45 protein-coding genes (1 of these 45 only partly in view) are annotated in these 57,671 nt (G+C 61.3%); 22 read left to right on the top strand and 23 right to left on the bottom strand.

Features of this window, described 5'->3' with window-relative positions; genetic code table 11:
• From BGO64_RS03210 to BGO64_RS03190, 5 genes are all read left to right on the top strand, one after another.
• Positions 1-1,335, top strand: the 3' portion of a protein-coding gene (locus tag BGO64_RS03210; protein ID WP_286700145.1) for an acetyl/propionyl/methylcrotonyl-CoA carboxylase subunit alpha. The gene continues 630 nt to the left of window position 1, outside the view; only the last 1,335 of its 1,965 coding nucleotides appear in the window; the start codon falls outside the window, past its left edge; the stop codon is at positions 1,333-1,335.
• Positions 1,332-2,303, top strand: coding sequence for a hydroxymethylglutaryl-CoA lyase (locus BGO64_RS03205; protein ID WP_216944206.1), 972 nt, complete (start codon positions 1,332-1,334; stop codon positions 2,301-2,303). The genes BGO64_RS03210 and BGO64_RS03205 overlap by 4 nt, the downstream gene beginning before the upstream one ends.
• 54 nt (positions 2,304-2,357) lie before the next feature.
• Positions 2,358-2,771 (top strand): MerR family transcriptional regulator, encoded by a 414-nt coding sequence (locus BGO64_RS03200; protein ID WP_010674587.1) that lies wholly within the window; start codon positions 2,358-2,360, stop codon positions 2,769-2,771.
• 271 nt (positions 2,772-3,042) lie between these two features.
• The gene (locus BGO64_RS03195) at positions 3,043-5,949 is read left to right on the top strand and encodes a DUF748 domain-containing protein (protein WP_502686710.1); all 2,907 of its coding nucleotides are present in this window, start codon (positions 3,043-3,045) and stop codon (positions 5,947-5,949) included.
• Between the two features lie 915 nt (positions 5,950-6,864).
• Positions 6,865-7,461, top strand: coding sequence for an acetate uptake transporter (locus BGO64_RS03190; RefSeq protein ID WP_286700143.1), 597 nt, complete (start codon positions 6,865-6,867; stop codon positions 7,459-7,461).
• A 90-nt stretch (positions 7,462-7,551) separates the two neighbouring features.
• Here the strand turns inward: BGO64_RS03190 and BGO64_RS03185 are convergent, their stop codons facing one another.
• Positions 7,552-8,349 carry a M90 family metallopeptidase gene (locus BGO64_RS03185; protein ID WP_286700142.1) on the bottom strand — a complete coding sequence of 266 codons (798 nt, stop codon included), beginning with the start codon at positions 8,347-8,349 and terminating at the stop codon, positions 7,552-7,554.
• A gap of 18 nt (positions 8,350-8,367) precedes the next feature.
• Positions 8,368-8,781, bottom strand: a complete 414-nt coding sequence (locus tag BGO64_RS03180) for a GNAT family N-acetyltransferase (protein WP_069651442.1) — start codon at positions 8,779-8,781, stop codon at positions 8,368-8,370.
• Between the two features lie 330 nt (positions 8,782-9,111).
• On the opposite strand from BGO64_RS03180, the gene BGO64_RS03175 reads away from it, so the two are divergent.
• A complete protein-coding gene (locus BGO64_RS03175) occupies positions 9,112-10,611 on the top strand; it encodes an alanine/glycine:cation symporter family protein (RefSeq protein ID WP_286700141.1) in 1,500 nt (499 codons plus the stop codon).
• A gap of 67 nt (positions 10,612-10,678) precedes the next feature.
• Here the strand turns inward: BGO64_RS03175 and BGO64_RS03170 are convergent, their stop codons facing one another.
• On the bottom strand, positions 10,679-11,485 hold the full coding sequence (locus BGO64_RS03170; RefSeq protein ID WP_286700140.1) for a crotonase/enoyl-CoA hydratase family protein: 807 nt from the start codon (positions 11,483-11,485) through the stop codon (positions 10,679-10,681).
• 158 nt (positions 11,486-11,643) lie between these two features.
• Between BGO64_RS03170 and BGO64_RS03165 the strand changes: the two genes are divergently transcribed.
• From BGO64_RS03165 to BGO64_RS03145, 5 genes are all read left to right on the top strand, one after another.
• Complete coding sequence (locus BGO64_RS03165) at positions 11,644-13,431, top strand: putative nucleotidyltransferase substrate binding domain-containing protein (protein WP_113977319.1); 1,788 nt, start codon at positions 11,644-11,646, stop codon at positions 13,429-13,431.
• 2 nt (positions 13,432-13,433) lie between these two features.
• Positions 13,434-14,060: a 3'-5' exonuclease gene (locus tag BGO64_RS03160; RefSeq protein WP_201890546.1), complete on the top strand. Its 627-nt coding sequence runs from the start codon at positions 13,434-13,436 to the stop codon at positions 14,058-14,060.
• A gap of 107 nt (positions 14,061-14,167) precedes the next feature.
• Positions 14,168-14,479 carry a DUF485 domain-containing protein gene (locus BGO64_RS03155; protein ID WP_039039049.1) on the top strand — a complete coding sequence of 104 codons (312 nt, stop codon included), beginning with the start codon at positions 14,168-14,170 and terminating at the stop codon, positions 14,477-14,479.
• Positions 14,476-16,131 (top strand): cation acetate symporter, encoded by a 1,656-nt coding sequence (locus BGO64_RS03150; protein WP_286700139.1) that lies wholly within the window; start codon positions 14,476-14,478, stop codon positions 16,129-16,131. Before BGO64_RS03155 ends, BGO64_RS03150 begins: the two co-directional genes overlap by 4 nt.
• A 210-nt stretch (positions 16,132-16,341) precedes the next feature.
• Positions 16,342-17,934: an ABC-F family ATPase gene (locus tag BGO64_RS03145; protein WP_010674576.1), complete on the top strand. Its 1,593-nt coding sequence runs from the start codon at positions 16,342-16,344 to the stop codon at positions 17,932-17,934.
• 282 nt (positions 17,935-18,216) lie between these two features.
• On the opposite strand, the gene ppiD is transcribed toward BGO64_RS03145, so the two are convergent.
• The 6 genes from ppiD to tig all read right to left on the bottom strand — a co-directional run bounded on the left by ppiD (position 18,217) and on the right by tig (position 26,652).
• Positions 18,217-20,130: a peptidylprolyl isomerase gene (gene ppiD, locus BGO64_RS03140; RefSeq protein WP_041215257.1), complete on the bottom strand. Its 1,914-nt coding sequence runs from the start codon at positions 20,128-20,130 to the stop codon at positions 18,217-18,219.
• A 149-nt stretch (positions 20,131-20,279) separates the two neighbouring features.
• Positions 20,280-20,552: a nucleoid-associated protein HU-beta gene (hupB, locus tag BGO64_RS03135; protein ID WP_005315375.1), complete on the bottom strand. Its 273-nt coding sequence runs from the start codon at positions 20,550-20,552 to the stop codon at positions 20,280-20,282.
• 240 nt (positions 20,553-20,792) lie between these two features.
• Positions 20,793-23,147 (bottom strand): endopeptidase La, encoded by a 2,355-nt coding sequence (gene lon / locus BGO64_RS03130; protein ID WP_221436949.1) that lies wholly within the window; start codon positions 23,145-23,147, stop codon positions 20,793-20,795.
• A 139-nt stretch (positions 23,148-23,286) separates the two neighbouring features.
• On the bottom strand, positions 23,287-24,561 hold the full coding sequence (gene clpX / locus BGO64_RS03125) for an ATP-dependent protease ATP-binding subunit ClpX (RefSeq protein ID WP_010674573.1): 1,275 nt from the start codon (positions 24,559-24,561) through the stop codon (positions 23,287-23,289).
• A 70-nt stretch (positions 24,562-24,631) separates the two neighbouring features.
• Entirely contained in the window at positions 24,632-25,255 is a 624-nt protein-coding gene (gene clpP / locus BGO64_RS03120; protein WP_048207565.1) for an ATP-dependent Clp endopeptidase proteolytic subunit ClpP, read from the bottom strand.
• 86 nt (positions 25,256-25,341) lie between these two features.
• Positions 25,342-26,652 (bottom strand): trigger factor, encoded by a 1,311-nt coding sequence (gene tig, locus BGO64_RS03115; RefSeq protein ID WP_151028030.1) that lies wholly within the window; start codon positions 26,650-26,652, stop codon positions 25,342-25,344.
• Between the two features lie 430 nt (positions 26,653-27,082).
• On the opposite strand from tig, the gene BGO64_RS03110 reads away from it, so the two are divergent.
• The gene (locus BGO64_RS03110; protein WP_124244108.1) at positions 27,083-27,517 is read left to right on the top strand and encodes a YccF domain-containing protein; all 435 of its coding nucleotides are present in this window, start codon (positions 27,083-27,085) and stop codon (positions 27,515-27,517) included.
• 84 nt (positions 27,518-27,601) lie between these two features.
• Complete coding sequence (gene yfbR / locus BGO64_RS03105; RefSeq protein ID WP_202042533.1) at positions 27,602-28,192, top strand: 5'-deoxynucleotidase; 591 nt, start codon at positions 27,602-27,604, stop codon at positions 28,190-28,192.
• 130 nt (positions 28,193-28,322) lie between these two features.
• On the opposite strand, the gene lolE is transcribed toward yfbR, so the two are convergent.
• From lolE to BGO64_RS03090, 3 genes are read right to left on the bottom strand one after another with little or no spacing between them, the layout of a single operon-like run.
• Complete coding sequence (lolE, locus tag BGO64_RS03100; RefSeq protein WP_286700138.1) at positions 28,323-29,564, bottom strand: lipoprotein-releasing ABC transporter permease subunit LolE; 1,242 nt, start codon at positions 29,562-29,564, stop codon at positions 28,323-28,325.
• Positions 29,564-30,262, bottom strand: coding sequence for a lipoprotein-releasing ABC transporter ATP-binding protein LolD (gene lolD, locus BGO64_RS03095; RefSeq protein ID WP_010674567.1), 699 nt, complete (start codon positions 30,260-30,262; stop codon positions 29,564-29,566). The genes lolE and lolD overlap by 1 nt, the downstream gene beginning before the upstream one ends.
• 40 nt (positions 30,263-30,302) lie before the next feature.
• Complete coding sequence (locus tag BGO64_RS03090; protein ID WP_124244105.1) at positions 30,303-31,538, bottom strand: lipoprotein-releasing ABC transporter permease subunit; 1,236 nt, start codon at positions 31,536-31,538, stop codon at positions 30,303-30,305.
• Positions 31,539-31,614: 76 nt separating this feature from the next.
• Between BGO64_RS03090 and BGO64_RS03085 the strand changes: the two genes are divergently transcribed.
• Both BGO64_RS03085 and mfd read left to right on the top strand, forming a co-directional pair.
• The gene (locus BGO64_RS03085; protein WP_042863798.1) at positions 31,615-32,190 is read left to right on the top strand and encodes a PilZ domain-containing protein; all 576 of its coding nucleotides are present in this window, start codon (positions 31,615-31,617) and stop codon (positions 32,188-32,190) included.
• A gap of 42 nt (positions 32,191-32,232) precedes the next feature.
• Positions 32,233-35,697, top strand: a complete 3,465-nt coding sequence (mfd, locus tag BGO64_RS03080; RefSeq protein WP_286700137.1) for a transcription-repair coupling factor — start codon at positions 32,233-32,235, stop codon at positions 35,695-35,697.
• 588 nt (positions 35,698-36,285) lie between these two features.
• Here the strand turns inward: mfd and fbp are convergent.
• Entirely contained in the window at positions 36,286-37,320 is a 1,035-nt protein-coding gene (gene fbp / locus BGO64_RS03075) for a class 1 fructose-bisphosphatase (RefSeq protein ID WP_029314452.1), read from the bottom strand.
• Between the two features lie 373 nt (positions 37,321-37,693).
• Between fbp and BGO64_RS03070 the strand changes: the two genes are divergently transcribed.
• Entirely contained in the window at positions 37,694-39,310 is a 1,617-nt protein-coding gene (locus BGO64_RS03070; protein WP_045524768.1) for a peptide ABC transporter substrate-binding protein, read from the top strand.
• Between the two features lie 50 nt (positions 39,311-39,360).
• Here the strand turns inward: BGO64_RS03070 and BGO64_RS03065 are convergent, their stop codons facing one another.
• From BGO64_RS03065 to sixA, 3 genes are all read right to left on the bottom strand, one after another.
• Complete coding sequence (locus tag BGO64_RS03065) at positions 39,361-40,281, bottom strand: DMT family transporter (protein WP_039039040.1); 921 nt, start codon at positions 40,279-40,281, stop codon at positions 39,361-39,363.
• 185 nt (positions 40,282-40,466) lie between these two features.
• Positions 40,467-40,673, bottom strand: coding sequence for a DUF1107 domain-containing protein (locus tag BGO64_RS03060; RefSeq protein ID WP_005324080.1), 207 nt, complete (start codon positions 40,671-40,673; stop codon positions 40,467-40,469).
• 133 nt (positions 40,674-40,806) lie between these two features.
• A complete protein-coding gene (sixA, locus tag BGO64_RS03055) occupies positions 40,807-41,274 on the bottom strand; it encodes a phosphohistidine phosphatase SixA (protein ID WP_069651167.1) in 468 nt (155 codons plus the stop codon).
• A gap of 162 nt (positions 41,275-41,436) precedes the next feature.
• On the opposite strand from sixA, the gene BGO64_RS03050 reads away from it, so the two are divergent.
• Complete coding sequence (locus BGO64_RS03050) at positions 41,437-44,211, top strand: insulinase family protein (protein ID WP_286700136.1); 2,775 nt, start codon at positions 41,437-41,439, stop codon at positions 44,209-44,211.
• A gap of 284 nt (positions 44,212-44,495) precedes the next feature.
• Here BGO64_RS03050 and BGO64_RS03045 read toward each other — a convergent pair whose 3' ends face one another.
• Positions 44,496-45,143 (bottom strand): thiopurine S-methyltransferase, encoded by a 648-nt coding sequence (locus BGO64_RS03045; protein ID WP_039039037.1) that lies wholly within the window; start codon positions 45,141-45,143, stop codon positions 44,496-44,498.
• A 110-nt stretch (positions 45,144-45,253) separates the two neighbouring features.
• Positions 45,254-46,624, bottom strand: coding sequence for a leucine-rich repeat-containing protein kinase family protein (locus BGO64_RS03040; protein ID WP_286700135.1), 1,371 nt, complete (start codon positions 46,622-46,624; stop codon positions 45,254-45,256).
• A gap of 260 nt (positions 46,625-46,884) precedes the next feature.
• Between BGO64_RS03040 and BGO64_RS03035 the strand changes: the two genes are divergently transcribed.
• The 5 genes from BGO64_RS03035 to BGO64_RS03015 all read left to right on the top strand — a co-directional run bounded on the left by BGO64_RS03035 (position 46,885) and on the right by BGO64_RS03015 (position 50,617).
• Positions 46,885-47,415: a MarR family winged helix-turn-helix transcriptional regulator gene (locus BGO64_RS03035; protein WP_042881105.1), complete on the top strand. Its 531-nt coding sequence runs from the start codon at positions 46,885-46,887 to the stop codon at positions 47,413-47,415.
• Entirely contained in the window at positions 47,412-48,203 is a 792-nt protein-coding gene (locus tag BGO64_RS03030; protein WP_286700134.1) for a HEAT repeat domain-containing protein, read from the top strand. The genes BGO64_RS03035 and BGO64_RS03030 overlap by 4 nt, the downstream gene beginning before the upstream one ends.
• Entirely contained in the window at positions 48,200-48,571 is a 372-nt protein-coding gene (locus BGO64_RS03025; protein WP_039039033.1) for a DUF6616 family protein, read from the top strand. Before BGO64_RS03030 ends, BGO64_RS03025 begins: the two co-directional genes overlap by 4 nt.
• 402 nt (positions 48,572-48,973) lie before the next feature.
• Complete coding sequence (locus tag BGO64_RS03020) at positions 48,974-49,738, top strand: SDR family oxidoreductase (RefSeq protein WP_286700133.1); 765 nt, start codon at positions 48,974-48,976, stop codon at positions 49,736-49,738.
• Between the two features lie 51 nt (positions 49,739-49,789).
• The gene (locus BGO64_RS03015; protein ID WP_286700132.1) at positions 49,790-50,617 is read left to right on the top strand and encodes a bifunctional transcriptional activator/DNA repair enzyme AdaA; all 828 of its coding nucleotides are present in this window, start codon (positions 49,790-49,792) and stop codon (positions 50,615-50,617) included.
• Between the two features lie 135 nt (positions 50,618-50,752).
• Here the strand turns inward: BGO64_RS03015 and BGO64_RS03010 are convergent, their stop codons facing one another.
• From BGO64_RS03010 to guaB, 5 genes are all read right to left on the bottom strand, one after another.
• The gene (locus BGO64_RS03010) at positions 50,753-51,220 is read right to left on the bottom strand and encodes a hypothetical protein (protein WP_286700131.1); all 468 of its coding nucleotides are present in this window, start codon (positions 51,218-51,220) and stop codon (positions 50,753-50,755) included.
• Positions 51,221-51,349: 129 nt separating this feature from the next.
• Complete coding sequence (locus tag BGO64_RS03005; protein ID WP_268015116.1) at positions 51,350-52,447, bottom strand: hypothetical protein; 1,098 nt, start codon at positions 52,445-52,447, stop codon at positions 51,350-51,352.
• Between the two features lie 102 nt (positions 52,448-52,549).
• Positions 52,550-53,374 carry a hypothetical protein gene (locus tag BGO64_RS03000; protein ID WP_286700130.1) on the bottom strand — a complete coding sequence of 275 codons (825 nt, stop codon included), beginning with the start codon at positions 53,372-53,374 and terminating at the stop codon, positions 52,550-52,552.
• A 902-nt stretch (positions 53,375-54,276) separates the two neighbouring features.
• A complete protein-coding gene (guaA, locus tag BGO64_RS02995; RefSeq protein WP_042863789.1) occupies positions 54,277-55,866 on the bottom strand; it encodes a glutamine-hydrolyzing GMP synthase in 1,590 nt (529 codons plus the stop codon).
• Positions 55,867-55,949: 83 nt separating this feature from the next.
• Entirely contained in the window at positions 55,950-57,413 is a 1,464-nt protein-coding gene (gene guaB / locus BGO64_RS02990) for an IMP dehydrogenase (protein ID WP_010674549.1), read from the bottom strand.
• Between the last annotated feature and the right edge of the window lie 258 nt (positions 57,414-57,671).

Here is a 57,671-nt window from a genome sequence, read left to right as displayed (position 1 = left end):
GCCCGTCACGTGGAGGTGCAGGTCTTTGCCGATGCCCTTGGCAACGCCATCTATCTGGGGGACAGGGACTGCTCCTTGCAGCGCCGCCACCAGAAGGTGATCGAGGAGGCCCCCGCCCCCGACATCTCCCCTGCCCTGCGCCGCGCCATGGGCGAGGCGGCCGTGGCGGCGGCCAAGGCCATCGCCTATCGGGGGGCCGGCACCATCGAGTTTCTGCTATGCGGGGAGGAGTTCTTCTTCATGGAGATGAACACCCGGTTGCAGGTGGAGCACCCGGTTACCGAGGCCATCACAGGCCAGGATCTGGTGGCCTGGCAGCTGGCGGTGGCCGAGGGCAAACCGCTGCCCCTCACCCAGGAGCAGGTGGTGCTGCGTGGCCACGCGGTGGAGGCGCGCCTCTACGCCGAGGACGTGGCCGCCGGTTTTCTGCCAGCGAGCGGCCCCATCCACTGGCTCACCTGGCCCAAGGGGGTGCGCATCGACACCGGCGTCACCGCCAGCGATGAGGTGAGCCCCTATTACGACCCCATGATCGCCAAGCTCGTCGCCCACGCACCGAGCCGCAGCGAAGCCTTTGCCACCCTGGCCGATGCCCTGGCAGCCCTGGATCTCGGCCCTCTGGTGCACAACGGCCCGCTCCTGCAGCGCCTGTGCGAAGCGCCAGAGGTGCTGGCGATGCGCCACCACACCCAGTGGCCCATCCCCACCGACACCCTGCCCGTTCCGGCGCTCGCCTGGCCCCTCGCCACCCTCTGGCTCGCCACTTGCGAGCGCGATGCCTCCCCCTGGCAGCAGGCCGCAGGCTTTCGGCTGGGCCCCACCCGCCGCTTTTGCGCCACGGTGCGCATCGGCGAGGAGACCCGCACTCTCACCCTCGCCGAGCGAGGGGGCGCCCTGCTCTGGCAGGGCGAGCAGATCCCGTTTGAACTCGGGTCAGATCAGATCCGCCTGTGCCAGGGTGGACATTGGCAGCGCTATCCGGTGCAGCCCCTCGGCGAGGGCGCCTATTTGCTGCACCTGGCGGGCAGACGCATCCGCTTCTCGCTCGATGATCAGCATCATCAGCTCCACCATGATCACGACACGAGCCATGTCCCGGGCATCCTGGCCCCCATGCACGGCATCGTGGTGGCGCTGCAGGTCGAGGCCGGCCAGCCGGTCAGCAAGGGGCAACCCCTGCTGGTGCTGGAGGCGATGAAGATGGAGCACGTCCTCAAGGCCGACCGGGACGGGGTGATTGAGGCCCTGCAGTGCCGCCAGGGGGAACAGGTGAGCCAGGGCGCCGTGCTGGTGCGCTTTGCCGAGGACCATACCGCGCAGGAGGAGCGCTCATGAGCCACACGCACGAGAACCGGGACGACAAGGTCAGCCTGGTGGAGATGGGGCCCCGGGACGGCCTGCAAAATGAGACCGCCACCCTCTCCCTGGCGCAGCGGCTGGCGCTCATCGCCCGCCTGGCCGAGAGCGGGTTGCAGCGCATCGAGGTGGGGGCCTTCGTGTCGCCCAAAAAGGTGCCGCAGATGGCGGATTCCGCCGCACTCTTCAACGCCATGCCGCGCAGGGGGCCGACCCGCTATGGCGCCCTGGTGCCCAATCTGCAGGGTCTGCAGGCCGCCATCGCCGCACGCGCCGACGAGATAGGCCTCTTCACCGCCTGCTCGGACGGCTTCACCCGGGCCAACATCGGCATCAGCGTGGAGGAGTCCCTGGTGCGCTTTGCCCCGCTGGTGCAGGAGGCGCGCAGCCTCGGCATCAAGGTGCGCGGCTACCTCTCCACCGTCATCGCCTGCCCGTTCGACGGCCCGACCCGCCCGAAACGGGTCGCCGCCCTGGCCGAGCGGCTGCTGGATCTGGGCTGCCACGAGATATCCCTCGGCGACACCATCGGCGTCGGCACCCCGGGCACCGTGGCTCCCATGCTGGATGCGGTGCTGCACGAGATCCCGGCGGGCCGGCTTGCGGTTCATTTTCACGACACCTACGGCCAGGGGCTGGCCAACCTGCTGCCGGCGCTCGAGCGCGGGATCCGCACCATCGACTGCTCGGTGGCCGGGCTCGGCGGCTGCCCCTATGCCCCCGGCGCCTCCGGCAATGTGGCGTCGGAAGAGGTGGTCTATCTGCTGCACGGCCTTGGCATGAGCACCGGCGTCGATCTCGACCAGCTGGCCGCCACCGGCCAGTGGGTGAGCGAGCTGCTGGGGCGCCCCAACGGCTCCCGGGTCGGCCAGGCCCTGCACGGGAGGGGACGGCGCCTCGCACAAGAGCGCGAGCAGCGCACCCCGGGAGGCCATCATGCATCATGAACCCGGCCCTTGCCGCTGTGCCAGGACCCCGCCAGCTCATCAGGAGGGCGCACCATGAGAGCCAGACACGCCAGTGGCAAGGAGAGGACCTACAGCATCTCGGAGCTGGCCCAAGAGTTCGACATCACCCCCCGCACCATCCGCTATTACGAGGACGAGGGGCTCATCACCCCGACCCGTGAGGGGCAGACCCGTATCTACAGCCACAAGGACAGGATCCGCCTGAAATTGACCCTGCGCGGCAAGCGCCTCGGGTTCAGCCTGGCGGAGATCCGCGAGCTGTTCGACATGTACGACACCGACCGCTCCAGCCGGATGCAGCTTCACTCCATGATCCAGCTCATCGAGGCCAGACGCCACTCCCTGCGCCAGCAACTGGAGGACATCCAGATGGTGATGGCCGAGCTCGATGCCGCCGAGCAGCGCTGCATCCACTCCCTCGGCGGCTTGAAAACCGACGGGGATTGACAGACTCTGGGGGTATCTCGCCCCCGGTATCCCGGTTTTCCAGTGGATATTCGCAGTGGCAGGCCCTGACCCGGCAACCCCCTTGTTCCCCACATCGCCCGTCGCGACATGCCGGACAGAGTGGGCGGTTTGGGCAAGCGGCGAGGTGGGGCAAACGGGGGAAATCCGGCCTTGGTCGCACAATAATTCCCCAGCCCGGTCAGAGTGCGGCGCACCTCATGAGTCCTTCCCATGAACCGGGCACGATTAATTGCTACCATATGCGCATCAAATGGAGACCATCATGCTCAAGCCTCTGCCCGCTCGTCTGCTGCGCTATGCCCTCTATCTTCTCGCGCTCCTGCTCATCGGTATCACCATCCTGCTCTGGCAGGCGCCGACCCTCATCCAGCGCCATCTCCCCGGCTGGCTTGCCACCCATTACGGTCTGCACCTCTCCCTTGGCAAGATAGAGGTGGGGATCCGCTCCCCCTCCCTCGTGCTGGGGCCCAGCGCCCTGCTCGATGACCAGCAGCAAGCGCTGGTGTCATTTGAAGATCTGAAGCTCATTCCCGCCTTGAAAGCGAGCTGGCAGCAGCGCGCCCTGGTACTGGAAGAGGCCACCCTGACCGCCCCCAGGGCAGATCTGGTGCGCCTCGAGGATCTCAAGGGGGAGGCGCGCTTCAACCTGACCGATGCACTGGCCTCCCTGCTCTCCCCTGTGCCGGAGCAAGCGCCGCCAGCTAGCGCCGAGCCCGTGCTGGTGACCATCGGCAAGCTGTCCGTCGAGCAGGGCCGGCTCAGCTACCGGGACAGCCGCAAGCAGAGCAGCCCGGGGTGGGTGCCGCCCCTCACCCTGGACAAGCTCACCCTGCACCTGCCCGGCTTTTCCACCGCAGAGGGGGTGCTCAACCCCTATCGCCTGAGCGCCACCGTCAACGAGAAGAGCCCCCTCAAGGCCGAAGGGGAGTTCGACATGATGAGCGGCGCCGGCAAGGGCAACCTCAGCCTTGGCAAGGTGGCCATCGCCCCCTTCGCCCCCCTCTGGGCCCCCTATCTCAAGGCGACCCTCGCCAAAGGGGAGGCCAGCGCCGAGCTCGCCTATCGCCTCACCCAGGGCAAGCAGGGACTGGACTGGCAGTTGTCAAAGGGCAAGCTGACCCTGGCCAACTGGCAGCTCACACGCAACAAGGGGGAGGAATTTGCCCGCTTCAAGCAGTTGGCGCTGACCGGGATCCGCATCGATGGCAACAAGCAGCGCCTTGAGCTCGATGCCGCCACCCTCAAGAGCCCGGCCATCACCGCCGTCCTCGACCACCAGCAACAACTGGATCTCGCGGACCTGCTGATCCCCCAGAAGACCCCCAAGGGGGGCAAACAACCGGCCACCCCCGCCAAGCCCTGGCAATGGGCCCTCAAGCAGACCCGCATCGACCAGGGCAGCCTCACCCTGACCGAAGCCACCAGCGGCAAGCCCCTGAAACGGGCCATCTCCGCCATCGCCCTCACCCTGGGGCCCCTTGGCAGCCAAACCGCCCAACCCAGCCCCCTCACACTCAACGCAGCCCTCGACACCAGGACGACGGTGGCGTTTGACGGCACCCTGGGGCTGACCCCCTTCACCCTGAACGGCGCCATCCGCCAGCAGGGGCTGCCGCTGACCCTGGCTCAACCCTACCTGCAGGATCTGCTGCGCATCAGCGTGCGGGACGGCGAGCTTGCCAGCCGCACCAGGCTGGACCTGGCCACCGACCGCCAGGGGGCCATCAGCAAGCTGGAGATAAGCGGTGGACTCGAGGTCGCGGGGCTCAACGTGCTGGATCGGGCCGACAACCAGCGCCTGCTCCAGATAGAGAATCTGCAATTGAGCGGCCTGCACTATGATGGCCTGAGCCAGCAACTGCGCATCGCCGACATCCTGCTGAGCAAACCCTATGCCCGCATCGAGATCAACGAAGAGGGGATCACCAACGTGCAGCAACTGCTGCTGCCGCAACCCGCCGCGAACGCCAGGGAGAGCGCCCCCGCCCCGCACATCGTCATCGATCAGATCCGTACCGCCCAGGGCAACCTGCGCTTCGCCGATCGCAGCCTGAGCCCGGAGTTCGTGGTGGACATCGCCTCCCTCGACGGCCAGAGCCGCCATATCAGCAACACCCCGGGGCAGCGCTCCGAGCTCGCCTTCAACGGCAAGGTGGACCGTTATGCCCCCGTCACCATCCGGGGGGGTGCCAACCTGCTCATCGAGGATCCCGTGCTGGATGTGGCCGTGGCCTTCAACAACCTGGAGCTCACCACCTTCACCCCCTACTCCAGCACCTATGCAGGCTATGCCATCGACAAGGGGCAGCTCTCCATGAAGCTCAACTACAAGCTGCAGGGCAACCGGCTGGAGGGGGACAACGACATCACTATCAAGAAGCTGCAACTCGGGGAGAAGGTCAAGAGCGAGCAGGCCAAGGATCTGCCCCTCGGCCTCGCCATCGCCCTGCTGAGCGATTCGAACGGCGTCATCAAGATGAACCTCAAGGTGAAGGGCAATCTGGATCAGCCTGATTTCAGCCTGGGCAACATCTTCTGGGACGTGCTCGGCAATACCCTCGGCAAGGCCATCACCTCCCCCTTCTCCCTGCTTGCGTCCCTGACGGGGGGCACCAAGGATCTCGACGAGCTCCCCTTCCTGCCTGGCGATCCCGCCCTGACCCCGACCCAGCAGACCAAGCTGACCACCCTCGCCCAGGCCCTCAAGGAGAGGCCCAAGCTCAGCATGAACATCCGCGGCAAGGTCAACTTCAACGAAGAGCGCCCCATCCTCCAGCGCCAGAAGCTTGAGCGGCTGCTGGCCAAGACCACCGGCAGCCCGGTGGATTTGACGCTGCTGGAGCAGGATCCCGCCATGCAATCCGCACTGGCAGAGGCTTATGAAGCCAAGTTCAACGAAGATCTCGGGGATCTGGCCGACCGCTTGCGACTCGATGAAGGGAGCGAGGCCCTGCGCGCCCAGGCGGTGTTCCTGCTGCGGGATCAGCAGCTCATCACCGCCAAGTCCCTGCGAAACCTCGCCATGCGCCGCGCCCAGAACACCAAGGAGTATCTGGTGGATACCCAGGGCATCGCGCCGGAGCGCCTCTTCGTGCTCGACAGCCAGGTAAAGGAGACCGACAAGGAAGCCAAGGTGGTGCTGACCCTGGACAACTGATCCGGCGCCCGCCGGATGCCCCTCTTGTTTGCCCCGACGGCACATGGCCCGAGGGGCTCCCACCCCCGACCCCTGCCATCAGGATATGTCTCTCGCTAGCCGTCCCGAACAATCCGGTTATCCCTTTATCCAGCATGTCGGCATGTCAAAATAGATGGCCCGATCAGATACACAGTGTCTAATCGGGCCAATCCTGAACACCCTCTCGCGCACGCCACAGGGCCAACCCCGCGCCCCCCTTCCATTTCGAAGCCTCTTCACTGGCCCCCGTGCTGCCGCGCCTTCCATCTTGAGGCTCTCTGCCACAGAACGCGCCCTTGGCCCAACCTCTTGCGTCTCGGTTTTTGTCATCTGGGCCCATGGCCCATCCCGCCTCTGGCTTTTTGACAAGGGCAGCCTCTGATCCTGCCCGTTAATCTTGCGCCCCTTTCGCCCGTGGCAGTCAACACGGCGCGCTTGCGGGTTTCTCAGGCACCCCGCCCTTGTGTAGGGAACACGGTGGCGAGCGCGGGGTTGACGAGAAAATGGGGAGTGCAACGGACACTGCGATGGCAAGCGATACGGGAGGCCGATGCGCCACAAACAGGAGGGAAACACTCTGGTCTGATGGCATATGAACTCATTTTTCAATCAAGCCGCCATGACGCGACCATCCGGGGCGCGTTTCCCTCACCAATCCCAGTCACCATCGTCGTTGCCGACTTTCATGCCAAGGTGCCTTTTATACAAAATCGCAACGTTGAAAACGTTTTTCATTCACCACTCGTCTACCTGAATGGCACGAATGGTTGGCCACTTAAACTTTCGTGTTCTTTTTTTACCATTTCTGTGTGTCCCCCCCTTGCCCGGGACCCTGAGCCTGCCTAAAATCGCGCGTCTTTTATCAACCCCACCTCTATTGTTGGAGAACACCACGTGAGCGAAAAATTGGCCAACCCTGCCCCTCTGGGTCTGATGGGTTTCGGTATGACCACCATTCTGCTGAACATCCATAACGCAGGTTTCTTCCCCATCAGCGCCATGATCCTGGCCATGGGTCTGTGCTATGGCGGTCTGGCCCAGATCATCGCCGGCATCATGGAGTACAAGCGTGGCAACACCTTCGGTGTCACCGCCTTTATCTCCTACGGTACCTTCTGGTGGAGCCTGGTGTTCCTGCTGATGATGCCGGGCATGGGTCTGGCCGAAGCCACTCCCCACGCCTACATGGGCTGGTACCTGCTGATGTGGGGCATGTTCACCCTGTTCATGCTGATCGGGACCGTCAACTTCCCCCGCGTGAAGCAGTTCGTGTTCGCCTCCCTGACCGTGCTGTTCTTCCTGCTGGCCGCCCGTGACTTCACCGGCAGCACCCTGATCGGCACCATCGCCGGTTTCGAAGGCATCATCTGCGGCGCCAGCGCCATCTACCTGGCCATGGCCACCGTGATCAACGAGCAGTTCGGTCGCACCGTGCTGCCCATCGGCGAGCAGAAGAAAGCCGCTCCCGCCCAGCTCAAAGCCGCTGCCTAAGCACCCGGCGACATCGCTGTCACGAAAAAGGCACCCTCGGGTGCCTTTTGTGTTTCTGCCGCCCGGACACAGTGCCGGTCAGCCCTGCGCTCAGGGATCTCCCGCCAGCAACCGGGTGGCCGGGTAGCGGGCGGCGGGATCCTGGCCGTAGAAGCGAGCGAACTGGTCATAGACCGCGGGGTAGACGGCGCGCAGACGCAACGGATCGGTGAAGAAGCTCTCGCTGCACACCGCGAAGAATTCGGCGGGATGCGAGGCGGCGTAGGGGTCTATCTCGGTCACCTCCTCTCTGGTCAACTGATCGTTCATCTCGTCAAACGCACCTTGCAGCGCCCGGGTCCATTGCTGGGGATCCATGCCCCGCGGCAGGGGCGGTGCACCGTCCGCATCCCCTCCCAGCATGTCGAGCTTGTGGGCAAGCTCATGGATCACCAGGTTGAATCCGTCCCAGTCCCCGTCCTGCTGCAATTCGCTCCAGGCCAGTACCAGTGGCCCCTGGGGCCAGGATTCACCGGCGTTCTCCTCTTCAAATTCGCTTACCAGCCCGAACTCGTCCTGCACCTCCTGACGACGGGTCACGGGCTCGGGGATGATGATCACCTCGTGGAAACCTCGATACCAATCGAACCCCAGGTGCAGGATGGGCAGCACTGCCTGCAGGGCCAGCACCCCCTGCTGGCGGGGCGTCAGTTCCACCCCGATCTGGGTGAGGGTCTTGCGCGAGAGAAAATGGCGCGCCAGCTCCATCAGCTTCTGCGCCTCTTCTTCTTCAAGCCCCTGCAAGATGGGCACCGCCGCCAGCGCCTCGCGCCACTCCTGCTCTTCTGGGAGACGGGGCTCCCGGGGAGATGCACCACCCAATACCTCTTTCAACCTGGACCAGAACACACGGACTCCTCTTGCCAATCAGACAGCTTTCACAAAACGTTTCGGACGCTCGCAATACCCTTGCGCCAGATAAAATCGGTGCGCCCCTTCGCGCTTGAGGCTGCTGGAGAGCTCCAGCTGGCCACACCCCAGGGCTGCCGCCCGCTGCTCTGCCGCCGCCAGCAGCAGGGCCCCGATGCCCCCGCCCCTTGCACCCTCATCGACAACCAGCGCCGAGATCAGGCCCCAGGCTGGTGCAAGGTGCATGGGTTGCAAGTGGTGCCACACCAGCACCCCCACCGGGCTCCCCTCGCACAGGGCCACCAGGACCTCCCGCGCCGGATCGGGCTGGGCCAGCCTGGCGCTGACCGCCCCGTCAGGATTGGGGTAGCCCAGCTGGGCAAACAACCCCGTCAATCCGGCCCCATCTTCCTCCCCGGCGAGGCGAATGATGTATCTGTTTTCCCTTGTTGCCACTCCTGGCCTCCTATTTGCATTACTTCAATCAGCCCTCTGGGCATGGCAAAGCGGCAGATGATGGGTATGTACCGAATCTTGTCCAGTTCCATTCACCATTTGTTAATGTCAATTCACAAATTAACAAAGTCACAACACTTTTCACTAGGAAGGCCCTGAACAAACCGATATGTTAAATCCCGCGGACTAACCAGTCGAAAGTCCCGCACAATCCTGAGTGACCCCCTTGGTCACCGCATATTTCAATGTTAAGGGAGCGAGGCATATAGACCTCGCCAAGACAGCGCAACAAAGGAGTTGTTGTACATGAATGAGATCGTCAATGCCATCAATGGCGTGATTTGGAGCCCAGCGCTCATCTATCTGTGTCTGGGGGTAGGCCTCTACTTCTCCCTGCGCAGCCGTTTCCTGCAACTGCGTCATATCAAGGAAATGGTGCGCCTGATGTTCGATGGCAAGAGTACGGATGCGGGCGTCTCCTCCTTCCAGGCCCTGGCCATGACCCTGGCCGGTCGCGTCGGTACCGGCAACATCGCCGGTGTGGCCACCGCCATCACCTTCGGCGGCCCGGGCGCCCTGTTCTGGATGTGGATGGTTGCCTTCCTCGGCGCCAGCTCCGCCTTCGTGGAGTCCACCCTGGGCCAGGTCTACAAGGAGAAGATCAACGGTGAATACCGCGGCGGCCCGGCCTTCTACATCGAGAAGGGGCTCGGCATGAAGTGGTACGCCTGGACCTTCGCCATCGCCACCATCTTCGCCTGCGGCGTGCTGCTGCCGGGCGTACAGGCGAACTCCATCGGCTCCAGCCTGCAGACCGCCTTTGACATCGATCCCAACGTCACCGCCGCCGGTCTGGCGCTGCTGCTCGGTTTCATCATCTTCGGCGGCGTCAAACGCATCGCCAATTTCGCCAGTACCGTGGTGCCCTTCATGGCGCTGGGTTACATCATCGTGGCCTGCGTCATCATCGCCCTGAACATCGGCCAACTGCCGGGCGTGATCCTGCTCATCTGGAAGAGTGCCTTCGGGATGGAAGCCGGCTTCGGCGCCATTCTGGGTCTGGCCATCATGTGGGGTGTCAAGCGCGGGGTCTACTCCAACGAAGCCGCCCAGGGGACTGGCCCCCACGCCTCCTCCGCCGCGGCGGTGAGCCACCCGGCCAAGCAGGGCCTGGTGCAGGCGTTCTCCGTCTACATCGACACCCTGTTCGTCTGCTCCGCCACCGGCTTCATGCTGCTCATCACCGGCCTGTACAACGTGCAGGGCCCGGACGGTGCCGCCCTCTACACCGGCATCGCCGGCATCGCGGCAGGCCCCGGCTATGTGCAGACCGCCATGGAAAGCATGATGCCAGGCTTTGGCAACTACTTCGTCGCCATCGCCCTGTTCTTCTTCGCCTTCACCACCATCGTGGCCTACTACTACATCGCCGAAACCAACATCGCTTTTGTCAACCGCAAGATTAACCGCCCCTGGCTCACCTTCTTGCTGAAGATTGCGCTGATGGCTGCCACCGTCTACGGCACCGTCAAGACCGCCGATCTGGCCTGGGGCCTGGGTGACATCGGCGTCGGCCTGATGGCCTGGCTCAACATCGGTGCCATCCTGATGCTGCAAAAGCCGGCTTTCGCCTGCCTCAAGGACTACGAGGCACAGCTGGCCAAGGGTCTGGATCCCGTGTTCCACCCGGAAAAGCTCGGCATCAAGAACGCCGACTACTGGATTGAAAACCGCGCCGAAGTAAACCTGATGCGCGAGCAGACCGGCCACCCCTTCGAGGCGGACCCGGATACCGTTGCCAAGTAATCAGACGGCACAATGCAAAATGGCAGCTTCGGCTGCCATTTTCATTTGTGTTGGATGGGTGAGGGGTTCAAAGCGCATTGCGGCGCGGTCCGAATGGCAGGCGCCAGCGAAACAGGCTGTTGAGGGTCGCCCGCCACTGGTTGGGGCGCCCCAGGATCTGCCTCTGCAACCGGGTCTCTTCCTTGAGCATGGCCTCGTCACTGCGAGCCCAGGCCTGGATGTAGAGCTGCTTGATCCCCGCCAGCGCATCCGGCGACTTGGTGATCAGGGTCCGGGCAAAGGCCCGCGCCTCTTCCAGGGGATCCGCGCACACCCGGCTCACCAGGCCGAGGGACTTGGCTTCGCTGGCTTCCAGCTCGCGCCCGCTCATGGCAAGCTCCATGGCGGTATCCATCCCCATCAGGTTGCGCAGGGTGACGCTGCCGCTCATGTCGGGGATGATGCCCCACTTGATCTCCATCACCGAGAAGCGGCAATCCGGGGTGCTGAAGCGAAAATCGGCGCCGAGCGCTATCTGCAGGCCGCCGCCAAAACAGACCCCCTGGGTCACCGCAATCACGGGCACCGGCAATTGATGCCAGCCATAGGCCACCCGCTGGGCCAGGTTGGTCGCCTCGTCCGCCTCGCGCTTGAGGATCTCAAGCGCCACCACCGGCTGCCTCAGCATGGATTTCACATCCAGCCCGGCGCAGAACGCCCGCCCCTCCCCGTGCAGGATCACGGCCCGCAGCCCTTTTTGCCGGGATACCGCGTTCAGCGTCTCGTCGATGGCATCGAACATGGCCCGATCCAGCGCGTTGAGCTTGTCCCCCCGGCAGAGCATCACCTCGGCGATCCCCTCCTGAAACACCCATTTGACCCTTGGCTTTTCCATCTCCGTCTTCGTCCTTTTGATTCAACTGGTCATACCACAACGTTACCAGAGTGTTATGGGCAGGTACAGGGAGGCCGCCCCGGGCCTGCGACTAAAGTCGGCTGGCCCGGTGGTGGAGTCTTTGTCAGACTGGCCCCATGGTCACGGTGGAGCCTCTCATGTCACTTCTGTTCAATTTTGCCCGTCCACCGTTCGACGGCCTGGACGAGGAGGCACGCCAGCGGCTCGGTCAGCACCTCAGCATCTGCTACTTTCGCGCGGGCCAGACGGTGCAGCACGCCGGGGAGGAGCCCGCCGGGCTCTACCTCATCATCAAGGGGGCCGTGGAAGAGTCTGCCCCCCATCAATCCTTTGGCGACTATGGCGAGGGGGACATGTTCGACGTCCGTGCTCAGTTTGACGGGCACTGCCGCCACCGTTTCGCCGCCCTGGAAGATACCCTCTGCCAGCTCATTCCCCGCCCCGTCTTTCTGGCCCTGTGCGACGAGCACCCCCATATCGCCCGCTACTTCACCGCCACCCTGGCGGAGCGCCAGCGGGAGCAGGAGCGCCGCGGCCAGCTCGGACAGCAGAACCTGGCAGAGTTCATCCTGACCCGCATCGCTCCCGACCATCTGCAGGCGCCGCTCATCGTGGAAAGCAGCCTCTCGCTCCTGGCCGCCACCGAGGCCATGGTGGCCAGGGGCACCGACTGCCTGCTCTATCCCGGAGCAGACGGCAGCCTGAGCCTGGCCACCCGCAAGACCCTGCTCCACGCCCTCACCCTCAAGGGATTGCCGCTCAGTGCGCCGCTGGCGGTGCTGACTCCCACCCCGCTGACGGGTCTGCCACTGGGGAGCTATCTGTTCGATGCCCTGCTGCTGATGACCCGCCACCGCATCAAGCGCCTGGTCATCTGGCAGGGGCAGGAGGTGGCAGGCATCCTGCATTTGACCCAGGTGCTCGGGCTCTTCTCCACCCACTCCCATGTGTTGACCCTGCGCATCGCCCGCGCCGACTCCCCGGCCGCCCTCGAGGCGGTCGCCCGGGAGCAGCAGCAGCTCATTCGCTCCCTGTTTGCCCAGGGGATCCACACCCTGTTCCTGATGAAGCTCATCGCCACCATCAACGAGCAGTTGATCGCCAAGGCCTTTTCCCTGGTGATCCCTGCGGCGCAGCAAGAGCAGGTGTGCCTGCTGATGCTGGGGTCGGAGGGGCGTGGCGAGCAGATCCAGAAAACCGATCAGGACAATGCTCTGATCCTGCCGGATGGCCTGCCGTGGCCCACCCAGTCGGCGGATCTGGCCGCCTTCAGCGCCCTGCTGGCGCGCCTGGGTTATCCCCCTTGCCCGGGCAGGGTGATGGTCAACAACCCGGCCTGGGTGAAGCCGCTTGGCGGCTGGCTGCAAGGGATAGAGCAGGCCTGTGTGCGCGCCAGCGAAGCGGATCTGCTCTGGCTCGCCACCCTGGCCGATGCCCAGGCCATCACGGGAGATCGCGCCCGGCTCGCCCCCGTCGCCCGCCACCTGCGGGCCTGCCTCGCCGACCGGCCGGATCTGCTGGCGGAGATGGCAAGGGCAGCCGTCGCCTTTCACGCCCCCCTCACCCTCTTTGGCAGGCTGGAGCAAGCCCCGGAGGGGCTGGATCTCAAGCGGGGCGGCCTCTTCCCCCTTGTCCACGGCGTCCGGGTGCTCTCCCTGGAGGCGGGGATCCTGGAGACCTCGACCACAGGACGCATCGAGGCCCTGGTGGGCCAGGGACGCCTCAGCCGGGACTATGGCACCAATCTGGCGGAGGCCTTCCGGCTGTTCATGCGGCTTCGGCTGCGCAGCCAGTTGCAGGAGGGAGACGGACGGGTGCGGGTGGCCGACCTCGGCCCCGCAGAGCGGGATCTGCTGCGCCATGCCCTGCACCAGGTGAAGAAGTTCCAGCAATGGCTCACCTTGCACTTTCGTCTTAGGCAATAGCGATGTGGATGCACTGGCGCCGCCGCTGGCTTGGCAGGACGTTTCGGGAGGGGGAGTTTGCCCCGCTCTTTGCCCGCCCTGCTGGCGACGAGTGGGTGGCGCTGGACTTCGAGACCACCAGCCTGGATCCGGCGCTGGCGGAGATCGTCTCCATCGGGGCGGTGCGCATCCGGGGCAACCGGATAGAGACGGGCGATGCCCTTGCCATCCGGGTCCAGGCTCCCGCCAGCCTGAGCGCCGGGTCCGTGGTGATCCACGGCCTGCGCCATCAGGATCTGCAACAGGGAATGGCACTGGAGCCCGCGCTGCGCGCGCTGCTGGAGTTCATCGGCCCCCATGAGCTGGTGGGGTATCACATCGCCTATGACCTGCGCATTCTCAACCTCGCCTGCCAACGGCTGTGGGGGCTCACCCTGCCCCAGCGTGGCATCGAGGTGAGCCGCCTCTATCACGATCACCTCTATCGCCGCTATCCCGATGCCGCCATCGATCTGCACCTGGCCGCGATCTGTCGCCATCTGGCGCTGCCAGCCCTGCCCCCCCACGACGCCCTGAGCGATGCCGTCACCGCCGCCCTTGTCTTTGTACGCCTGCATCAGGGCGGCCCCCTGGCTTATCCCAAAGTCTAATTGTCCAGAAATAACATTTAATTCACATTTTGCTTACATGGACAGCCGTGCTGTCCGGTAGGGAACCCCTCATCCACCGCTGACATTCACTGTCATGGAGAACTGCAATGGAACAGCAACCGTATCTTCGGATCCAGCAAGATCCCAACTTCCAGGCACTGGTCGCCAAACGCCAGCGTTTTGCCTGGACCCTCTCCATCCTGATGCTGGGGCTCTACCTGGCGTTCATCCTGCTCATCGCCTTTGCACCGGGCTGGCTTGGCACCCCCTTGAGCGAAGGCTCCAGCATCACCCGTGGCATCCCGGTCGGGATTGGTCTCATCGTATCGGCCTTCGTGCTGACCGGTATCTACGTATTTCGTGCCAACGGCGAGTTCGACGAGCTGAACCAGAAGATCCTCAAGGGAGCGCAATCATGAAAGGCACGTTTCTGCTGCCACTGGCAGGTCTGATCTCCACCCCCTTGCTGGCGGCCGACGCCATCAGCGGCGAGGTGCAACGCCAACCCCTCAATATCTCGGCCATCGTGATGTTCGTGGTCTTCGTGGCCGCCACCCTGTTCATCACCTACTGGGCCTCCAAGCGCAACCGTTCGGCTTCCGACTACTATGCCGCCGGCGGGCGCATCACCGGCTTCCAGAACGGTCTGGCCATCGCCGGTGACTACATGTCCGCCGCCTCCTTCCTCGGCATCTCCGCCCTGGTCTATACCTCGGGCTACGACGGTCTCATCTACTCCATCGGCTTCCTGGTGGGCTGGCCCATCATCCTGTTCCTGATCGCGGAGCGGCTGCGCAACCTCGGCAAGTACACCTTTGCCGACGTGGCCTCCTACCGCCTCAAGCAGACCTCGGTGCGCAGCCTCTCCGCCAGCGGCTCCCTGGTGGTGGTCGCCCTCTACCTCATCGCCCAGATGGTCGGTGCCGGCAAGCTCATCGAGCTGCTGTTCGGCCTCCAATACCATGTGGCCGTGGTGCTGGTCGGCATCCTGATGGTGCTCTACGTGCTGTTCGGCGGCATGCTGGCCACCACCTGGGTACAGATCATCAAGGCGGTGATGCTGCTCTCCGGTGCCTCCTTCATGGCCATCATGGTGATGAAATCCGTCAACTTCGACGTCGGTACCCTGTTCAGCGAAGCGGTCAAGGTGCATGCCAATGGTGCGGCCATCATGAGCCCGGGCGGCCTGGTCGCCGACCCCATCTCCGCCATCTCCCTTGGGCTGGCCCTGATGTTCGGTACCGCAGGTCTGCCCCACATCCTGATGCGCTTCTTCACCGTGAGCGATGCCAAGGAAGCCCGTAAATCGGTGTTCTATGCCACCGGCTTCATCGGCTACTTCTACATCCTCACCTTCATCATCGGCTTTGGCGCCATCCTGCTGGTCAGCACCAACCCGGACTTCAAGGACGCCACCGGCGCCCTGCTGGGGGGCACCAACATGGCGGCCGTCCATCTGGCCGACGCCGTGGGTGGCAGCCTGTTCCTGGGCTTCATCTCCGCCGTGGCGTTTGCCACCATACTGGCTGTAGTGGCCGGGCTGACCCTGGCGGGGGCCTCCGCGGTCTCTCACGACCTCTATGCCTGCGTCATCAAGGAAGGCAAGGCCAACGAGGCCGACGAGCTGCGCGTCTCCAAGATGACCACCCTGGTACTGGGTGTGGTCGCCATCGGCCTTGGCATCCTGTTCGAGAAGCAGAACATCGCCTTCATGGTGGGCCTGGCCTTCTCCATCGCGGCGAGCTGCAACTTCCCGGTGCTTTTCCTCTCCATGTTCTGGTCTCGCCTGACCACCCGTGGCGCCGTCTATGGCGGCTGGCTCGGTCTCATCAGCGCCGTGACCCTGATGATCCTGGGCCCCACCGTCTGGGTGAAAGTACTGGGTCATGCCCAGGCCATCTTCCCCTACGAATACCCGGCGCTCTTCTCCATGGGGCTGGCCTTCATCGGGATCTGGTTCTTCTCGGTCACCGACAAGTCCCAGGCAGCCTCCGACGAGCATGCGAAGTTCTTCCCGCAGTTCGTCCGCTCCCAGACCGGGCTCGGTGCCTCCGGCGCCTCCGCCCACTAAGTGGCATCCCACGCATCCAAGCCGGCCCAGTGCCGGCTTTTTTCATGACCGCCCCCTCGCCTCCCCTCTGCAAGAGAGGCCGGAGCCCGTTGCCGGCCTGGTCGTGAAACCTTCCCCCCTGCAATAGGGCCAGATCACAGTTCCTGCTAAAACTTTCGGGGGATCTGTGCCATAATGCGCGCCATTTGACAGACCAACCGGGACATTCCAGTGCTTTCAAGCAACAACATCACCATGCAGTTCGGCGCCAAGCCGCTGTTTGAGAACATCAGCGTCAAGTTTGGCGGCGGCAACCGCTACGGCCTCATCGGTGCCAACGGCTGTGGCAAGTCCACCTTCATGAAGATCCTCGGCGGCGATCTCGAACCCACCGGCGGCAATGTGAGCCTGGATGTCAACGAGCGCATCGGTAAGCTGCGCCAGGATCAGTTCGCCTACGAAGAGATGCGCGTACTGGACGTGGTCATGATGGGCCACACCGAGCTGTGGGCCGCCATCGCCGAACGCGATGCCATCTACGCCAACCTGGAAGCCACCGACGACGACTACATGAAGGCCGCCGAGCTGGAAGGCCTGGTCGCCGAATATGATGGCTATACCGCCGAATCCCGCGCAGGCGAGCTGCTGCTGGGTGCCGGTATTCCCATCGAGCAGCACAACGGCCCGATGAGCGAAGTGGCCCCGGGCTGGAAACTGCGGGTACTGCTGGCGCAGGCGCTCTTCTCCAACCCCGACATCCTGTTGCTGGACGAGCCGACCAACAACCTGGACATCAACACCATTCGCTGGCTGGAGCAGGTGCTCAACGATCGTGAAAGCACCATGATCATCATCTCTCACGACCGTCACTTCCTGAACTCCGTCTGCACCCACATGGCGGATCTGGACTACGGCGAGCTGCGGGTCTACCCGGGCAACTACGACGAGTACATGCTGGCTGCCACCCAGGCCCGCGAGCGCCTGCTGGCCGACAACGCCAAGAAGAAGGCCCAGATCGCCGATCTGCAATCCTTCGTCTCCCGCTTCAGCGCCAACGCCTCCAAGTCCAGCCAGGCTACCTCCCGCCTCAAGCAGATCGACAAGATCAAGATTGAGGAAGTGAAGGTCTCCAGCCGTCAGAACCCCTTCATCCGCTTCGAGCAGGACAAGAAGCTCTACCGCAACATCCTGGAGATCGAAGGCGTCTCCAAGGGTTATGGCGACGGTCCCCTGTTCAAGGGGCTCAACATGATGCTGGAAGTGGGCGAGAAGGTCGCCATCCTGGGTACCAACGGGATCGGTAAGTCCACCCTGATCAAGACGCTGGTCGGTGCCCTGGCACCGGATACCGGCACCATCAAGTGGTCCGAGAACGCCCAGATCGGCTACTACGCCCAGGATCACGCCGAAGACTTCGACACCGATCTCAATGTGTTCGACTGGATGGCCCAGTGGAAGCAGGAGAACGAAGACGAGCAGGCGGTGCGCTCCGTGCTGGGCCGTCTGCTCTTCTCCCAGGACGACATCAAGAAGCCGGTCAAGGTGCTCTCCGGTGGTGAACAGGGTCGCATGCTGTTCGGCAAGCTGATGATGCAGCGCCCCAACATCCTGATCATGGATGAACCGACCAACCACCTGGACATGGAATCCATCGAATCCTTGAACCTGGCGCTGGAGATGTACAAGGGCACCCTGATCTTCGTCTCCCACGACCGCGAGTTCGTCTCCTCCCTGGCGACCCGCATCCTGGAACTGACCGAAGACGGCATCCGCGACTTCGGCGGCACCTACGAGGATTACCTGCGCACCCAGGGTGTGGTGTAATCCCCCGCCTTCAAGCAAAGCGATCAGAACCGGCGCCTCGTGCGCCGGTTTTTTTATGCCTCCTTGATCACGCCCCACAGCAAGAGAAGGATTGGGGATAGGGAGAGCAAGAGTACAGCGCGCTGTCATACACCTGTCCCGCACATCCCCAGCCAGGATAGGCAGCACAAGCCCGTGCCTGGCCCTTCCCTCCTGCGCCCGCCCGCTCTGCCGGGCTGTCAATGGCACAAAAAAACGGCTCCATCATGGAGCCGTTTTCACACTTGGGGCCGTGAGGCTGACTTACTCGACAGTGGCTTCCACGTCGGTGAAGTATTCGATCTTGGCCGCCTTGCGCAGCTCGTCGATCAGCGACTTGTAGTCGGCCTGTGCCTTGCCCTGACCCAGCTGACCTTGCAGCAGGCTCACCATCTGGGACGGCTCCTTGATGACGTTGACCTTGTCCAGCGCCACCACCACACGATCACCGTTGGCTTCGGTCACCAGCTCGACGCTCGGCTTGCCATCGGTCGGATGGGGCATGCGGAACGCCTGGGTCACCAGGTTCTGGTCCATCTCCTGGGCGAAACGGGATACGCCGGTATGGGTATCCACTTTCAGACCCAGCGCGGTCAGGTCGGCCTGAACGTTCTCACCGGCCTTGAGCTTGTCCAGCAGACCCTGGGCCTTGCCACGGGCCACTTCACTGGCCTTGTCGTGCTTGATGGCGGTGATCACCTGCTCTTTCACCTCGGCAAGCGGCTTGGCCGCCTTCGGCTGGTGACCCATGATGTGCAGCACCAGCGCCTTGCCGTCGGCCAGCTCGATCACGTCGGAGTTGGTGTTGTCATCGCGCAGCTGTTCGGAGAACGCCACGGAGAGCACCTTGGGATCATTGAGCGGTGCCGGCGCATCGGCCTGGCTGAAATAGCCGGTGGACTGCACCTGGAGGCCCATGGCTTCGGCGGTCAAGTCCAGAGAGTCCGGGTTCTCGAAGCTGCTGTCGGCCATCTTCTGCTGCTCGGCGAAGAACTGCTCCTTGGCCTTCTCAGACTGCAGACGGGCGATGGTATCGCTCATCACGTCCACGAAAGGCTTGGTCTTGGCCGGTTCGACGGCCAGCAGCTTGATGATGTGGAAGCCGAACGGGCTCTTCACCACGGCGGAGAGATCGCCAGCCTTGGCCAGCGCGAACGCGGCTTTCTCGAAGGCAGGATCCATCACCCCTTTCTCGAACCAGTCGAGCTCCCCGCCCTTCTTCGCGGAGAAGGTATCGGAGGAGTCGGCCTTGGCCAGCGCGGCGAAATCGTCACCCGCCTTGGCCTTGGCCAGCACGGCCTCGGCTTTCTGCTCGGCGGCCTTTTCATCCTTGCCAAACGGGATCAGGATGTGCGCCACCTGACGGCGCTCGGGACGCTGGAACAGATCCTGATGCTGGTCGTAGTAATCCTGGGCATCCTGCTCGGTGACCTTGATGTTCTTGCCAAGGTTCGCGGCATCGAGCAGCAGATAGTCGACCTTGACCGTCTCGTCGTTCATGAAGCGAGCGCTGTTGGCCTTGTAGAACTGCTCCACCTCGGCATCGCTCACCTCGATCCCGTCCACATAGGCGGAAGCGGCCAGACGGATCAGGCGCAGGTCACGGGTCTGGTTGTAGAGACGATCCAGTTGCTCTGCTTCACCCTTGAGGGCGAACTCCGATCCCAGCACGGCGCCCATCAATTGCTGGCGCACCATGTCCTGGCGCAGGGAGTCGCGGAACATCTCGGGGGTCATGCCGGCACGGCGAATGAGCTGCAGGTAGCGGTCATTGCTGAACTTGCCGTTCTCGGCAAACTCGGGCATGGCGACGATGGCCTGCTTGATCTGCTCATCGCTGACGCGCAGACCCAGGGAGCGGGCCTTGTCATCGATCAGCGCCTGATCGATCAGACGGTCCAGCACGCCACGGCGGAACTGTTTCATGTAATCGGGATTGGCGGCCAGCTGGTTGAAGGCCTCACCCATTTGGGATTCCATACGGGCCCGCTCATTGCGGTAGGCATTCTCCAGTGCGGGGGCACTGATGTCATTGCCGTTGACGGTGGCGGGGGCGGTACGTGCCGGGCCATTGAGGTAGCTGCCTACCCCGGCCAAGGCAAAGGAGAGGATGATCAGGCCCAAGATAACCTTGGCTACCTTGCCCTGCGCCCCTTCGCGTAGTTTATCCAACATCATGTTTGTACTTATGCTCCCGAACTCGATGGGCGTAAATAATGAAAAGGCGCACCGATTGCGATGCGCCTTGGTCAAGCAGTATGAGGGAGAGCCCTCTCACTTGTCTGGTCAGAGACCAAGGACGGTGCCGATAGATATCAGCGACCGGCTTAGTTGACCGCGTCTTTCAGGGCCTTGCCGGCTTTGAAGGCAGGAACTTTACCGGCAGCGATTTCGATGGTCGCACCAGTTTGCGGGTTGCGGCCGGAACGGGCTGCACGCTCGCGAACGGCGAAAGTACCGAAACCAACCAGAGCAACCTGGTCACCCTCTTTCAGGGCTTCGCCCACGGCATCGATGAAGGCATCCAGCGCACGGCCAGCGGCAGCTTTGGAGATATCAGCACCGTCTGCAATCTTGTCAATCAGTTGAGATTTATTCACTCTTATATTCCCCTTTTATCGAACATCGCTGCGGCGCTGATTTCCCTGGCCACAACAAGTGGAGGTTTTATAACAAGCCTCCTGATCAGTTGCAAGTGACAATCTGGCGCAAACCCGCGCCACATCACGCATTGCGACTCATCATGAGTACCCGATCGGTGGTCAAGGCTACTTCCGTTGTCCGGTGCATGCAAGCCTTAACCACCCCCCGAATGCGCCAAATTTGCGGCGCATCAACATTTACACGACAGAAACGCGTTCGAAACCTTGCGGATTGTCCTGCAACGCCAGTGCAAGCACCTCATCAATCCAGCGAACCGGATAGATTTCAAGATCTTGTTTGACGTTGGCCGGGATCTCCTCGAGGTCACGTTCGTTCTCTTTCGGGATCAGCACACGCTTGATGCCACCACGGTGGGCCGCCAGCAGTTTCTCCTTGAGACCACCGATGGGCAGCACCTCGCCACGCAGGGTGATTTCACCCGTCATGGCCACGTCGGCACGCACCGGGTTGCCGGTGAGGCTGGAAACCAGGGCGGTACACATGGCGATACCGGCGCTCGGGCCGTCTTTCGGGGTCGCCCCTTCCGGCACGTGCACGTGGATGTCGCGCTTCTCGTAGAAGTCGCCGTTGATACGCAGCTTCTCGGCACGGGCCCGAACCACCGTCATGGCCGCCTGGATGGACTCCTGCATCACGTCACCGAGGGAACCGGTGTAAGTGAGCTTGCCCTTGCCCGGCATGTTGGTGGTCTCGATGGTGAGCAGATCGCCCCCCACTTCGGTCCACGCCAGCCCGCACACCTGACCAATCTGGTTCTGGTCGGTGGCCTTGCCATAGTCAAAGCGCTGTACCCCCAGGAACTCCTTGAGGTTCTCCTGGTTGATCTGAACATGCTTGATGCTCTTGTCCAGCAGGATGCGTTTGACTGCCTTGCGACAGATTTTGGAGATTTCACGCTCCAGGCTGCGTACACCCGCCTCGCGGGTGTAGTAGCGAATCACCCCGATCAACGCCGAATCCTCGATGGTGATCTCGGAAGGCTTCAGGCCGTTGCGCTGGATCTGCTTGGCCACCAGGTGCTGCTTGGCAATGTTGAGCTTCTCGTCCTCGGTGTAACCGGACAGACGGATCACTTCCATCCGGTCCAGCAGCGGACCCGGTATGTTCATGGAGTTGGAGGTGGCCACGAACATCACGTCCGACAGGTCATAATCCACTTCCAGATAGTGATCGTTGAAGCTGCTGTTCTGCTCGGGATCCAGCACCTCCAGCAGGGCGGAAGCGGGATCGCCACGCATGTCCGAGCTCATCTTGTCGATTTCGTCGAGCAGGAACAGCGGGTTCTTCACGCCGACTTTCGCCATCTTCTGGATGAGCTTGCCGGGCATGGAGCCGATGTAGGTACGACGGTGACCACGGATCTCCGCCTCGTCACGCACCCCACCCAGGGCCATGCGCACATACTTGCGGCCGGTGGCCTTGGCGATCGACTGGCCCAGGGAGGTCTTGCCCACCCCGGGAGGCCCGACCAGGCAGAGGATGGGGCCCTTGAGCTTGTTCACCCGCGCCTGCACCGCCAGGTATTCGAGGATGCGATCCTTGACCTTGTCCAGGCCATAGTGATCCGCATCCAGCACCTCCTGGGCCTTGCCCAGGTCTTTCTTGACCTTGGAGCGGGCCTTCCAGGGCACCTGCACCATCCAGTCCACATAGCTGCGCACCACGGTGGCTTCCGCCGACATGGGAGACATCATCTTGAGCTTGGCGAGCTCGGCCTGGGCCTTCTCGCGGGCATCCTCCGGCATCCCGGCCTCTTCAATCTTGCGATTGAGGGCTTCGAATTCATCCGGGCTGTCTTCCAGCTCACCCAGCTCTTTCTGGATGGCCTTCATCTGCTCGTTGAGGTAATACTCCCGCTGGCTCTTCTCCATCTGCTTCTTGACCCGGGAGCGGATGCGCTTCTCGACCTGCAACAGGTCGATCTCCGACTCCATCATGGCCATCAGAAACTCGATGCGCTCGGACACGGAGGCGATTTCCAGCACCTTCTGCTTGTCTTCGAGCTTGAGCGGCATGTGGGCAGCCATGGTATCGGCCAGGCGCGCCGCATCGTCGATCGCCGAAATCGAGGTGAGTACCTCGGGCGGGATCTTCTTGTTGAGCTTGATGTAACCTTCGAACTGGCCGATGGCAGAGCGCACCAGCACGTCCTGATCCTTCTCCTCGATGGGGGCGGACGCGATGTACTGGGCCTCCCCGACAAAGAAGTCGCGATCGTCGATCATCCGCTCAAGGCGGGCACGCTGGCCCCCCTCCACCAGCACCTTGACGGTGCCGTCCGGCAGCTTGAGCATCTGCAGAATATTGGCCACTGTCCCGACGGAGAAAATTTCCTCCACCGTCGGTTCGTCAGTCGACGCATCCTTCTGGGCCACCAGCAGGACTTTCTTGTCCTGCTCCATGGCCGCTTCCAGACAGCGAATGGATTTTTCCCGCCCCACAAAGAGTGGAATGACCATGTGGGGATAGACCACCACGTCACGAAGAGGCAGGACGGGAATCTCGATGCGTTCTGAACGCTCTAGGTTCATATATGTCCTCTCGGCTTGTTATACCGTTGGCAAAGGCTTGGCTGAGTATATGGGGGCGCAAAGATGAGATTCAATCGCCTTGGCCGTAAAAAGCATGAAAGGGGCAAAAAGCCCCTTTATGTGATTAAAAATCAGACAGTTACTCTGAGGCTGCGGCCTGAGTCTCGGGATTGTCGTAGATCATCAGAGGCGCGGAGTCTCCCTTGATCACTGTCTCGTCGATCACCACCTTGCTGACCCCTTTCAGGGAGGGCAGGTCATACATGGTGTCGAGCAGCACGGCCTCGACAATGGAACGCAGACCCCGGGCACCGGTTTTGCGCTCCATGGCCTTGCGGGCAATGGCATTGAGCGCGTCGTCACGAAACTCCAGCTCCACCTCTTCCAGGGCGAACAGCGCGGCATACTGCTTGGTCAACGCGTTTTTCGGCTCTTTCAGGATCTGGATGAGGGCAGCCTCGTCAAGCTCGGTCAGGGTCGCGACCACCGGCAGACGGCCGATGAACTCGGGGATGAGACCGTATTTGATCAGATCTTCCGGCTCCACCTTGGCAAAGTTCTCGCTCAGGGTTGCCTTGGCATTCTTGGATTTCACCTCGGCGCCAAAACCGATGCCGGTGCCCTTGACGGAACGCTGCTCGATCACCTTGTCCAGCCCCGCGAAGGCACCACCACAGATGAAAAGGATCTTGGAGGTGTCGACCTGCAAAAACTCCTGCTGCGGGTGCTTGCGACCGCCCTGGGGGGGCACGGAGGCGATGGTGCCTTCGATCAGTTTCAGCAGGGCCTGCTGCACCCCTTCCCCGGAGACGTCGCGGGTGATGGAGGGGTTGTCCGACTTGCGGGAGATCTTGTCGATCTCGTCGATGTAGACGATACCACGCTGGGCCTTCTCCACGTCGTAGTCGCACTTTTGCAGCAACTTCTGGATGATGTTCTCCACGTCCTCGCCCACGTAACCGGCTTCGGTCAGGGTGGTGGCATCGGCCATGGTGAAGGGCACATCCAGCAGACGAGCCAGGGTCTCGGCCAGCAGAGTCTTGCCGCTGCCGGTGGGGCCAATCAGCAGGATGTTGGATTTGCCCAGCTCCACGCCACCGGACTCGCTGCCGCTGCGAAGACGCTTGTAGTGGTTGTAGACAGCCACTGCCAGCACCTTCTTGGCGTACTCCTGACCGATCACGTAGTCGTCCAGATGGGCGCGGATTTCATGAGGGGTCGGCAGCTCGCTACCATCGCGCTTGGGAGAGATCTCGCGGATCTCTTCGCGGATGATGTCGTTGCACAGCTCGACACACTCATCACATACGTAGACGGAAGGGCCAGCGATCAGCTTGCGCACTTCATGCTGGCTTTTGCCGCAGAAAGAGCAATACAGCAGCTTGTCGCCCTCACCCTTGCGTTTCTCTGTCATTCAGCGACCTCGTTTTATCAATAGAGGATGGATCGTCCTGTTGAGTTTACAACAGGACGGGGTACCCTGCTCAGCCGCGCTGGCTCAGGATGCCGTCAACCAGACCATAGGCAACGGCCTGCCCGGCGGACATGAAGTTGTCACGGTCGGTGTCGCGCTCGATAGTGGCCATGTCCTGACCGGTATGGAACGCCAGACGATCGTTCAGGGTATTCTTGATTTTCAGGATCTCCTGGGCATGGATCTGGATGTCAGAAGCCTGCCCCTGGAAGCCGCCCAGCGGCTGGTGGATCATCACTCGGGCATTGGGCAGGCAGAAACGCTTGCCCTTGGCGCCACCGGCCAGCAGGAAGGCCCCCATGGAGCAGGCCTGCCCCATGCAGACGGTGCTCACGTCCGGCTTGATGAACTGCATGGTGTCATAGATGGACATACCCGCAGTGACGGCGCCACCCGGCGAATTGATGTAGATGCTGATGTCCTGATCCGGGTTCTCGGACTCCAGGAACAGCAGTTGGGCCACCACCAGGTTCGCCATGTGATCCTCGACCTGACCGGTCAGGAAGATCACCCGCTCTTTCAGCAGACGGGAATAGATGTCGTAGGAACGCTCCCCTTTCGCGGTTTGCTCTACCACCATCGGGATGAGCGCATTGCGTGGGGATTCAGTCACATCGTTATAGTTCTTGTACATAAGGCATTGTCCCTAAAATAAAATGGCCCGAGTGGAGATCACACGAGCCATTATACTTAACAGTTTTGACCTTAAGTCAAATGTTCTTAGGCAGCGGCACCGGACTTGTTGATCACTTCGTCGAAGGCAACTTCTTTCTCGGTGACTTGCGCCTTGGACAGGATCAGATCGATGGCTTGATCTTCAATGGCCAGGTTGCGCACGCCGTTCAGCATCTGCTCGTTCTGCTGATAGTACTCGATCACTTCTTTCGGATCTTCGTAGGCAGTGGCCATGGACTCGATGATGCTGGTCACACGGGCGTCGTCAGCCTTGATCTCGTTGGTGCGGATAACGTCACCCAGCAGCAGACCAACGCGGACACGGCGCTCGGCCTGGGCCTGGAACAGCTCGGCCGGCAGCTCGGGGGCGTTGCCGCCCTGGAAGCCACCGAAGCGCTGCAGAGCCTGCTGACGCAGGGTGTCGATTTCCTGGGCAACGGCAGCCTTCGGCAGATCGATCTGGTTGGCTTCAACCAGTCCGTTCAGTACCTGCTCTTTCACGCTGTTTTTCAGGGCCTGGGCCAGTTCGCGCTCCATGTTCTTGCGCACTTCTGCCTTCAGCTCTTCAACGCTGCCGCTCTCGATGCCGAAACGCTTGACGAACTCTTCGGTCAGCTCGGGCAACACCTGCTCTTCAACCTTGTGCAGCTTGGAGGCAAACTTGGCAGCCTTGCCCTTCAGGGCTTCGGCGTGGTAGTCAGCCGGGAAAGTGACCTCGATGGTGAACTCGTCGCCCGCTTTCTTGCCCAGGATGGCGTCTTCGAAGCCCGGGATCATGCGGCCAGCGCCCAGTTCCAGGGTGAAGCCTTCAGCCTTGCCACCGTCGAACTCTTCACCGTCGATGGAACCGACGAAGTCCATGGTCACACGCATGCCGTTGGCGGCAGCCACAGCGGCTTCAGTCCAGGTGGCGTGCTGCTTGCGCAGGGTGTCGATCATGTTTTCCAGGTCGCTGTCCTTAACGGTTGCAACCGGCTTCTCGACCTTGATGGTCTCCAGACCGGCAACTTCGAACTCCGGATACACTTCGAAAGTGGCGGTGAATTCGAAATCCTGACCTTCTTTGATCTCTTTCGGATCCATGGTCGGGGCGCCAGCCGGGCTCAGTTTGTTCTCGATGATGGCCTTGATGAAGTTGTTCTGCATCATTTCATCGGCAACGCGGGCGTGAGCCATGGCACCGAACATCTTCTTGATGATGGCAACCGGAGCCTTGCCAGGACGGAAACCGTCGATGCGACGAGTTTTGGCCAGGCCATTCAATTCTTTGCGCACGGCGGCGTCAACGGTAGCGGCCGGTACAGTGATGGTAAGACGGCGTTCCAGACCCTGGGTTGTCTCTACAGAAACTTGCATTCTTTTACCTCGTTCAACTCAGCACTGCGTGCTGACCCTTTATTGCCCCCGGGCAAGCCCGGAGTCTTCCTGTTTATAAAGACAACGACTGTCTTTGTGATGAGAAAATATGACGCGACATTATAGCGGCGTGCAGTGGTCGCGTCGAGCCGCACATCCCCCATCCGGGGCACAGACAGCACAATTTGCGCAAGACTTTCTCCTATATGGGGAAGCCTTGCACCGAGTTCAAGCGTTCCATCCGCAATAATTTGCACTGGCTCACTCTTTTTCACGGCGAACGGGCCATTTTGATCGCCATCCGCCGCCAATCGGGCACAAAAATGGCGTGCTGCGACCCAAATTGTCCACCTTCTCGCCTGTGCCATTGCGTCCCCCGGCAGGGCTCGCTATGGTGACAGCCAATTCACGTGCTGCTGGAGTCACCCACATGTCCTTTTTCCGCTTCTTGTTCAATCTGCTCTGGTTCGTGCTGGGAGGCGTCTTCATGGGGCTGGCCTGGTGGCTGGCGGGGCTGCTCTGCTTCGTCTCCCTCATCGGGATCCCCTGGGGACGCGCCTGCTTCGTCATCGGCACCTTCACCTTCTTCCCGTTTGGCAAGCAGGCGGTGAGCCGCAAGAGCATGACGGGCCAGAGCGACATCGGCACCGGCGCCCTGGGGGTGATTGGCAACATTCTCTGGTTTGTGCTCATCGGGGTCTGGCTGGCCATCGGCCACATCGCCTCGGCGCTGGCCTGTTTCGTCACCATCGTCGGCATCCCGTTCGGCATCCAGCACCTCAAGCTGGCCCTCATCAGCCTGGCCCCCATCGGCCAGATGATAGTGACCAACCACGAGGCCGAATCGGGCCGCTACATCCGCTGACGGCCCATCTCAGGCTATCCTTGCGGGTGGAAAAAAGGGCAGACTAGGGTCTGCCCTTTTTCATTGCCCCATTCGAGGTCTTCCATGCTGCCCAGCCATTTTTTTGCCAACCTCGCCCGTATGCGCCTCATCTACCGCTGGCCCCTGATGCGCAACATCCAGCCCGAAAACATCGCCGAGCACAGCTTGCAGGTTGCCATGGTGGCCCACGCCCTCGGCCTTATCAGCAATCGCCTGTTCGGCGCTCAGGTGGATGCAGACCGGGCCGCCGTCATGGCCCTCTACCACGACAGCAGCGAGGTACTGACCGGGGATCTGCCCACACCGGTCAAGTACTTCAATCCCGAAATCGCCCGCGAATACAAGAAGATTGAGCTTGCCGCCGAGCAGCGCCTGCTGGGGATGTTGCCGCCTGAGCTGGTCGAGGACTTTCGCCCCCTGCTCGACTCCGGCGCCCAGGACGAGGCCCTCACCAGCCTGGTGAAGGATGCAGACACCCTCTGCGCCTACACCAAGTGTCTGGAGGAGCTGAGCGTCGGCAACCGGGAGTTCGAGCCCGCGCGAAAGCGCCTCGAGCAGATGCTGGACGCCAGGATGACCCCCGCCATGCGCTACTTCATCGATGTCTTCGTGGGGAGTTTTTCACTGCCTCTCGATGAGTTGAATGCCCATTGATGCCATCAACACGGCACCAGGCATCATCTCCTCCTGCGTATTGCCCCGATAACCGCCACTTCGGGGGTTTCCCCACAAAAGAGTGACAATAAAAAGGGCCCCGCAGGGCCCTTTATCACATCCATGGGCATCAATGCCCCAGTTCCCGGGACGGCACCAGGCCGCTCGCCCGCCAGGCGGGATAGAGGGTCGCCACCAGGCTCATCAGGATGGCGGCGCCGGTCACGATGAGCAAGTCCTGCATGTGCAGCTCGGTCGGCAGGAAGTCGATGAAGTAGATGTCCGGATTGAGGAAACGGTGCCCGATCACCCCTTCGATGGCGCTCAGGATCTGGGTCAGCTTGCTGGAGAGCAGGCCGCCCAGCAGGGCGCCTAGCAAGGCTCCCGCCACCCCGTTCACCATCCCCTGGATGACGAAGGTGAGCCGGATCTGGCCCGGGCTCGCCCCCATGGTCTTCAAGATGGCGATCTCGCTGCGCTTCTCGTTCACCGCCATCACCAGAGTGGAGACGATGTTGAAGCAGGCCACCGCCACCACCATCAGCATCACCACGTACATCACGGTGCGCACCATCTGGATGTCCTGATAGAGATAACCCTGACGGCTCATCCAGCTGCTGATATAGACGTAGTGCGGGAATTTCTGGGCCGCCGCCACCGTGATGGACTGGGCCTTGAGCACGTCGCTCACCTTGAGGCTGAACCCCTCCACCGCGCTGCCCATGCCTGTGATGGCCTGGGCGTCCGCCAGGTGCATGAAGCCGAGCAGGCCGTCGAGCTGGCCACCGATCTCGAGCAGCCCTACCACGGTGAGCGCCTCCCGTTTCGGGTTCTTGATGCCGGCGACATCACCCGCCTGGGGCAGCAGCAGGGTGACGGTGTCCCCTGTCTTGACCCCCAGCTTGTCGGCGATGATCTTGCCGAGGATGACTCCGTGTTCACCCGCCTGCAGCTCGCGAAGGCCCCGACCCGTCATGAAGTTGCCCGCATCGGAGAGATTGGCTTCCAGCTCCGGCAGCACCGCACGCAGCTGGACCCCCTTGAGGGCGGAGCCGTGCTCCAACAGGCCGTCCAGGCGAATGACGGGCGCAGCCGCCTCCACCCCGGGCTGGGCCAGCAGGTAGTCCCTGAGCCTCGGCCAGTCAGGCAGCGGCGCTTCCATGCCGATGAGTTCGCCGTGGGGGACCACGGAGAGCACCCGGTTCTTGAGCTCCCGCTCGAACCCGTTCATGGCGGAGAGGCCAAGAATGAGGGCCATCACCCCGAGGGCGATGCCGATGAGGGAGGAGGCCGAAATGAAGGCGATGAAGCCGTTGCGGCGGCGGGAGCGACTGTAACGCAGGCCCAGGAACAGGGGCAGCGGCTTGAACATCAGGCGACCTCCGCCATGATGCCGCTCACCAGGGTGACCCGGCGGTGGAGCTTGGCGGCCAGGCTCAAGTCATGGGTCACCACCACGAACGCGGTGCCAAGCTCGCGATTGAGCTCGCACAAGAGCTCATAGACGGCGGTGGCGCTGGCATGATCCAGGTTACCGGTGGGCTCGTCCGCCAGCACCAGGCTGGGTTCGTTGACCAGGGCTCGGGCGATGGCCACCCGCTGGCGCTCGCCACCGGAGAGCTCGGACGGTCTGTGGTTGAGACGGTGGGAGAGCCCCACCCGCCCCAACATCTTGCTCGCCTTCTCGGTGGCGCTGGCCACCGACTCACCGGCGATCAGCAGCGGCATGGCCGCATTTTCCAGCGCGCTGAATTCCGAGAGCAGGTGGTGGAACTGGTAAACGAAGCCCAGCTCCTGGTTGCGAAACCTCGCCTGGGTGCGGCTGTCCCAGCCATGGATGTCCTGCCCCTTGAACAGCACGGCGCCGCTGGAAGGGTTGTCCAGCGCCCCCATCAGGTGCAGCAGGGTGGTCTTGCCGGAGCCCGAGCTCCCCACCACCGCCAGCATCTCCCCGGGGGCGACGTCCAGCTCGATCCCCTTGAGTACCTGGGTCTCCAGATTGCCCTCTTTGTAGACATGATTGAGGGCCTGGCAGCGCAGCAGCGGCTCGCAGGAGACGGATTGATTCATAACGGGGGCTCCACTTGCACCAGTAACAACAGAAGATGAATTATTCATAACGCAGCGCCTCCGCCGGTTTGACCCGGGCCGCGCGGGAGGCCGGGTAAAGGGTGGCACTGAAACTCAGCAGCACGGCACCCAGCAAAATGGTCATGACCTGGGCCGGCTCGACGATGACCGGCAGACCGCTGCCCCCCGCCGCCATATAGAGGTTGAGCCCAAGGGCGTTCAGCAGAGGATTGAGGCCGAAGCAGAGCGCCAGCCCCGCCAGCCCCCCGAACAGGGCGCCGATGACGCCGCTCGACGCCCCCAGCACCATGAAGATCTTGACGATGCCGGATTCGCTCATGCCCATGGTACGCAGGATGGCCACCTCCCCTTCCTTGTCGGTGACCACCATCACCAGGGCGGAGAGGATGTTGAAGGTGGCGACCGCGATGATCAGCACCAGCATCAGCCCCATCATCCGTTTTTCCATGGCCACCGCCTGGAACAGCTCGCCGCGCTCGCGGCGCCAGTCCTGCCACTCCAGCCCGTCCGGCAACGCGGTCTTCACCACCTCGTCGGCGGCGAAGGGATCGTCCAGCCAGAGGCGGATGCCACCCACCTTGTCTGCGGGCAGGCGCAGCATGCGCTGGGCATCCCCGAGGGCAATCAGGGCCACCTGGCTGTCCACGTCGGCGCCGACCCCGAAGATGCCGGAGACGGTGAAAAGACGCTGGGCCGGCACCCGGCCAAAGGGGGTAAAGCGGGTACCTTCGGTCAGGATGAGACGCACCTGGTCGCCGATAGAGACCTTGAGGCGGCTGGCCACCCCCTGCCCCAGCACGATGTGGTATTCACCGGCCTGCAGGCTGTCAAGGCGCCCTCCCAGCATCTGGGCGTGCAGGATGTCATTCTTGGGCCAGCGGGCGGGATCGATCCCCTGCACGCTCACGCCGGTGAGCTGGCCCGGGCTTTGCAGCATGCCTTCGCTGTCGAGCATGGGGGCCGTGGCCACCACGTGGGGCAAGCGGGCCAGGTCGGGCAGACCTTCGGGCTCGGCCTCGATGCGTCCGGCCTGATTGGTCACCACCACATGGGGGATCACCCCGAGGATGCGCCCCTTGAGCTGGCCTTCGAACCCGTTCATCACCGAGATCACCACCATCAGGGCGGCGACCCCGATGGCGATGCCAAAGGTGGAGAACAGGGAGATAAAGGAGACGAAGCGGTTACTGCGTCGCGAGCCTGCATAACGCAGGCCGATGGCCAGCGACAGTGGCTGAAAAAGTCCGGTCTTCAAGGATATCTACGTTGCCAACGAAATAAGATACCGGATAATAAAGGGAAACCGTCTATGACAACAAGGGATAGCCTCCATGCAGGAACAGTTCTTCAGCGTCACCCATGCCACGCCGGTCAATGTGATCCCCATGCCGGCCGACTTTCGTCTGCCGACGCTGGAGGCCCTGGAGGCCGAGTTGCCCGAGCCGTTTCGCATCGCCTCCGCCATCACCTCCATCGATCTGGTGAGCAGCCGGTTGCTGCGCAGCCAGAACGAGTCCATGCACGATCTGGTGGAGATCATCAATCAGCAGTCCCGCAAGATCGACATGATCATGGGCTATGTGCTGGCGGCCCAGGATCACCCCGAGCACCGCTTCCACACCCTGCGCTTTGGCGCCGGGCAGCTCACCTACCTGCACCCCCACCAGGGGCACGGGGAGGCCCCCGCCCTGCACCAGATCGTGCGACTCAAGATCTTCCTGCGGGAAGAGGCCTCCGCCGTCTACTGCTACGGCGAGGTCGTGCAGCGGGACGCCGGAGAGCATGGCACCCACGTGGTGCTCGACTACGTGCGCATCCGCGAGGATGACCGGGAGCTGCTGGTGCGCGCCAGCCTGCATGTGCAGTCGAAACAGCTCAAGCTGCGTGCCCAGGAACGTCAGCGCTAACCCAGGTCCATGTCAAAAGAACGCCAACAGTAAAAGACTCCGATGATGCCAATGACCCTCCCCGCCTTGCCCGCCAAAGCGGGCCAGAAGACAACGTTCGGCCAGCTGGTCGGCAGCAGCCTGGCTCTGGTTGCCGCCCGCCTCACCCGGGAAGCCCGAAGACCCGTCCTGCTGGTCACCGCCGATACCCCGAGCGCCTTGCGCCTTGAACAGGAACTGGGGTTCCTGCTGGCGGATCAGGATTGCCCGGTGCTGCTGTTCCCGGACTGGGAGACCCTGCCCTACGACAGCTTCTCTCCCCACCAGGACATCATCTCCCAGCGCCTCGAGACCCTCTACCAGTTGCCGCAGATGCGCCACGGCGTGCTCATCGTGCCCATCTCCACCCTGATGCTGCGCACGGCGCCCCAGGCTTATCTCGACAAATACAGCCTGATGGTCACAAGCGGCCAGCGCCTCAACCTGCAGCAGCTGCGCGGGCGTCTGGCGCAGGCGGGCTACGTGGCGGTGGAACAGGTGCTTGAGCATGGCGAATTCGCCGCCCGCGGCTCCCTGCTGGATCTCTTCCCCATGGGGAGCAGCCGCCCCTATCGCATTGATTTTTTCGACGACGAGGTGGACTCCATCCGCCCGTTCGACCCCGAGACCCAGCGCTCCAGCGAGCCGGTGAAGTCGGTGAGCCTCCTGCCCGCCCGGGAATTTCCCACCGACGAGGGGGCCATCGAGCTGTTTCGTGGCCAGTATCGCGAACAGTTCGAGATCTCCCGGGCCGAGGGCTCCGTCTATCAGGAGGTGAGCAAGGGGCGCTGGCCCGCCGGCATCGAATACTACCTGCCGCTCTTCTTCAACCAGACCGCCAGCCTGTTTGACTACCTGCCCGAAAACACCCTGCTGCTCACCGTGGGGGAGATCTACCCCGCGGCCCAGCGTTTCTGGAACGACATCGGCCAGCGCTATGAAGACAGACGCTGGGACAACACCCGTCCCCTGCTGCCGCCCCAGCAGATCTATCTGCCGGTGGAGCAGCTCTTCGCCGCCCTCGGGGACTATGGCGCCGTGCGCCTGCAGGAGGCGACCGTTGACGGCGGAGCGGGTCAGCACGATCTGCCCCTCGCCCCCCTGCCGGATCTGCAGCTCGACCACAGCAAGGAGCAGCCCCTGCTGGCCATTGACGGCTTCCTGCAAGGCTTTGCCGGGCGCACCCTGTTTGCGGTGGAGTCCGAGGGGCGGCGCGAGGGGCTCGGGGATCTGCTCGCACGGATCAACCTGCAACCCCGGGAGTTTGCCTCCCTCGACGCCTTCCTCTCGAGCGATGCGCGCCACGGGCTGCTGGTCTGTCCCCTGGAGCGGGGCTTCCTGCTGCAAGAGCCCGGCCAGACGCCCCTTGCCCTCATCACCGAGGCCGAACTGCTGGGCGGCAAGATCCGCAGCAAGCGCCAGCGGGACAAGAGCAAGAACTTAAGCTCGGATGCGGTGATCCGCAACCTGGGCGAGCTGACCCAGGGCCAGCCGGTGGTGCACCTGGATCACGGGGTCGGTCGCTATCTGGGGCTCGAGACCATAGACGCAGGCGGCCTGCCCACCGAGTTTCTGACCCTGGAATACGCCGGCGGCGACAAGCTGTTCGTGCCGGTCACCAGTTTGCACCTGATCAGCCGCTACACCGGCTCCGACAACCCGCCCAGCCACAAGCTCGGCGGCGAGGCCTGGGTCAAGGCGCGGCGCAAGGCGGCGGAAAAGGTGCGGGACGTGGCGGCCGAGCTGCTGGATGTCTATGCCATGCGGGCAGCCCGTCACGGCTTTGCCTTCAAACACGACCGGGAGGCCTACCGCCAGTTTGCCGCGAGCTTCCCGTTCGAGGAGACCGAGGATCAGCTCAATGCCATCAATGCGGTGCTCGGCGACATGTGCCAGGCCAAGAGCATGGACCGCCTGGTGTGCGGCGATGTGGGCTTTGGCAAGACCGAAGTGGCGATGCGGGCGGCCTTTGTGGCCGTGCACGGTGGCAAGCAGGTGGCCGTGCTGGTGCCCACCACCCTGCTCGCCCAGCAGCACTACGACAACTTCCGCGACCGCTTCGCCAACTGGCCGGTGCGGGTGGAGGTGCTGAGCCGCTTCCGCTCCGCCAAGGAGCAGAGCGCGGTGATGAAGGAGATGGCCGAGGGCAAGGTGGACATCATCATCGGCACCCACAAGCTGCTCGGCGCCGAGCTCACCTTCAAGGATCTGGGCCTGCTCATCGTCGACGAGGAGCATCGCTTCGGGGTGCGCCAGAAGGAGAAGATCAAGGCGCTGCGCGCCGACGTGGATATCCTCACCCTCACCGCGACCCCCATTCCCCGCACCCTCAACATGGCGATGTCCGGCATGCGGGATCTCTCCATCATCGCCACCCCGCCCGCCAAGCGGCTCGCCATCAAGACCTTCGTGCGCCAGCACGAACCTGCGGTGGTGCGCGAGGCGGTGTTGCGGGAGCTGAAGCGTGGCGGCCAGGTCTACTACCTGCACAACGACGTGGAGAGCATCGAGAAGTGCGCCGCCGATCTTGCCGAGCTGGTGCCGGAGGCGCGTATCGGCATCGCCCACGGCCAGATGCGCGAGCGGGAGCTCGAGCGGGTGATGTCGGACTTCTACCACCAGCGCTTCAACCTGCTGGTGTGCACCACCATCATCGAGACCGGCATCGACGTGCCGAGCGCCAACACCATCATCATGGACCGGGCGGATCACCTTGGTCTCGCCCAGCTGCACCAGCTGCGGGGCCGGGTCGGGCGCTCCCACCACCAGGCCTATGCCTACCTGCTCACCCCCCATCCCAAGCTGATGACCAAGGATGCGGCCAAGCGGCTGGAGGCCATCGCGTCCCTCGAAGATCTCGGTGCCGGCTTTGCGCTCGCCACCCACGACCTGGAGATCCGCGGCGCGGGCGAGCTGCTCGGCGACGATCAGAGCGGCCAGATCGAATCGGTGGGCTTCACCCTCTACATGGAGATGCTGGAGCAGGCGGTGGAAGCGCTCAAACATGGCAAGGAGCCGTCGCTGGAGCAGCTCATGAGCCAGCACACCGAGGTGGAGCTGCGTCTGCCCGCCTTGCTCCCGGACGACTACATCCCGGACGTCAACATGCGGCTCTCCATGTACAAGCGCATCGCCAGTGCCGCCGACGAGCAGGAGCTGCGCGAACTCAAAGTGGAGCTCATCGATCGCTTCGGCCTCTTGCCGGAGCCGACCAAGACGCTGATGGAGCTGGCCGCCTTCCGCCAGCGCGCCACGGCGCTGGGCATTCGCCGGGTGGAGATGAGCGAGCGCGGCGGCTATCTGGACTTTACCCAGGAAACCCGCGTCAACCCGGCCTATCTGGTCAAGCTGCTCTCGGAGCAGCCGCGCATCTACAAGATGGACGGACCGACCCGGCTGCGCTTCCAGGTGCCGACCCAGGACAGGGCCATGCGCCTCAAACTGGTGGACGGCCTGCTGGCGGATCTCGCCCGCCATGCCACCCCCTGAGGGGAAGCATGACGTCAGCAGGGCGCGACCTGCCGCCTACAACAACGGGAGCCCCAGGGCTCCCGTTTCGTTGCTGGCAATGGGCGGCATCTCGCCCCCGGCCCCCCTTCTTGCCTCCCGATGCCTCGGTTCGCCCTTCTGGCAGCACCATTTTGCCGCCGAATCCATCTGTTGATACGATGCATTGAGTCATCACCCATCTGAAAAACAGATGGATGTGGGGATGATCGTGGGCAAAAAACGGGTTCAACGCGCCTCGATAGCCCCGCAGATGGCCCGTTCCGTATTTATCCCGCCCACGTATCCAGACCAGATATCCCGGCCAGGCATCCCGGCAAGGGGGCCACCAGCCATTGCACCGCGACAACCGAAGCGCCGCGTCGGTCCGTTAGCTCGTCAACCGCCAGCCCGTCAGCCCGTCAGTCCGTCAGTCCGTCAGTCCGTCAGTCCGTCAGTCCGTCAGTCCGTCAGTCCGTCAGTCCGTCAGTCCGTCAGTCCGTCAGCATATCAACCTGGCTACATCCGCCTGCACGCCAATAAAAACGGGAGCCTTGACGGCTCCCGTGACGAAGGGACGCTGGCCCGGGCTTAGCCCTGGTTGGCCGGATCCTCGTGGGCGGAGAACTCCCGCATGAAGGCCTCGGCCCGCTCCACCATCCTGGTGGACCCGACGAAGTAGGGGGTGCGCTGGTGCAGAGCGGTAGGCTGGATGTCCATGATGCGGCCAAAGCCATCGGACGCCTTGCCACCGGCCTGCTCCACCAGGAAGGCCATGGGGTTGCACTCATAGAGCAGGCGCAGCTTGCCGTTCGGGGAGTTGGTGCCGGACGGGTAGATGTAGATGCCCCCCTTGAGCAGGTTGCGGTGGAAATCCGACACCAGGGAACCGATGTAGCGGGAGGTATAGGGCCTGTGAGTCGCCTCGTCACGCTCCTGGCAGTATTTGAGGTACTTCTTCACCCCGTCCGGGAACTTGATGTAGTTGCCCTCGTTGATGGAGTAGATCTTGCCCTCCTCCGGAATGCGGATGTTCTCGTGGGAGAGGCAGAAGCAGCCGATGGAGGGGTCATAGGTGAAGCCGTTGACCCCAAAGCCGGTGGTGTAGACCAGCATGGTGGAGGAGCCGTAGACCACGTAGCCCGCCGCGACCTGACGGTGACCCGGCTGCAGGAAGTCCTCCAGAGTGACCCCGGCGCCCGGTTTGCTGACCCGGCGGTAGATGGAGAAGATGGTCCCGACCGAGACGTTGACGTCGATGTTGGAGGAGCCGTCGAGGGGGTCTATCAGCACCACATACTTGGAGTGACGGGAGAGCTCGGAATCGAAGGAGACGAAGTCCTCCTCCTCCTCAGAGGCCATGCCGCACACCTCGCCACGGGCCTCCAGCGCCGCCTTGAAGCGCTCGTTGGCATAGACGTCCAGCTTCTGCTGCACCTCGCCCTGCACGTTTTCGGCGCCGATGGAACCGATGATGTCCGCCAGACCCGCCTTGTTGATCTCCCGGTTCACCACCTTGGCGGCCAGGCGGATGGAGCTGAGCAAGGAGGTCAGCTCGCCGGTCGCGGTCGGGTAGTCCGCCTGCTTTTTGACGATGAACTCGCCCATGGTGATCATGTTTCGCATTCTTGTTCCTTTAAGATCGTTTCCGTTGGCCGTTGAAAACGTTTGCAAGTGTCGGCAAAAAAAGTGCCGATCCCCGGCAGCGTTGTTTTGTAACCCAATGTAACGCCTGTTTTTTGTTTTTGCAGCGAATTAAGCCGTACTTTAAATCGCCAGAAAACCGCGCCACCACGGGCTTTCGGCGTGAAACAAGGGTGTCATCCGGCATCTTTTGGGGGGTTAATTCGTGACAAGAATGCATCCGGGCCGACGCGGCTGCCCGCCTTGCTCCCCCTGGCGCCCGGCAATGTTGCGCCAGAGGCGCCCCTCTTGAGATCTGCCCCCCAATCCCGCACACTGGCTGCGCTTTGGAAGCAAAAAAACATAAGGATATTCAATGAAAAAGTCGCTTATCGCCGGGGCGGTTGCCGCTCTGCTCACCCTCCCCGTCCTCGCCGCCCAGGTGCCTGAAGGCACCCAGCTTCTGCCAGCCACCCAGCAAGTGTTCGTGCGCAACATCGGCACCGAGCCTGCCTCCATCGATCCCCAGATGGTGGAAGAGAGCGCGGGCAGCGACGTCGTCAACGATCTGTTCGAGGGGCTCTATACCCTGGATGGCAACGGCAAGCTGCAGGCGGCGGGCGCCCTTGGCTACGAGCTCGATGCCACGGGCACCGTCTACACCTTCAAGCTCAGACCCGATGCCAAATGGTCCAACGGCGAGCCGGTGACGGCGGCGGACTACGTCTATGGCTGGCAGCGGGCGGCGGACCCCAAGAACGCCTCCAACTACGCCTGGTTCATCGAGCTGACCGGCGTCGCCAATGCCAGCGACGTGGTGCAGGGCAAGCAGAGCCCGGATGCCCTGGGGATCAAGGCGCTCGATGACTACACCCTGCAGATCACCCTGAAAAACCCGGTCCCCTTCTTCCTCAAGACCCTCTCCCACTACACCACCTTCCCGGCGCCCAAGGCCACCATCGAGAAGTTCGGTCATGAGTGGGTCAAACCGGCCAACATCGTCTCCAACGGCGCCTTCGCCCTCAAGGAGTGGACCCCGAACGAGCGCCTCATCGCCGAGCGCAACCCCCACTACTGGGACAACGAGCACACCGTGCTGAACAAGGTGATCTATCTGGAGATCGTCTCCGATACCGCGGCCTACAACCGCTATCGTGCGAGCGAGCTGCACTACACCACCTATCCCCTGGAGCAGTATCAGCAGATCAAGCGCCAGAGCCCGGAGGAGCTGGTGAGCGCCCCCATGCTCGCCACCTACTACTACGTGTTCAACACCCAGCGCAAACCCTTTGACGACGTCAGGGTGCGCAAGGCACTCTCTCTTGCCATCGACCGGGACACCATCACGGAGAAGATCCTGGGACAGGGGCAGCTCTCCGCCTTCAGCCTGACCCCGCCGAGCGTGGACGGCTTCGAGCTCAAACGCCCCGCCAGCGAGCTGATGAGCAAGGAAGAGCGCATCAAGCAGGCCAAGGCGCTGCTTGGCGAGGCGGGTTACGGCCCTGACAAGCCGCTGACGGTGGACATCCTCTACAACACCAACGAGGGGCACAAGAAGATAGCGCTCGCCATCTCCTCCATGTGGAAGCACAACCTGGGGGTCAAAGCGGAGCTCAACAACATGGAGTGGAAGACCATGGTGTCGGCCCTGAACGAGGGTGACTTCGGGGTGAGCCGCTACTCCTGGAACGGAGACTACAACGATGCCTCCACCTTCCTCGACATCATGACCTCCAGCAGCAGCGCCAACAGCGGCAAGTGGTTCAACAAGGAGTACGACGCCCTCCTGGCCAAGGCCCATGACGCCAAGGACCCCGCCGAGCGCAACCGCCTCTATCAGCAGGCCGAGGTGCTGATCGATGAGGAGGCCCCCATTGCCCCTGTCTACTTCTACGTGAAATCACGGCTGCTCAAACCCAACGTCAAGGGCTACCCCTACCAGAACCCGCAAGACCTGGTCTATGCCAAGGATCTCTATCTGACGGCGCAGTGACGCTGGGCACCGAACCAAAAAGACCGCCTCGAGGGCGGTCTTTTTTTATCCTACTTTTCCTGACAGCCCGCCACCGCGAGCCGGGCGCGTCTTCGCACCGTCACGGGCCTCACCAGCAACTGCGCCAGCAGCACCCCCATCAGGGTCATGCCGCCACCGATGAGGTGATAGCTGGTGAGCCGCTCCCCGAGCCAGCTGATGGCAAGGGCGGCCGTCATAACCGGCAACAGGTTCATGAAGATGGCGGTGCGGCTCGCCCCGAGCAGGGCAATGCCCTGCATCCAGAGCCAGGGCGAGAGGGCCGAGGTCGGGATCCCCGCATAGAGGATGAGCCAGAGGGCGCTGCCATCGGGCCAGTGCCCGTCCACCAGCAGATAGAAGGGGGTGAGGAACAGGAGGCTGCACAGCACCTGACCGTAGAGCATGGACCAGTTGTCCAGCCCCAGATCCCAGCGCTTGAGCAGCACGCTGTAGAGCGCATAGGTGGCCGCCGAGAGCAGCATGTAGACGGAACCGATATGGATGCCCTGGGTCAGCAGCCGGGCCGGATCCCCCTGCCCCAACAAAATCGCCAGCCCCAGAATGGAGATGGCGCCTCCCAGCAGCGCCCCCCAGGTGGGCCGCTCGCGCAGCAACCAGATGCTGAGCAGCACCGTCATCAAGGGGGTCAGTCCCATCATCAGGCCAATCTCGGTGGCCCCCAGGGTCTGGGCCGCGTAATAGCCAAAGGTCTGGTTCAAGACCATCCCGAGCAGGGCCAGCACCGCCAGCTTCGAGAAACCGGCCCGCAGTTTGCGGCGCTCGCGCCAGGCCCGGTGAGCCAGAAACGGGGTCAGCACCAGGGCCGCCACCATCCAGCGCGACCAGGCGAGCGCCGCAGGAGACAACACCCCGACCGCCAGCTTGCTGACGATGCCATTGCCGGCCCAGATGGCCATGCAGGAGAAGGGAAACAGGAAGGCAAGGGGCATTGCTATATCCAGAATAAAAAGGCGGGTATTGCGCGCGAGTATAGAGAGGCAATCAGGATAAGCAAGCCTGCCAACGCAGGAAGAAGCGCCATGACGCGAACGGTTGGCACCGCGCCCAGGCGCCATCAACAATCATGCCCGCACAGGGGCGGGCATGAGGGGGACCAGGGTCAGCCTGAGGCGCATCAGGCGGCATCCATGTGGAGCCTTGAAATCAGTTCATTGACCTCGAGCACCGTCTGGCGATGGGGAATGTCGGCTTGCAATGGCATCATCAGCAAGCCCGACTGGAAATCGAAGCGCCCCCTGCCGTGGATGTAAATCCGCCCCTTGAAGAAGGTTTTGACATGTTTTGCCACCATCAGTGGCAGGTACTTCTTGAACACTCTCATCGTTTGCAACCTCTTGAAGTTGTATCCGTATGACAGCAGCTTATGCGAAATAATTCCGTTAAATTTATATAAAAAACCGGAAAATTCGACTCTCTCTTCCCCAAAAAACCAAACTGTAACTTATTATTAACTTTTACCGTATTGTATGCGGTCCTTCCAGCCAGAGCAAGACTCCTTTGCCATCTTGCCATTCGATGCAGGCCAGCCCGGACGTCGCGAACATGGGGGCCCCTGCCGCCGGGCAGAGACTCTGGACCAGATACCCCACCAGCGGCAGGTGGCTGACCATCAGGATGTTGTCATGCTCCGCCGCCAGCGCAGTGAGGTAGCTCGCCACGAAAGCCGGGTCCCCATAGGGGGTGATGTCGCCGCTCTCCTCGACCTTGAGGGCCTTGGGCAACTCGGGGGCGATGGCCTGCCAGGTCTGTCTGGCACGCAGGTAGTTGCTGTGGATCACCAGGTTCAGGGAGCCTGCCAATTGGGGAGCCAGCCAGCCAGCCATGTGGATGGACTCTTCGATGCCTTGCTCGGTCAGTGGACGCTGTTCATCAGTCTTTGCGTTCATGCCAGCCTGGCCATGACGCATGATGTAGATTTTCATTACAACCTCGCCCAGGGGGCCTGTTTAAATAGCGGGGGAATCTTACCCCGCCATGCCGGGGGAAACAATTGCGCCACCTCTCAGAAAAGGGTTTGCCTCGCAAGATAGCGGGGTCGATAATCATGTTTAAATTCAAATAAATTCACCGCGAGCCCCTCCCCAATGAGCCCATATGCCAGTCCCAATGACCATCGGCGGTATCACTATCTGGAGCTGGCAAACCGGCTCAGGGTCTTGCTGATCTGTGATCCCGAGACCGACAAATCCGCCGCCTCCCTGGCGGTGAATACCGGCCACTTCGACGATCCTGCGGATCGCCAGGGCATGGCCCATTTCCTCGAGCATATGCTGTTTCTCGGTACCCGCACCTACCCCAAACCCGGTGAATACCAGCAATTCATGAGCCGTCACGGGGGCAGCAACAACGCCTGGACCGGTACCGAGTTCACCAACTTCTTCTTCGACATCGACAACGGCTTCTTCGAGGCGGGGCTCGACCGGTTCTCCCAGTTCTTCATCTGCCCCACCTTTGCACCGGAGTGGGTCGACAAGGAGCGCAACGCGGTGGACTCCGAGTACCGCCTCAAGCTGCAGGACGACGTGCGCCGCAGCTACCAGGTGCACAAGGAGACGGTCAATCCGGACCACCCCTTCTCCAAATTCTCGGTGGGCAACCTCGATACCCTGGCGGATCTCCCCGGCCGGGATCTGCGCTCGGACCTCATTGCGTTCTACGAAACCCACTACAGTGCGGATCGCATGGCGCTGGTCATGCTTTCACCGGAACCCATCGAGACCCAGCTGGCCTGGTGTGATCGCTTCTTTGGTGCCATTCCGGATCGCCACCTCGGCCCTCCGGTCCTGAACCATCCTCTCTACCGGCTCGATGATCTCGGCATTCGCATCCAGCTGACCCCGGTCAAGGAGACCCGCAAGCTGGCGCTGACCTTCCCGCTGCCGTGCGTGGATGAGTATTACGACAAAAAACCCCTCACCTTCCTGAGCCACCTCATCGGCTATGAGGGGGAAGGCAGCCTGCTCTCCCTGCTCAAGGGGCGGGGCTGGGTCAATCAGCTCGCCGCCGGCGGCGGCATCAGCGGCGCCAACTTCAAGGACTTTGGCGTGAGCTTTGGCCTCACCCCCCTTGGGCTTGAGCATGTAGAGGAGATCATCGCCGCCCTGTTTGGCTATCTGAAGCTCATCGAGCGGGACGGGGTGCAGGCCTGGCGCTATGAGGAGAAGCGCAGCGTGCTGGAATCCGCCTTCCGCTTCCAGGAGCGTGGACGGGCCCTCGACACCGTCTCCGGCCTCGTGCTCAACCTGTTCAGCTACGGGCCGGACGATCTGCTCTACGGCGACTACATGATGCGCGAGTTCGATGAGCCGCTGATCCGGCGCTTCCTCGCCAAGCTGACCCCCCACAATCTGCGAGTGACCATCCAGGCCCCGGAAGTGAGCACGGATCGACTCGCCCGCTGGTACCAGACACCCTACAGCGTCCAGATCATCAGCGAGGCCGAGAAGATCCGCTGGCAGCAGAGTGAACCGGATCCCGCCCTGCACCTGCCGGCGCCCAACCCCTTCATCAGCACCCGCCTCGACGCCCGTCTGCCGGCACTGCCCGCCGACATGCCGTCCTGCCTCATCGACAGGCCCGGTTTCCGGCTCTGGCACCTGCACGAGCATCAGTTCAGCGTGCCCAAGGGCAGCCTTTACATCTCCGTCGACAGCGAACATGCGGTCAAGAGCCCGCGTCACATCGCCATGGCGCGTCTGGCCGTGGAACTGCTCACGGATCACCTCAACGCCCTCACCTATCCGGCGGAGCTCGCGGGTCTTGGCTACCAGATTTATGCCCATCAGGGGGGCTTTACCATCAACCTCAGCGGCTTTGCCGACAAGCAACCGCTGCTGCTCGACATGATCCTCGGCAACCGCACCCTGGGGTATCCGGATCCGGCCCGCTTTAGCGAGATCAAGGAGCAGCTTATCCGCAACTGGGAGAACCAGTCCAAGACCCGCCCCATCTCCCAGTTGTTCAACCAGCTCACCAGTTTGCTGCAACCCAACAACCCGCCCTTCGAGCAGCTGTTGCGCCACCTGCGCACCGTCGAACTCGGGGAGATGCCCGGCTTCGTCTCCGAGCTCTTTGCCAGGGTGCATCTGGAGGCCCTGGTACACGGAGACTGGACGGCCGCCGAGGCCCTCGAACTCGCGGCCCTGCTGGAGCGCCACCTCGGTGCCAACAGCCAGCCCAGCGCCGAGACCCGCCGCCCCCTCATCTCCATCCAGGACAGAGGCACCCTCATTCGCGAGCAGGGGTGCGATCACGAGGACTCGGCGCTGCTGGTCTACTACCAGTCGCGCACCACCCGGGCGCGGGATCTCGCCTGCTTCACCCTGGCCAACCACATCATGTCATCCACCTTCTTCCACGAGCTGCGCACCCGCCAGCAGCTCGGTTACGTGGTGGGAGCCGGCAACCTGCCCCTCAACCGCCATCCCGGTCTCATCTTCTATATCCAGTCGCCGGTGGCGGGGCCGCAGATCCTGCTGGATGCGGTGGAGGAGTTCATCGATCTCTTCCCGCTGGCCATGCTGGAGTTCACCGAGCAGCAGTGGCAGGAGAGCAAGGCGGGGTTGCAGGCCCAGCTCAGCGAGCGGGATGCCAACCTGCGCAGCCGCGGCCAGCGGCTCTGGGTCAGCATCGGCAACAAGGATCTGGGTTTTGATCAGCGCGAACGGGTACGCGAGGAGGTGGGCAGGCTCAGCCGTGCCGACCTGGTGCGCTTCATCACCCAGCTGAGATCCCGTACCTCGGATCGCCTCATCCTCTGCAGCTATGGCCTGGGCCACGAGCACGACGAGCGTATCACCGGCCAGTTTGTCGACGATCCCAGGGCATTTCGGCTCAACGCCGCCACCTTCGAAGGCTGACCTCCCCTGTTGGCAACGCGCAGGCAATAAAAAGCCGACCCCGTGGGGTCGGCTGGAAAAACCATAATCAATTGCGACCAGAGCCGCCAAAAGTGAACATGAGCGTGAAAATCAGACACTGGGTTGATGTTCGACCGGCGTTCAAACCAGAGCTCATCGGTCGGCACCAGCAGTGATTGAGAAACAGCCTCATCTTAGGCATTTCCCTGATTTGCCACGTTGATCTATGTCAAAGGAGGTAAAACAAGCGCCACTTCCATCCTTGGCAGCGGCCTCGCGCCCTCTCAGCCCCGGCGGATCAGCCGGTAAGCCACCTCGTCGAAATAGGAGAGCTGCCCCGAGAGCACCCTGGGGTGATCCAGCTCCGCCCCCCGGCCCAGCACCTCGACACCAAAGTCGCGCTCAAACAGGGTGCGCACCTCCATCTCCCCCACCGAGAACGGCGGCTGCTGCTGCTGCTCGGGCTGATACTCGAGGGTCACCAGCAACACCTGCCCCCCCGCCTCCACCAGGCGGCTCATCAGGGCGGCATACTGGCGGCGCATGGCGCCCGGCAAGGCGATGAGGGCCGCCCTGTCATAGACCAGGCGATAACGCTGACCAAGCTCCGGAGCGGCGAAGAAGTCCCCCTGATAGATGCGCAGATCCTCGTGCCGGTGGCACTGATAGGGACCCACCTCGCTTCTCTCTGCACTCAGGTTGTTCTCGTCAAAAAACTGGGTAATGGCGAGCTCGGAGAGCTCGAAGCCATCCACCGGATGCCCCTGCTCACGCAGCCAGAGCATGTCCCGGGACTTGCCGCAAAGGGGCACCAGCACGGGGTCGCTCCCTTGCTGGGCCGACCACCAGGATTGCAGCCAGCGGTTGAAATCTGCCTGATGAAAGCCAATCCGGTTCTCTTTCCACTTCTGGTGCCAAAATGCCGCTTCCATCATCTTCCTCTCGTCATCTGCAATGGTGCATCACTATCACAACTTCACCGAAGTGGCGCAAGCCCCATGATCCCGCCCCAGTGCACGAGAAAGCCCACGATGGGCAGGCCTCAGGCCACGACCCCAGGCAGGCTTGTCGCCATCGCTGCCAGCCGGGTCAGGATCTGCTCGAAGGTGGGTCGCCGGGAAGGCACCTCAAAGCCGCACTCCCCGGCCAGTCGATGAAGGGGGTCAAGGTCGGCGTCCCCCCCATCACAGCGCGCCAGCAGCTCGGCCAGCAGGCAGCCAAAGGCCCGCACTTCCAGGCGCTCCAGCCGCCCGGCCAGCACCTCATCGGCGCGGTCGTAACAGGAGGCGGCACCAAAGTCACCGAGCAGCACCCGGCCCGGTGCCTCCTGCGACGAGTGAGGCATCGCGGGCTGCAAGGAGTACAGCAGGTTGTGTGCGTAGAGATCGCCGTGGAGGATGCCCCGCTCGTGCAGGTGCCGGGCGGCCGCAGCCACCCCCTGCACCATGGCCATCACCTGGGCCGGGGTGAAGTTCAGATCCACCCCATAGACATCCCGGGTGCAGGAGTCCAGGCTCGGGGGGCCCGCCAGGGTGGCGAAGGCGGGGTCTATCAGGGGCATCACCAGTGCCGAGATGCCGGAGGGATGATCGCTCACTCTCCCCATCACACCGACCAGGTTTGGATGACGACCGGCGGCCAGGGATGCAGTCATCTCGCTCAGGGGCAAGCCATCGCTGGTGACGGCCCCCTTGAAGAGCTTGACCGCCACCGCCCCGGGCCCTTCAGCCCTCGCCCACTCGGCGCGATAGATGACGCCGGATGCCCCCTCCCCGAGCACATCCCCCAGTGAGATCGCCTGCCAGGGGATCTCGGTAGTGAACTCCGATGTGCCGTTCAGACACGCCTGTTCATCACAGAAAGGGTTGCCCGCAAAGGCCAGCCAGGACAGACGCGGCATCGAGGGCAGCCAACTCGGCAACGCAGGCAGGCGGTTGGCGGCGATGCGCAAAAGCTCCAAACAGTGGCAACCGGCAAGCGTCTCGGGAAGCTCATGTAGCCGGTTGCCAGAGAGCATCAGCTTTTGCAGATCAATGCAGCGCCCCAATTCTCCAGGCAGTGTCTCTATCTCGTTGTCGGTCAGGATCAACCAGCGCAATCTGGCGGGCAGGGAGGCGGCCGGAACGGTCGCGATGCGGTTGGCCTTGAAGCCCACCATGGTGAGCGCAGGGCAGCGCCCCAGCACCTCGGGCAGTTCGGTGAAGTTGTTCTCGGAGCAGAAGAGGATGCGCAGCTTCTTGCATTCGGCCAGCGCGTCAGGCAACTCGCTCAGCTGGTTGCCGGTGAGATCCAGCACCTCCAGGGTCTCCTTGAGGCTCAGGATCTCGGGAGGGAACACCGCGAGGTTTTCAGCAAGTTTGAGGTGGCGGGCGCCGCAGAGTTCGCCTGCGCGAAGCTGTTCCAGGGTATGCATGGGATCGTCTCTATCAACATTCGGGCTTGCGGTGGCTCACTGCGGGGCACTCCCCCCAGACCACAAAGGAGGGGCATTATAGGGAATGACGGCCAAAGATGGCCGATTTTCTTGCAACGCCTTCTCTTGCAAAGGCCCCCCATCGCCACACTCCCGCTCTCCGTTGCCATGAACCATCCCGGTCGCGTGCTTGGGTGGTTGAACATTTGTATGGCACCATATAGCATGGCGCCATACAAAGTCATTCGAGACTCACCATCATGATCACGCTGGAACAGAAACACCTCGCCCTGCTCGAGGATGCAGAGCGCCGCGGACACGCGGACACCCAAAACATGCGCGTCTGCTTTGAGGTGTTGACCCTCGCCGCTGCCATCGATCAGGCGTGCGCGGCGCGCCTGGCCCCTCACCGCCTCTCCGAAGGCAAGTTCGTGCTGCTGTTTTTGCTGCGCGACCTGCCACAAGGGCTGGCCCCCCACGAGCTTGCCGACAAGGCGGGGGTCACACGGGCCACCATCACCGGCCTGCTCGACGGGCTGCAACGAGACGGCCTGTTGGCTCGCCACAGCGACAGCCAGGACAGGCGAAAGATCTCGGTGCGCCTGACTGAGCTGGGCCAGGCCCTGGCACAGCACCTGCTCGATGAGCACAGCCAGTGGATAGGCTCCCTGTTTGCCGGGTTCGATCAGGCAGAGCGAGAGACCCTGAGTACCCTGCTCAAGCGGGCCTGGCTCAACGTCATCTCATCCCGTGCAGGCTGCACTGAGGCCGCCACAGAGGAGCACCCATGACACGCAGCCGCATCACGGATATCGCCCCCTCACGCCTCGCCCAGCTCAACCGGGGAGAGGCTGAGGCAAGCAACCTGACCGAATGCCTGGCGGTGGATTTTGCCGCCCTGATGCAGTGCACCCTGCCTTCGCTCGGGCCCCAGGCGCTGGCGTCGATGCACGCCGCATCCGGGGAGGGCATTACCCGGCGCATGGCACTGGCCGCCAGGCTGCTCCTGACCGAGAACGGCACGAGGGATCTTGCGGCGCTCAGCCGTCATCCCTCCGATACCGTGCGGGGCTGGGCCTGTTTCATGGTGGGCGCGAGCGAGGGGCTGTCGTTCAGCGACCGCCTGGCCCTCATTCGCCCCCTCGCCGATGACCCGCACTTTGGGGTGCGCGAGTGGGCCTGGCTCGCAATGCGAACGACCATTGCCGCGCAGCTCGAGGCGGCCATTGCCGCCCTGGTGCCCTGGACGGTGGAGCCGTCCGAGCGGCTACGACGCTTTGCAAGCGAAGCGACCCGGCCCCGCGGCGTCTGGTGTACCCATCTTGCGTCCCTGCGACAAGCACCGGAGCAGGCCCTGATGCTGCTCGAACCCCTCAAGGCCGATCCCGCCCCCTATGTGCAGGACTCCGTTGCCAACTGGCTGAACGATGCGAGCAAAGACAGGCCACAGTGGGTCACTGACCTCTGCGCGCGCTGGTCTCGCGAAAGCCCCTGCTCCGCGACAACCCGGATTTGTCAACGCGCCTTGCGCACCTTGCGCACCTTGCGCAAGGGCCAACTCCCGAAGGAACCCCTATGACCCACTATCTGGCAGAGCTCTACACCCCCACTCCCGCCTGGCTGGCACTGAGCCAGACGGCTCGTCAGCAGTTCTTCGAGGCCATTGGCACAGGCATGGCCAACCTCGCCGCCCTCGGGGTGGAGCCCATCGCCCTGGGCGAGACCGATGCTGCCACCCTCCATGGTGCGCCCCACCCCTTCTTCGCCATCTGGCGCGGGCCGGATGCCGCAGCCATCGAGGCCCTCGTCCAGGGGATAGCCGCATCGGGCTGGCACGACTACTTCGAGACGGTCAACGCCACCGGCGCCGGGGTCTCCCTGGGCGAGCACCTTGCACAGTTGGCCGCCCTGCCCTGCGCCGCCACATCCAGCCCCGCCCTGGCCTGATAACCCCTAAAAGAGCGTTATCCCACCAGGCTTTGCGTCAGTGCCACCGACACCGGTGGCACTGTTTTCCATGCCCTGCCCTTGCAAACCCAGGTCACCACCACCTGGGAAAGCGGCGCCACAGCCCCGCTCCCTTCTCACTTCCTTCCACTCCCTTCAATAAACGCTGATATCTCCCGATACCGTGATGGGCCATCGCCGATGGCACAAGTGAGCAAGATCCGGGTCGTCGTGACAAAGGTTCGCCGCCATAGTGCTTTCAAACCAACAGTGCTTTCGACCTCCCAAGGGGTTGAACCAAAGGAAGTTTGAACCAGGAGGGGGTTGAACCCATCCACTTGTCTGCCAACCCTGCATGAGCGTCGCCACCTGGCGCCATGCACATCTCGCGAGGGAACTGCCATGTCATCACTGTCCAACAAGGTCGCCATCATCACCGGCGCCAGCTCCGGTATCGGCCGCGCCAGCGCCATCCTGTTTGCAAGGGAGGGGGCCAGCGTCGTCGTCGGCGCCCGCCGCCAGACCGAGCTGGATCTGCTGGTGGAGGAGATCCGCCATGAGGGGGGGCAGGCGGTGAGCCTGGCGGGAGATGTGAAAAGCGAAACCTATGCCCGCGCCCTGGTGGATCTCGCACTGACCCGTTTCGGCGGACTCGATATCGCCTTCAACAACGCCGGCACCACGGGGACACCGGGCAGCGTGCCGGGGCTTGAACTGGCGCAGTGGCAAGAGACCCTGGATACCAACCTCACCAGCGCCTTTGTGGGGGCCAAGTACCAGATCCCCGCCATGCAGGCACGCGGGGGCGGCTCCCTTATCTTTACCTCCACCTTCGTCGGCCATACCCTGGGGCTGCCCGGCATGGCGGCCTATGCTGCGAGCAAAGCAGGCCTCATCGGCCTGACCCAGGTGCTGGCCGCCGAATATGGGGCACAAGGGGTGCGGGTCAACGCCCTGCTGCCGGGGGGCACCGACACCCCCATGGGGCGGGCCTTTACAGATACACCGGAGAGTCTCGCCTTTGTGCAGCATATGCATGCCCTCAAACGGCTGGCCCAACCGGAGGAGATCGCCCGCTCGGCCCTCTATCTCGCGTCCGATGCATCCAGCTTTACCACCGGCATTGCCCTGCTGGCCGATGGTGGGGTATCTATTTGTCGCACATGACCTTGTCGCACCCAAGATACTGCGGCTGCCAACTTATCGTGAGAGCGCCTTATGTCTGATTACGCCCGCATCGCCGATGCCATCCGTTTTATCGCAAGCCAGGTGGCGCGCCAGCCCACCCTGGACGAGATAGCGGCGCACGTTCACTTAAGCCCCTTTCACTTCCAGCGGCTGTTCAGCCGCTGGGCCGGGGTGACGCCCAAACGCTATCTACAAGTGCTGACTCTGGAGCGGGCGAAGGCGCTGTTGCAGGAGTCGCGCCCGCTGCTGGAGGTGGCCGATACCCTGGGCCTGAGCAGCGGATCGCGGCTCTACGATCACTTCGTGCAGCTCGAAGCGGTGACGCCGGGGGAGTACAAACAGCGCGGGGCCGGGCTGGTTATCGATCACGGGGTGCACGACACCCCCTTCGGCCAGGCGTTTGTCGCCCTCACCCCGCGGGGGGTGTGCAACTTCTCGTTTCTCGATGACCAGGCCCCAGAGGCGCCCCTGGCCGCCCTCGCCCACAACTGGCCAGAGGCAGAACTTAGGGAGGCGCCATCACGCACCCAAAGCGTCATCCACACCATGTTCGATGACAGCAAGACGCCGGATTGCCCTATCTCCTTGCACGTGAGCGGCACCAACTTTCAGATCAGCGTCTGGCGGGCGCTGCTGCAGATCCCGCCCGCCAAGGTGGTGAGCTACGCCCAGGTGGCAAACGCCGTCGGCAATCCCAAGGCCGCCCGCGCCGTGGGGCTGGCAGTGGGCGCCAACCCCGTCGCCTTGATGATCCCCTGCCACAGAGTCATCCAGCAAAATGGCAAACTCGGCGGCTATCACTGGGGGGAGACCCGCAAACAGGCGATACACGCCTGGGAAGCGGCGAGGTATGAGTGAGGTTCACCTTTTATGCTCTCCTGATAGGGGACAATAAGCGCAACGCATCATCCCTTAATAACTACTCCCACTTGACTTAAACAAAGCTTGGAAAAAATACGACAAAATATCCGATCCAATGAGTTGTTAGAAATATCACTTGCCAAATAGTAAGATTCTCGGAGCAGTGTATTCAGTAGCCTTAGACAAAATTACGCTTGCAAATAAACAAGCTAAAGATAAGACGATACTTAACATCGTAATTTCCTGCCAGCCTTGAATTAATCCATGTTTCTCTAGCTCAAAGACCATCGCGACCGGTACAGCCCCAGCTAATGCTCGGTATATGCCATGAATAGCAAAGCCAAGCTTGTGTGTAAACTCATGTAACTTTTGAAAAACATTTGATAAGAGCTGATTAGTTTTTAGCACTTGATTATTTACAAACCAAACCACAAAATGGATACATAGGAGATATAAAAAATAATTAAAAATAAGATCTCCAGGATTTAAGCTTGCAAGTGTTTTTACCGCTGAAAAATCTGGTTGATTTCTAGCTAGAAACATTGGTACTGAGCCCAACAAGAATGAAAATAAAATTTCTGTTTTCAATGAAGCTATCATAATCCAACCATATTTTTATCGTCCTATTCTGATGTAGGCAATGCAATACCAATACTACTGCATGCCACTTCACACACTAAACGTAACGCATGGTAAAAATTCCACGCATTGAAAAGCACTCTTAAATTGTTATGTACTTTTTGTGAAGTGCTGCTCTATATCATACCCAACAGCAGAGCCTCTTTGTTCAAACATGTTGATGTATTTCTTGATTTCTTGCTTACCGTTAGAACCAAAAATCAAGCTATTTAATGTCGCCCTGATACCGAATTGATTTTTAAGAGTATTAACTGGATTAGCCTGCGTAATGATTTTAAAAATCCCCAACCCCGCTTCCATAATTACTGGTTTGTGTGCAGAACCCAACCCGATTTTTGAATTAACATACTCCGAAACAGAATCTAATTGACTGCGATAGTTAACAATCTCCTCCAAGTTGTCTTCAGATAATGCATTCTGAAACAACTTTAACCATTCTCTCAATTTTGCAAAATCTTGCCTCATTTGTAGAGCAACATCAATAAGTTGGTTCGGATAAGATGATTCCTGAATGACTCGAATAGGAATAGCAGGTATATTTACAAATAGCGAATATAATGAATCTGTTCCATATGCTTTTCTTGACACCTTCATCTGTTCATCATTTAAAAATGAGGTAAGTTGATGCAGAGCATCCCCCGCAGGCAACATGAACCCTGAGTTAACAAAAAATCTCTTTCTCAGAGGATGCGGAGTATAACTCTTTTCATAAACAAAGCTTCGAGCACACATTCCTGCGCCACCCCACATTGTTGCTGATAAAAGTGGATGCTGAGCTCTTTTGGTTTCTTTCCAGCTTAATACATTTTCATTATGAGCTAACTTCAACGAATCCGTTGAGCTCATATGCTGAATGATACGATCACGTGGTTCAACTAGTTTATAAGGTTCTTCTAAAAATGGATAACTTCTTACTACACCTAAATTTTTGGCAGTTAGTATCGGACTACTTGTTTGTACCCATGCATTTTCAAATTTAGACTCAACTAAGATCTCGTCCCTTAAAACCAAATCAGTTAAAAAATCGAATAAAGCTTCTGTTTGGATTGATGGATAACTAACTTTTTTATAACTATGCGCACCATTTTTTATAGTGATTTCGTCTGCATACGCATTTTCCATACCATGCACAAACAAGCTAGATATATCTTGAAGAGACCAATTGTCCGCAATAATACCTTGTGCCACTCTAACTCCCTCCCTGACGAACAAATTTAATAAAACATATAATACCAAAATTTTAAGCTGGTTTGACTCGCAGCGGAAAGCTGGTCTGGTAACATGCGCTTGTTAGACTCCTACATTCAGAGCTGAAGCAAGTTCCTTCAAAATCCTTTCGGACAACTCAACCATGTATTTACTTACAACCGGCTCAGCACCATGAATTATTGAGTTTCTTAAGGAGATAAGATTTTTTATATCACCAAAAAGACCTTGATCAATTCTTTCAGCTTGATATATAAATTCGGCCAGTTTTACATTCGAGATCCTTCTTCTTGAACGATGCTCACCTTCAAACTCCGATTGATATGCTTGGCCATATTTTTGGAGTATATATTCGAGTTGATTATAATTGGTTAAGAAGTTTTCAAGGCTTCCCTTGTCTATTGTATCAGTAGTCGGGTCAACTCTTTGTTGGATAATTTTACTTTCTTTTTCGATTCTCTTCGGTGCAATGACATCAAATATGAAATAAGCAATAACTAATAAATTTATAAAAAATGCTGATTGTGCTGTATTCATCAGAATAGTATTTAGAGTTGCTCTTTCACTGCTTTCAGATGAGATTACAAGATTTGATAATACGAGAGTAAAAATTGACAATACCGTCACAAAGATGAGTATATTGAAGTATCTTTCCTTGAGGCTATCAACAGCAATTGTCAATGTATCATCTTCAAACTCTTCTCGACTCAGCTCATTTCGAAAAAATATAAACCCTGTCAATGTCAATCCATAAATCCCCGCCAACACTTGCGCTGAAGTAGAGTACAAATAAAATATCTGATTTTCGTTTAGGATTAACCAAGGGCAATTAATTCCTATTACGCTAGTAAACAGGGAAATAAATATAAGAATTATTAAAGACCCTGTGACAATTTTTGTCGGTGTCAAAAATACTCTCCTTTGTTTAAGAGAAATCTAACTGTTATTAACTTTAAGGCGGTACGAATCCAATAGCAGAGCCTTCCGTATAACTCCGGCCACCTTCACAGCCACAAAAACAACCATTTAAAATCAGAGCATTACTAGTATAGATCTGACATCTGAGCGTATTTTCCTGGCTTCCTATTTGGCCCTACCACTTCCACTCTATAAAAAACCGTCTATTAGTCAGCTATGGAAACGCCACCAACCCCCTCCTACGTGAACAAGTACGTACATTAATGCGCTTATATCACTACAGCATCCGGACAGATAAGTACGACTGATACTGAACTCGTAATCCCCCCCCTTCCATCGACTGCGACACCAACTAGCGCTCAGCATGCTCGTGCCATTCCCGAATAACAGCCAAGCTACCGCAGGGCTGTCTCCCGTTTGCTGCCTTTGGCCTGCACTGTTGCTCTGGCTTGACTCATAGGTGACTCCAAAGAGGCCATATCCAGACGACTATCCTAGCGAGCGAGAGAGACAAGAAAAAGAGAAAGGTGGGCGTTTCCCAAGCCAGATCAAGAAATTACTCCATCTTGGGGGGCAGCAGCGGCTCGCGTTACCCTCTTGCATCAAGATGGGGCATCGAAACGGCGGGTATCCGGCTCCATTGCACGTATCGTTCCTGACGAACAGGGTATGCTCCCCCTGCCCGGAGAAACCACAGCCTGCGGCCCTATGTAGACGCGATGGATGGCGTTCTGTCGCTCAACCCAGGCACTCACCACGACAACATTGGCAACAGGGCCTCTATCCCCTTCGCCAGGAGCAAAATTTTCTCGCAAACGATTGGAAAAAGAAAAGGCGCCTCAAGGGCGCCTTTTTGACAGTTTTGCGTGATCGCAGGGAGAGGCGTTAACCGCTTATTCCCATTCGATGGTTGCGGGCGGCTTGCCGGAGACGTCGTACACCACGCGAGAGATGCCGTTGATCTCGTTGATGATGCGGTTCGACACGTGGCCGAGGAAGTCGTACGGCAGGTGGGCCCAGTGGGCGGTCATGAAGTCGATGGTCTCGACGGCGCGAAGCGCAATGACCCAGTCGTACTTGCGGCCATCGCCCATGACGCCGACGGAGCGCACCGGCAGGAAGACGGCGAACGCCTGGCTGACCTGGTTGTAGAGGTCGGCCTTGCGCAGCTCTTCGATGAAGATGGCGTCAGCCTTGCGCAGCAAGTCGCAGTACTCTTTCTTCACTTCGCCAAGCACGCGCACGCCCAGGCCCGGACCCGGGAAGGGGTGACGGTAGAGCATGTCGTAGGGCAGGCCGAGTTCGAGGCCGACGCGGCGCACTTCGTCCTTGAACAGCTCGCGCAGCGGCTCCACCAGACCCATCTTCATCTCTTCCGGCAGGCCGCCGACGTTGTGGTGAGACTTGATGACGTGGGCCTTGCCGGTCTTGCTGGCAGCGGATTCGATGACATCCGGGTAGATGGTGCCCTGGGCCAGCCACTTGGCGTTCTTGAGCTTCTTGGACTCGTCGTCGAACACGTCCACGAAGACGCGGCCGATGGTCTTGCGCTTGGCTTCCGGCTCGTCGATCCCCGCGAGGGCGGAGAGGAAGCGCTCTTCGGCGTCGACCTTGATGATGTTCAGGCCGAAGTGATCGCCGAACATGTCCATCACCTGCTGGCCTTCGTTCAGGCGCAGCAGGCCGTTGTCGACGAAGACGCAGGTGAGGCGATCGCCGATGGCGCGGTGTACCAGCATGGCGACCACGGAGGAGTCCACGCCGCCGGAGAGGCCCAGGATCACTTCGTCGTCACCCACCTGCTCGCGGATGCGGGCAACGGCGTCGTCGATGATGGTGGCCGGGGTCCAGAGGCACTCGCAGCCGCAGATGTCCTTGACGAAGTGTTCCAGCATACGGGCACCCTGACGGGTGTGGGTCACTTCCGGGTGGAACTGCACGCCGTAGAAGCGCTTGGCCTCGTCGGCCATGGCGGCATGGGGGCAGGTCGCGGTCTGGGCGATGGTGGTGAAGCCGGCCGGGATCTCGGTGACCTTGTCGCCGTGGCTCATCCAGACATCCAGCAGGGCATTGCCGTTGTCGGCAATGGCGTCTTCGATGTTGCGCAAGAGGGCGCTGGTCTTGCCGGACTGGCCCAGCACTTCGACCTGGGCATAGCCGAATTCACGCAGATTGGAGGACTGCACCTTGCCGCCGAGCTGCTCGGACATGGTCTGCATGCCGTAGCAGATACCGAACACCGGCACACCGGCGTTGAACACGTACTCGGGGGCGCGCGGGCTGCCTGCCTCGGTCACGGATTCCGGGCCGCCGGAGAGGATGATGCCGCTCGGGTTGAACTCGCGGATCTGCTCTTCAGTTACATCCCAGGCCCACAGCTCGCAGTAGACGCCGATTTCACGGACGCGACGGGCGATGAGCTGGGTGTACTGGGAACCGAAATCCAGGATAAGGATACGGTGGGCGTGAATGTCTTTAGTCATTTTATTCCTGCATCAGGCTGATGTTGTCACAAAAAGCACGGGATAAAAAAGGGTGGAAAAACGGGGCGCAGAGCCCCGTTTCATCAGCCCATCCGGTAGTTGGGGGCTTCTTTGGTAATGGTCACGTCGTGAACGTGGGACTCTTTCATCCCGGCGCCCGAGATGCGCACGAACTCGGCCTTGGTGCGCATGTCGTCGATGGTCGCGCTGCCGGTCAGGCCCATGGAGGAGCGCAGGCCGCCCATCTGCTGGTGAATGATCTCTTTGAGGCGGCCCTTGTACGGCACGCGCCCTTCGATCCCTTCCGGCACCAGCTTGTCGGCGGCGTTGTCGGTCTGGAAGTAACGGTCGCTGGAGCCCTTGGACATGGCACCCAGAGAGCCCATGCCGCGGTAGGACTTGAAGGAGCGGCCCTGATAGAGCTCGATCTCGCCCGGCGCCTCTTCGGTACCGGCAAACATGGAGCCCACCATGACGCAGCTTGCGCCCGCGGCGATGGCCTTGGCCACGTCGCCGGAGAAGCGGATGCCACCATCGGCAATCACCGGCACGCCGGTGCCTTCCAGGGCGTCCACAGCGTCGGAGATGGCGGTGATCTGGGGCACGCCCACGCCGGTCACGATACGGGTAGTACAGATGGAGCCCGGGCCGATACCGACCTTGACGGCGTTGACACCCGCTTCCACCAGCGCCTTGGCGCCCGCGGCGGTGGCGACGTTGCCGCCGATGATTTGCAGGTCAGGATAGGCTTCACGGGTCGCCTTGATGCGATCCAGCACGCCCTGGGAGTGGCCGTGGGAGGAGTCAATCAGCAGCACGTCCACACCGGCTTCCACCAGGGCGGCGACGCGCTCTTCGTTGCCGGCACCGGCACCGACGGCGGCACCGACCCGCAGACGGCCACGCTCGTCTTTGCAGGCGTTGGGCTTGCGCTCGGCTTTCTGGAAGTCCTTCACGGTGATCATGCCCTTGAGCTTGAAGTCGCCGTTGACCACCAGCACCTTCTCGATGCGGTGTTTTTGCATCAGGGCCACCACCTCTTCACGAGGGGCCCCTTCACGCACGGTCACCAGACGATCTTTCTGGGTCATGATCTGTTCGACGGTCTGGGAGAGATCGATGACGAAGCGCACGTCACGGCCGGTGATGATGCCCACCAGCTGGTTGCCGTCAGTCACCACGGGGTAACCGGCGAAACCGTTCTTGTGACTCAGCTCCTTGATCTGGGCGATGGTCATGTCAGGGCGCACGGTAACGGGGTCGCTGACCACGCCGCTCTCGTACTTCTTGACCTTGCGCACTTCGGCAGCCTGCTGCTCGATGGACATGTTCTTGTGAATGAAGCCGATACCGCCTTCCTGGGCCAGTGCGATAGCCAGACGGGCTTCGGTCACTGTGTCCATGGCAGCGGAGATCATCGGAATATTCAGCGTGATCGCAGACGTGAGCTTGGTACGCAGGTCGGCGGTATTGGGGAGAACAGTGGAGTGGGCTGGAACCAACAGTACATCGTCGAAGGTCAGCGCTTCTTTGGCAATCCTGAGCATGGCAATATCTCACCGTTGAGGAGTGGGGGTGTAAAATATTGCCGACAAATTTTACTCATGCATTGGGCAGTGGTAAAGAAGTTTTTTGAATTTTTTATGGCGTAGCCCGATTTAACGCCACCAACAGGGCAAAAAACCAATAAATTCAGCCGTAACCATGCCGTTTTTCCCGACAAGATGATCTTTTTTGCCGTTGAGCCCCTTTCTGCCGCCAGTCTCCCGGAACGGCCTTTTTCCCTCTCAGCCGTCAGCCAGACC

Source organism: Aeromonas sp. 62-46 (assembly GCF_001898585.1).
GTDB classification, from domain to species: Bacteria; Pseudomonadota; Gammaproteobacteria; order Enterobacterales; family Aeromonadaceae; genus Aeromonas; species Aeromonas caviae.
The sequence above is the reverse complement of the archived record's forward strand: the minus strand, read 5'-3'. Positions and strand labels throughout refer to the sequence as shown.

Bases quoted from the DNA above. Each gene is read 5' to 3' on its own strand.
- lon (WP_221436949.1), bottom strand. From the start codon at position 23,147: ATGAACCTAGAGCGTTCAGAACGCATCGAGATTCCCGTCCTGCCTCTT.
- BGO64_RS03045 (WP_039039037.1), bottom strand. From the start codon at position 45,143: ATGGAAGCGGCATTTTGGCACCAGAAGTGGAAAGAGAACCGGATTGGC.
- BGO64_RS03170 (WP_286700140.1), bottom strand. From the start codon at position 11,485: ATGGAAAAGCCAAGGGTCAAATGGGTGTTTCAGGAGGGGATCGCCGAG.
- guaB (WP_010674549.1), bottom strand. From the start codon at position 57,413: ATGCTCAGGATTGCCAAAGAAGCGCTGACCTTCGACGATGTACTGTTG.
- BGO64_RS03040 (WP_286700135.1), bottom strand. From the start codon at position 46,624: ATGCATACCCTGGAACAGCTTCGCGCAGGCGAACTCTGCGGCGCCCGC.
- guaA (WP_042863789.1), bottom strand. From the start codon at position 55,866: ATGACTAAAGACATTCACGCCCACCGTATCCTTATCCTGGATTTCGGT.
- yfbR (WP_202042533.1), top strand. From the start codon at position 27,602: ATGCTGCCCAGCCATTTTTTTGCCAACCTCGCCCGTATGCGCCTCATC.
- BGO64_RS03150 (WP_286700139.1), top strand. From the start codon at position 14,476: ATGAAAGGCACGTTTCTGCTGCCACTGGCAGGTCTGATCTCCACCCCC.
- BGO64_RS03020 (WP_286700133.1), top strand. From the start codon at position 48,974: ATGTCATCACTGTCCAACAAGGTCGCCATCATCACCGGCGCCAGCTCC.
- BGO64_RS03030 (WP_286700134.1), top strand. From the start codon at position 47,412: ATGACACGCAGCCGCATCACGGATATCGCCCCCTCACGCCTCGCCCAG.
- BGO64_RS03175 (WP_286700141.1), top strand. From the start codon at position 9,112: ATGAATGAGATCGTCAATGCCATCAATGGCGTGATTTGGAGCCCAGCG.
- BGO64_RS03155 (WP_039039049.1), top strand. From the start codon at position 14,168: ATGGAACAGCAACCGTATCTTCGGATCCAGCAAGATCCCAACTTCCAG.
- BGO64_RS03025 (WP_039039033.1), top strand. From the start codon at position 48,200: ATGACCCACTATCTGGCAGAGCTCTACACCCCCACTCCCGCCTGGCTG.
- BGO64_RS03160 (WP_201890546.1), top strand. From the start codon at position 13,434: ATGTGGATGCACTGGCGCCGCCGCTGGCTTGGCAGGACGTTTCGGGAG.
- BGO64_RS03195 (WP_502686710.1), top strand. From the start codon at position 3,043: ATGGAGACCATCATGCTCAAGCCTCTGCCCGCTCGTCTGCTGCGCTAT.
- BGO64_RS03200 (WP_010674587.1), top strand. From the start codon at position 2,358: ATGAGAGCCAGACACGCCAGTGGCAAGGAGAGGACCTACAGCATCTCG.
- BGO64_RS03085 (WP_042863798.1), top strand. From the start codon at position 31,615: ATGCAGGAACAGTTCTTCAGCGTCACCCATGCCACGCCGGTCAATGTG.
- clpP (WP_048207565.1), bottom strand. From the start codon at position 25,255: ATGTACAAGAACTATAACGATGTGACTGAATCCCCACGCAATGCGCTC.
- ppiD (WP_041215257.1), bottom strand. From the start codon at position 20,130: ATGATGTTGGATAAACTACGCGAAGGGGCGCAGGGCAAGGTAGCCAAG.
- BGO64_RS03015 (WP_286700132.1), top strand. From the start codon at position 49,790: ATGTCTGATTACGCCCGCATCGCCGATGCCATCCGTTTTATCGCAAGC.
- fbp (WP_029314452.1), bottom strand. From the start codon at position 37,320: ATGCGAAACATGATCACCATGGGCGAGTTCATCGTCAAAAAGCAGGCG.
- clpX (WP_010674573.1), bottom strand. From the start codon at position 24,561: ATGACAGAGAAACGCAAGGGTGAGGGCGACAAGCTGCTGTATTGCTCT.
- lolD (WP_010674567.1), bottom strand. From the start codon at position 30,262: ATGAATCAATCCGTCTCCTGCGAGCCGCTGCTGCGCTGCCAGGCCCTC.
- lolE (WP_286700138.1), bottom strand. From the start codon at position 29,564: ATGTTCAAGCCGCTGCCCCTGTTCCTGGGCCTGCGTTACAGTCGCTCC.
- BGO64_RS03110 (WP_124244108.1), top strand. From the start codon at position 27,083: ATGTCCTTTTTCCGCTTCTTGTTCAATCTGCTCTGGTTCGTGCTGGGA.
- BGO64_RS03060 (WP_005324080.1), bottom strand. From the start codon at position 40,673: ATGAGAGTGTTCAAGAAGTACCTGCCACTGATGGTGGCAAAACATGTC.
- BGO64_RS03205 (WP_216944206.1), top strand. From the start codon at position 1,332: ATGAGCCACACGCACGAGAACCGGGACGACAAGGTCAGCCTGGTGGAG.
- BGO64_RS03010 (WP_286700131.1), bottom strand. From the start codon at position 51,220: ATGATAGCTTCATTGAAAACAGAAATTTTATTTTCATTCTTGTTGGGC.
- BGO64_RS03165 (WP_113977319.1), top strand. From the start codon at position 11,644: ATGTCACTTCTGTTCAATTTTGCCCGTCCACCGTTCGACGGCCTGGAC.
- BGO64_RS03050 (WP_286700136.1), top strand. From the start codon at position 41,437: ATGAGCCCATATGCCAGTCCCAATGACCATCGGCGGTATCACTATCTG.
- mfd (WP_286700137.1), top strand. From the start codon at position 32,233: ATGATGCCAATGACCCTCCCCGCCTTGCCCGCCAAAGCGGGCCAGAAG.
- tig (WP_151028030.1), bottom strand. From the start codon at position 26,652: ATGCAAGTTTCTGTAGAGACAACCCAGGGTCTGGAACGCCGTCTTACC.
- BGO64_RS03035 (WP_042881105.1), top strand. From the start codon at position 46,885: ATGATCACGCTGGAACAGAAACACCTCGCCCTGCTCGAGGATGCAGAG.
- BGO64_RS03065 (WP_039039040.1), bottom strand. From the start codon at position 40,281: ATGCCCCTTGCCTTCCTGTTTCCCTTCTCCTGCATGGCCATCTGGGCC.
- sixA (WP_069651167.1), bottom strand. From the start codon at position 41,274: ATGAAAATCTACATCATGCGTCATGGCCAGGCTGGCATGAACGCAAAG.
- BGO64_RS03070 (WP_045524768.1), top strand. From the start codon at position 37,694: ATGAAAAAGTCGCTTATCGCCGGGGCGGTTGCCGCTCTGCTCACCCTC.